The following is a 48,613-nucleotide window of genomic DNA, read 5'->3' as shown; positions in this document are numbered from 1 at the left end:
GCAAAACCCGCATCACCCGGTTCCAGGCCCTGCGCACCGCCGCCTGACCACCCCACCAATTCGCCAACAGAGTCGTAGGACGCCCACTTGGGCCAACTATGCGTCCCACTGTGCCAACTCGGCGCCGGGTGGGGCGGGGTCTACCTCGGGATCGCCGCGACCGCCTCCACCTCGATGAGGATGTGCGGTGCGGCCAGCCCGGCCACCACGATCAGCGAGTGCGCGGGCCAGTCCTTGTCCGGGAACCACTTCTCGAACAGCTCCACCCGCCCGGCGCGCACCGCGGGCAGGTGCTCGGTGCCGGCGACCATGGTGAACATCTTCACCAGGTGTTCCGGGCCGCCGCCGGCCGCGGCGAGCAGCGCGGCCAGGTTCTCGTGCGCCTGCCGGGTCTGGGTTTCCGCGTCCGCGGCCATGGTGCCGTCCAGCCGGGAGCCGATCTGCCCGGCGATGAACAGCAGCTCGTGGTCGGCGGGCGCACTGGCCAGGTGGCTGTACTGGCCCACCGGCGGGCCGATCACCGCGGGCTTCCAACGCTGGATCACAGGTCCTCCAAGGCAACCAGGCCGTCCTGGATGGCGCGGGCCACCAGTGCCGCCTTGGTCGGGGCGGCGCGCCCGACGTTGGCGTACTTGATCCGCACCCGGTCGATGTAGGTGTTGACGGTACGCGCGGAGAGCCCCAGCTTCTGCGCGACCATCTCCTTGGATTCGCAGGTGAACCACTCGATCAGCACATCCTCCTCGCGCGGGGCCAGTCGCGGGCGGCTGCTGCGGGTGTCCGCGCCGATCGCGCCGGCCAGCGCGGGCGGGGTGTAGGGCAGGTTGTTCGCCGCGGCCCGGATGGCGGCGACCAGGTGGGTCTGGCCCTCGGCCTTGGTCAGGTAGGCGAACGCGCCGATGTCCACACAGGACAGTGCGGTCTCCGCGTCGTCGCGCATGGTGTAGACGATCACCTGGCGGCCCGCGTCGACCAGCCGGGTCAGGTCGCCGTAGCCGGGCTGGGCGGTCTGGCCCAGGTGCAGGTCCAGCACCACCACATCGGCCTGGGCGCCAGGGTCGGTCCAGGCCGCGGCCGGGGTCGGCCCGGTCGCCAGCACCTCGATCGGCGGGTCGGCCAGGCTGCACCAGGCCTGCACCCCGGCCACGATCGCGGGGTGGTCGTCCACCACCACCGCGGTGATCAGTTCTGCGCTCGCCACTTGGCTTCCACCCACACCCGATCCGCGTTCACCAGGTTCGTCACCACGACCCCGTCGGCCTGCGCGACCGGAACGGGCTCCGGCGCGTCGGCGACCACACTTACCGTAACGGCGTTAGCCGAACCGACCACGGTCACCCTGGCGGTACTGGCCGCGGCCACCAGCGCCGCCAGCGCCGGTTCGGTCAGCGCCCGCCGCACCGCCAGGTCCAGCGGCGGCCGTGGCCCGCGCACCGCCAGCTGCACGCTCACCCCGCCGCGCTGCGCGCTGTCGATGCAGGCGGCCAGCTCGTGCAGCAGCGGATCGTCCACGTCATCGCCCTCGGCGAACAGCCGCCGCATCCGCGCCGCCTCCACCGCCGCCAGCCGCCGCACCCGCTCGTCCCCGGGATCGGCCCGCCCCGTGGCGAGGTCCACCAGCAGCGGCAACGCGGTGCGGGACAGCGCCGCGTACCGCTCCTCGTGATCACGTTGCAGTTCCCGGGTGATCACCGCCGCGGTCCGCCGGTGCGCCTCGATCCGGGCGGTCCGGGCGGCCCCGGCGGCGATCCGGTGCAGCATCGCGGCGGCGAAGGCGACCGCGAGCTGATACCCGAACACGGTGACCCCCGCGATCAGTAGGCCGACCAGCGCGGCCCGGTCCGCCTGCCCGACCAGGATCAGCTGCCCCACGTTGAGCACCGCGTGCACCAGCAGGAAGGCCAGCACCGCGCCGATCCCCTTGTCCAGCAACAACAGCACGCCGAACCAGCCGAGCAGCATGAAGGACCACTCGGCCCGGCTCACGATCAGCTCCGGCGGCACCCCGGTCAGCGCGAGCAGGGCCGCGCCGAACACCAGCACCAGCAGCGGCCAGCGCCAGCGGCCGGGATCGGCGCGGAGTGCGCAGAAGACCGCGACCGCGAACAGCATGCCGAAGGCGACCAGCTCCAGGGTCAGCGACCGGTAGACCTCCGCGTTCGCGATGATCACCGGCAGCGCCAGCCCGAGCAGCCCGGCGAAGGTGATCAGCACGGTGGCCAGCCGCAACCCCCGCAGGTACACCGCGGCCGTCCCCACCCGCCCGCTCACCGCCACCCCACCACCGTCGAGTTGGCCAAAGTCGTACGCCAAGTTGGCCCAACTGGTCGTACGACTTGGGCCAACTCGACTGTGCGCGGCTGGCGGCTCATCCGGGCCACTCCAACCGCACCGTGGTGCCCTCCCCCGGCGCCGAGCGCACACTCCCCCGCCCGCCGGCCCGGTGCATCCGGGCCACCACCGACCCGGTCAGTCCGCGCCGCTGCGCCGAGGTCTCGCCCACCGCGAACCCGGCCCCCTCGTCCCGCACCTCCACCACCACCCGGGCGGCGTCCCCGGCCACCACCAGGGCGGCCCGGTCCACTCCGGCGTGCCGGTGCACGTTCCGCAACGCCTCCGCCACCCCGCGTTCCAGGGCCGCCGCCACCGCCGCGGTCACCATCGGCTGGTACTCGAACCGCACGTCCACCGCCACTGGCGCCGCCTCCGCCGCGCGCACCAGGACCGCGGCCAGCTGGACCGGTTCCTGGTCGGGTTCGGGGCGGGTGGCCAGCGCGGCGACGTCCCTGGCGGCCTGTTCGGCCAGCCAGGGTTCGGGCCGGTCGGCCACGCCCATGCCGACCATCAGCAGGGTGGCTGCGCCGGTGTCGTGCAGGGTGGCCAGGTACTCGCGGTGTTCCCGGTTCCGGGCCGCCTCGACCTCGGCTGCACGCTCCGCCTCCGCGGCCGCCGCGGTGGCCGTGTCGGCCGCCCGCGCGCCCCGGCACACCAGCACGAACAGCAGCCTGGCCAGTCCGGCCTCGACAAAAAGCCAGAGCCCGTAGGGAATCCCGGTCTCCCAGTCGGCGACCAGCGCGACCCCGCCGGAGTAGGCCACGAACAGCACCAGCACCGCCGCCGCCAGGGCGCCGCGGGCGGGCGGGACCCGCCACTGCCAGCTGACCGCGACCACCGACACCATGACCAGCACCCAGCTGGTCCCGTCGGAGAGCGCGGCCGCCGGCTCGATCTGCCCCTGTGCCAGGCACAACGCGGTCAGCACCGCCAGGTCTGCCGGCAGCACCCAGCGACCCCGCGCCCGCCACAGCACCAGGTTCCACGCGTTGACGACCAGGACGGCGGCGATGGTGGCGGTGAGGTCCTCGGGCGCGGACAGCGGGGCGAGCACCCCGGCGCAGGCCAGCACGACTGTGCGCACAAGCAAGGAGAACCGGAGGGCCGAGCGGCGGAACTCGCGTTCGATCGCCCAGTCCGGGGCCGGACCCGGCCGGTTGCCCTCCATGACTGTGCAGATTAGCCCCTGGGAGCCAGCTGCGAGCGCCGATCGCCGCTGGGAGTGAGGCCGACCTCACCCCGGAAGCTGGCCGCGGCGCCGAACCTGGTGGATGGTGCCGCGTGTGCCTGTTGAGTGGGCACACGCGGCCACCGCCACCGTCTCGTCGTGCGTCCCGCCCGGACCCACGACGTCTCAGCGGCTCTCGGCGAAGAAAACCCCCAGTCGCCTCTTCGCCCCCCCACCCGCTGAGAGCAACCCTAGAACCGTTGTGCCACCTGTGGTGACGGTCGATCGACCCGCACCGGAGGAGTAATCGCACGGCTCCTTTGGGTGAGCACCACGCACAACAGCACCACCACCGCCATGCCCGCGGTGAACACGCCGATCTCCTCCCCCAGCAGCAACGCCGCCCAGCCCAGGCCAAGCACCGGCTGGGCGAGCTGCACCTGACCGACCCTGGCCACCCCGCCGCGGGCGAGTCCGGCGTACCAGGCGAAGAAGCCGAAGAACATCGACACCAGGCTGACGTAGCCGAAGCTCGCCCACGCCTGCCAGCTCACCGCGGCGGGCACGATCGGCAGCGCGGCGACCACGGTGGCCGGCACGGTCAGCGGCAGCGAGACCACCAGGGCCCAGCAGATCGTGCGCGCGCCGCCGAGATCACGGGCCAGCGCGCCGCCCTCGGCGTAACCCAGTCCGCACAACACCACCGCGGCCAGCAGCAACAGGTCCGCGGCCTCGAAGCCGCCGCTGAGGCCGCCCGCGGTGGCCACGAACACCAGCACCGCGAGCAGACCCGCGCCGCTGGCCAGCCAGAACCGTCCGGTCGGCCGCTCCCCCGCGCGCAGCACCGCCCACACCGCGGTGGCGGCGGGCAGCACCGCGATCACCACCGCGCCGTGCGAGGCGGTCTGCACGGTCAGCGCGAGCGAGGTGAACAGCGGGAAGCCGACCACCACACCGAGTCCGACCAGCAGCAACCGCTTGACCTGGGCTCGGTTCAGGCGTTGCCAGCCGGTGATCCACAGGTAGCCGAGGGCCAGCATCCCGGCCACCGCGGCCCGGCCGAAGGCGACGAACCAGGGGTTCAACTCGGCCACCGCGAGCCGGGTCATCGGCAGCGACAGGCTGAAGGCCAGCACCCCCAGCGCACCGAGCAGGAAGCCGCCCGTTATCCGGTTCTTGCCAATAACGTTACTCTTGTCCCTCATGAATGACGATAACGCCGCGCGTCGTGTTATCCAAGAGCTGCGGGCGCACGTCACTGCCGCCGCCCCGGGCGCGCGACTGCCGTCAGTGCGGGATCTCATGGCCAGGCACCACATCTCGCCGGTCACCGCGCAACGGGCGATTCGCCGGCTGGCCAGCGAGGGCCTGGTGGAGGTGCGGCCCGGCAAGGGCAGCTATGTGGCCGCCCGCGTCACCGGCGTTACCGAGGTGGCCGACCTGTCCTGGCAGGCGGTGGCCCTGGGCGAGCGCCGCTCCGGCGAGGACGCGCTGCCCGAACTCCTCGCCATGCCGCGCCCCGAGCTGATCACGCTCACCGCCGGCTACCTCGACGCCGCCCTGCAACCGGTCAACGCGCTCGGCGCCGCCCTGTCCCGGGCGGCCCGGCGACCCTCCGCCTGGGAACGCGGCCCGGTGGAGGGCAGGCTCGAACTACGCGCCTGGTTCGCCCGGCAGGCCGGTGGCGCACTACGTGCCGGGGACATGGTGGTCTGCCCCGGCGGCCAGTCCGGGCTGGGCACCGTGTTGCGCGCGCTGTGCGTGCCCGGCGACACCGTCCTGGTGGAGGCCCCGACCTACCTCGGCGTGATGGCCGCCGCCCGCACCTTCGGCCTGCGCGTGGTCGGCGTGCCGGTCGACGCCGACGGCGTGCGCCCCGACCTCCTCGCGGCCGCGTTCGAGCGCACCGGCGCCCGGGTGTTCTACTGCCAGCCCGCCTACGCCAACCCGCACGGCGCCGTCCTCGCCCCGCACCGCCGCGCCGAGGTGCTCGCCGCCGCCCGCGCCGCCAGAGCGTTCATCCTGGAAGACGACTGGGCCAGAGACCTGGTCCTGGAAGGCGAACACCCGCCGCCCCTGGTCGCCGAGGACCTCCACGGCCACGTGGTGCACCTGCGCTCGCTCACCAAAGCGGGCGCGCCCGGCCTGCGGGTGGCCGCGATCGGCGCCCGCGGCGCGGCGGGCGCGCGGATCCGCAGTGCCCGGGTCGCCGACGACTTCTTCGTCTCCGGCCCGCTGCAGGAGGCCGCGCTGGAGTTCGTCGCCTCCCCCGCCTGGGCCCGGCACCAGCGCACCCTGCGCACCGAACTGCTGGCCCGCCGGGACGCGCTGCTGTCCGCGCTGGCCCGGCACCTGCCCGAACTCACCCTGGCCGTGGTGCCGCGCGGCGGACTGCACCTGTGGGCCCGGCTGCCCGACGGCGTGGACGACCAGGCGCTGACCACCGCGGCCGCGGCGCACGGCGTCGTGGTGTTCCCCGGCCGGCCCTGGTACCCGGCGGAACCGCCGGCCCCGCACCTGCGGCTGACCTTCGGCGCGGCCGCGCCCGAGGTGCTCGGTGAGGGGGTGCGGCGGCTCGCGGCGGCCTACGCGACGCTGCGCTGACCGTTGCGCCGCAACGGAATCCGGGTCAGTCCGCAGCCGTGGCCTGGCTCGGCACGACCGGGTTGCGCGGGCGGCGCTGGATCTCCTCCAGCATCTCGGCGATGGTGTCCGGCACGAACAACTCCACCACCTTCCTGGCCGCGGCCAGGAGATCCTCGCGGGTGGCCATCCCGTCCTGCTGGGCCACACTGTGCTGCATCACGACCTACCCATCCTCCACCGGCCGCCCCGACTTCCCTTGCCGGACAACACATCTACCCGCCAGCCCCCAGTTACCGGCAAGTCATCGCCCGATCGGCCTCATAGGTGCTGCGTCACACCGTTCATGCTGGTACAAGCAACACCAGGATTGGTCCAGTAGCGAAGGGCAGCGGCTGACCGCCCGGTTGGGTGAACGTGGTGCCACCGTCGGCAGCGGGGCGTGACCACCGGCCGGGATAGGACCGCCCGTCCCGCAACACGGTCGCCTCCCCGGACCCGACGGTCTGCGCGACCGGCGATCCGCTGCCCCGGCTGTCGTGGGAACCCGAGTTCCGCACGATCACCTTCTGCACCACCACGGTGCGCGCGGTGACCGCCCCGCCCTCGGCCGCGGCCAGCGGCGCGCCGTCCAGGCCGACCCGCCAGCGCTGGTCTTGGGGGTTGTAGTCGAGGGCGACCACGGCCGCCGGGTACCGCACCACGTGCTGGGTGGTGTCCGTGCCGCCCTCGGGCGCCGGGCCGAACCGGAATCCGATGTCGCGCACCGCGCCCGCGCCAGGGGCGGCGGCGAGCAGCTTCGCCGGATCGGCGTAGGTGTTGTGCGGGGCGCTGCGCCGGGGGTCGCGGGTGTAGGCGCCGGGCGCCTTGTCCGGCGGCAACGGGATCAGCGGGGCGGCGGCAACCCGCTGGGCGACCTCGGCCGCCGCGCCGGAGTAGGCCAGCGCGGGCCGCTGGAAGTGTTGCAGCAGTTCAAGATCGGTCTCCCTGGCACTGCGCACCGGCCCGACCGAGGCGGGCAGCCTGGAACTGAACACCGCGACGAACCGGGTCAGCCCGCCTTCTACCGGTTCGAGGTAGAGCAGGTCGGCCTGGGTGAGCCCGGTCTGCGGCCGGGCCGCGGCCAGGTTGTCGATCTTGACCGCGAGCACCGGTTTCCCGGCCGCCACCGGCAGTCCGGTGAGCGGGGACGGGGCTTCGGTCGCGGCACTGGTAGAGCCGGAGGTGGGGCCGGGCGGTGTGGAGTCCGAGCAGGCCGCCACGGCGAACAGCAGCAGGATCGGGACGGTCAGCCTGCGCATGAAACCTCCCGGAAGGCGGTCTCCCGAGGCTAGCGACTACGGGGGGTGCCAGCGAGCCCACTTTCAGGCTAACTTACAGTCTGACTGATAGATCCGACTGCTTCTGGAGGACCGCGTGTCCGCGAAACTCACCGTTGGCATCCTTGTTTCCCCTGGTTACTTCGTGTGCGACATCATCGGCGTGCACACCGTGTTCGGCATGCAGCCGGACGTGGAGCTGCACCTGCTGTGGAAGGACCGCGAGCCGGTGCTGGGCCTGCCGACCTTCCCGACCGTGCCCACCACCGCCTTCGCCGACTGCCCGGCGGAACTGGACGTGCTGGCCGTCGGCGCGATCAGCGGCGAGGTGCTCACCGACCCGGAGGTGATCGACTTCTTCGGCACCGCGGCGGCCAGGGCCAAGCACGTGATCGCGATCTGCGGCGGCGCCTTCCTGCCCGGCCTGGCCGGTCTGGTCAACGGAAAGCGGGCCACCACGAACTTCCACATCACCGACATGCTGCCGCTGGTGGGCGCGATCCCGGTCGAGGGCGGTCAGGTGGTCCGGGACGGCAACCTGTGGACCGCGGGCCCGGTGACCGGCTCCATCGAGGCCGCGCTGCAGGTGCTGGCCGAACTCCGCGGCGTCGAGGTGGCCCGGCGGACCGAGCTGGACCTGGAGTTCGCGCCGCACCCGCCGTTCGGCACCGGCAGCCCCGCGCTGGCCGGGCCGGAGCTGACCGCGGCGTCGATGCAGGCTTTCGAGCCGATGCGGGATGAGTTGCGGGGCCTGCTCTCGGCGCCGGCGCGCACTGTCTGATCGGGGTGGCTGGTCCCGGCGGATCGCGACCGCCGGGACCGGCCGGGTGGCGATCAGCAGCGCCAACCGGCCGTTCGGTCGGCGGCCGGAGCGGCGGTCAGCAAGCTCTACCAACCGGTCGGTCGGTACACAGCACCGCGATCACCCTCCCAACCAACCGGTCGGTCGACGCACAGAGCAGCGGTCAGCAGTCCCTACCTACCATTCGGTCGGCGAGCGGAACCGCGATCAACGCCCCAACCAACCGTTCGGTCGACAGGCAGATCGGCGGTCGGCAACCGCTACCGACCATTCGGTAGACGCACGGAATGGTGGTCAGCGGCCTAACCGACCGGTCGGTCGATGAACGGATACGACAGCAAGCACCACTACCGACCGGTCGGTAGACAGCCGAAACCGCAACCAACAACCACAACCGGCCGGTCGGGCGGGTGGTCAGGCGATCGTCGGGCGGGCCGGCCGGGTGGTCAGAGCGGCAGTCGCCGCGGCGACGCCGCCAGCGCGATCAGCCCCGCTCGCAACCCGGCCACCTGTTCCGCGCTCAAATGCCCGAACAGCTCTTCATCCAGGCGCACCGCGGCCTCCGCCACCCGCGCGAGCAGCTTCCGCCCGTGCTCGGTGATCTCCAGCCGGGCGGCGTGACCGTGACCGGCCAGCACCCGCTCCACCGCGCCCTGTTCCTCCAGCGCGCGGACCGTGGTGTGCATGCTCTGCGTGGTGACCCCGGCACGCCGGGCCAGGTCCGAATAGGACAGATCAGGGCGGTGCGAGAGGTGTCCGAGCGCGCCGAGGTGGCGCAGGGTGAGGCCCTGGGTGGCGAGTTCCTCGTCGACCCGGCGGCTCAGCAGGCGGCCGACGGTCACCAGCATCAGCGTGGTGGAGTCCGCCACCGTCGGCTGCTCGGCCATGCCCAAGTATGGATCACGGCCACTTGGCGATGACCAGCTGCGGGGCCAGCCGGGTGTGCGGGGCGGGCAGCGCGATGAGTTCGGCGACCACCTCGCGCAGGCTGCCGGAGAAGTCCCAGACCACGCCGCCGGTGGCGCCGGGCTGGTCAGCGAGCAGGCGGACCGCGCGGGCGTCGTCGCGGTCGGCGATGAAGACCGCGTCGGTGTAGTCGCGGTCGGTGAAAGACCCGGCCAGGCCGAGGGTGTGGCCTGCTTCGACCCAGGGCCGGAAGACCCAGCCTGCGTCACGCAGGGCGGCGAGCACGATCAGTTCCGGATCGTCCTCGGCCTGCTCTGGCCTGGTCACAGCTCACCCCGTTTCCAGCTTGCTTGCGGAGCGTACCCCTGCGCTCACCCAGTGAAACTATGGGGGGCGAAGGTCACGGCCAGGTGGAGGTTCATCGCGCACGGCACCCGGCCGTCGGCCAGCACGGTGACGGTGTGGTCGAAACAGCGGCGCAGGGTGGCCAGCGCGGCCGGGTCCAGCGGGTCCAGGTCGTAGATCTCGATCATGCGGGTCCACACCTCGTCCAGGGTGCCGGTGAGGTCGAGGCGGATCGTGCGCCAGTCCACCGGGCCGAACCCGGCCGCGCCGAGCACCTGGTCCAGACCGGCCCTGCTGCGGGTGCGGCGGTCGCCCAGCGCGGGTTGCCTGCGGTCGGCCGGCACCTCGTCCAGCACGGATCGGGTGAGGTCGTTGAACACCTCGTAGGCGGTGCCGGGCACGGCCGCGCCGCCGAGCACCACCGCGAGCAGTCCGCCGGGTTCGAGCACCCTGGCGAGTTCGGCGGCCACCCGGTCGATGTCGGTGAGCTGGCTCAGGGCCAGGTGCGAGACGCAGGCGTCGAAGCTGTCGGCGGGGAACGGCAGCTGGTGCGCACTGGCCAGCGCGAGCGCCGCCCGGGTGAGCGCGGGCCGTTCGCGGGCCAGGGCCAAGGGTTCTTCGGCGAGGTCGATCCCGGCCAGGCGGCGGCGCCGGTCTCGGGCGAGCAGGTCCAGGAGGTGACCGTCCCCGCAGCCCAGGTCCAGGATCCGGCGGCGGCCGGTGACGGTGTCGCAGAGCACCTGGTAGCTGGTCCGGCCGTCGGGCACCCGGCCGGCGTCGACGGTGAGCCGCCCGAGGTGGATCGGACCCAGCGACGCCTCCCGCGCGGCAACCATCATGGCCGGAGAATTTACGCGAGCTGTTTGACCGCGGTCACCAGGCTGCTCAGCGAGTCCTTCGCGTCACCGAAAAGAAGCGTGGTCCGGGGGTTGAACAGCAGCTCGTTCTCGATCCCGGCGAACCCTGGCCGCATCGAGCGTTTGAGGAAGACCACCGAGTCGGCCTTGTCCACGTCCAGGATCGGCATGCCGTAGATCGGGCTGTCCGGCTGGTCGCGGGCGGCCGGATTGACCACGTCGTTGGCGCCGATCACCAGGGCGACGTCGGTGCTGGCCAGCCGCGGGTTGACCTCTTCCATCTCCTTGAGCTGGGCGTAGGGCACATCGGCCTCGGCGAGCAGCACGTTCATGTGGCCCGGCATCCGGCCGGCGACCGGGTGGATGCCGTAGGCGACCTCCACCCCGCGCCCGGCGAGCAGGTCGGCGAGTTCACGCACCACGTGCTGGGCCTGGGCCACGGCCAGGCCGTAGCCGGGGATGACCACCACGGTCCGGGCGTAGCCGAGCATGATCGCGATGTCCTCGGGGGTGCCGGTGCGGACCGTCCTGGACTCGGCGGGTCCGCCGCCGCCGGCCGCGGCCGGGGTGAACGCGCCGAAGAGGATGTTGGTCAGCGAGCGGCCCATGGCCTTGGCCATCATCCGGGTGAGCAGCGTGCCGGAGGCGCCGACCAGGGTGCCGGCCACGATGAGCAGGGTGTTGCCGAGCACGTAGCCGGAGGCGGCCACGGCCAGGCCGGTGAAGGCGTTGAGCAGCGAGATCGCGATCGGCACGTCCGCGCCGCCCACCGGCAGCACGAACAGCACGCCGAGCAGCAAGCCGGCCACGGTCAGCGCGAGCACCAGCGCGGTGGACGCGGTGGGCACCACGGCGATGGCCAAGCCCAGGCACAGCACCGAAACCCCGATCGCGGTGGACCGTCCATAAGGGAGGATCACCGGCCGGGTGGTCATCAGCTCCTGGAGTTTGAGGAAGGTGACCAGGCTGCCGGAGAAGCTGACGCAGCCGACCAGCACGCCGAACACGGTGGCCGCGCGCATGCCCGCATTCCCGGTGGTGGCAAGGAACTCGGTCAGCGCGACCAGTGCCGCCGCCGCGCCGCCGACCCCGTTGAACAGGGCCACCATCTGCGGGATCGCGGTCATCTTCACCGCGCGGGCGGCCGGGATGCCGATGACCACGCCGAGTGCGATGGCGGCCAGGATCCAGCCCACGTTGCCGATCCGGCCGTCGCCGAAGGCGATCGCCACCGCGAACACCATGCCCAGGGCGCCGACCAGGTTGGCCGCGCGGGCGTGCCGGGGGGTGCTCAATCCCTTGAGCGCCAGGATGAAGCACAGCGCGGCGAGCAGGTAGACGAGGTGCACCAGGTCCTGGCTCATCGTCTGCGCTCCTTGCCGCCGAACATGCTCAGCATCCGGTCGGTGGCCACGAAGCCGCCGACCACGTTGACCGTGGCGAAGACCACCGCGAGCAGCGCGAGGACCAGTTTCACGGTGCTCTCCGCCTTGCCCGCCACCAGGATCGCGCCGACCAGGATGACGCCGTGGATGGCGTTCGCGCCGGACATCAGCGGGGTGTGCAGGATGGCGGCCACCTTGGAGACCACCTCGAATCCGACGAAGACCGACAGCACGAAGATGGTCAGCAGACTGATCTCGCCCGTCACGTCGCCTCCCTGGTCCTTGTTACGCAACAACTTCCCAGGATCTCATCGTCGAGGGCGTCGGTGCGCAGCTCGCCGTCGAGGGTCAGGTGCCGGAGGAAGTTGGCCATGTTGCGCGCGTAGAGCGCGCTGGCGTGCGCGGGCATGCCGCTGGGCAGGTTGAGCGCGCCGAGCACGGTCACCTCGCCGTGCCGGATCTCCTGTCCTGCCACGGAAAGTTCGCAGTTGCCGCCGGATTCCGCGGCCAGGTCGACCAGCACCGAGCCCGGGGTCATCCCGGCCACCATGGCCGCGGTGACCAGCACCGGCGCGCGCTTGCCGGGCACGGCCGCGGTGGTGATCACCACATCGGCGGCGGCGATCGCGGTGGTGAGCAGTTCTCGTTGCCGGGCAAGGAAGTCCTCGGACTGGGCCTTGGCGTAGCCGCCCGCGCCGTCCTGGCTGCCGAGGTCGAGTTCGAGGAACCGGGCGCCCAGGCTGCGCACCTCCTCGGCCGCGGCTGCGCGCACGTCGTAGGCGGTGACCACCGCGCCGAGCCGGCGCGCGGTCGCGATCGCCTGCAACCCGGCCACTCCGGCGCCCAGCACCAGGACCTTGGCCGGGGCGATGGTGCCCGCGGCGGTGGTGAACATGGGCAGGAAGCGCGGAAGTCGTTCCGCGGCAAGCAGCACCGCCCGATAGCCGGCCACCAGCGCCTGGGACGACAGGGCGTCCATGCCCTGGGCCCGGCTGATCCGCGGCAGCAGCGCCAGGCTGTAGGCGGTGATCCCCTTGTCCCGCAAGACCTCCACCACGTCCTCGGGTGGCGCGAACAGGCTGACCGTGGTGATCCCGGCCCGGGTGCCGGCCGGATCCGGGGGTTGCACGCCGATCAGCAGATCGGCCGCGCCGAGGTCGTCGGCGATCTGGGCGCCTGCGGCGCGGTAGTCATCGTCGGATGCGCAGGCATGGTGGCCGGCGCCGGACTGCACGAGCACGGTGAGTCCCGCGCCGGTGAGCAGGGGAACCGTCCCTGGCAGACAGGCCACCCTGCGTTCGCCGGCCCGCGACTCCGCGGGTACGCCGACCTTCACGCGGCCAACCGTAACGGACGTACGGTGATCTGGACCACATTGTGCTCTTCACCGTATTGACCCTGAACGCCGCCAGAACCCCCCTGGTCAGCCACTTCCGGCCGTACCGGCGATCACTGAGGGCAACCGGATCCACTCGGACGGCCGTAGCCGATACGGTCGGTTCGTGACCCTTCCTGACCTCTCCGGCACCGTCACGTTGATCACCGGCGCGGCCGGCGGCCTCGGCCACGGACTCGCCCGGCGCTTCGCCGAGGCCGGCGCCGCGGTGGCCGTGCACTACCGCGCCAGCGTCGAGGCCGCGCACACCCTGGTCGCCGAACTCCGCGACCTGGGCGCGCAGGCCCTGGCCCTGCCCGCCGACCTGTTGTCCCCCGATCAGGTTCACCACCTCGTCGAGTCCACTGTGGACCATTTCGGGCGGCTGGACACGCTGGTGAACAACGCGGCCGTGCAACCGGTGCAACCGTTGCCGGAGATGACCTTCGAGCAGTGGCGGGAGGTCGTGGGCACCAACCTGGACGCGGTGTTCCTGACCACCAGCCTCGCGGTGAAACGGATGCGCCCCGGCAGCTCGGTGATCAACATCGCCTCGATCGAGGGCAGCCAGCCCGCGTTCGGGCACGCGCACTACAGCACGGCCAAAGCCGGCCTGCTCATGCAGACCAGGGCCGCCGCGCTGGAGTACGGGCCACTCGGGGTGCGGGTGAACGCGGTCAGTCCCGGCCTGCTGGACCGGGACGGGCTGGCCGAGCAGTGGCCCGACGGCGTGGCACGCTGGCAGCGGGCCGCGCCCCTGGAACGGCTGGGGCGGGCCGAGGACGTGGGCAACGCCTGCGTTTTCCTGGCGTCAGGATTGGCGTCCTGGATTTCCGGGCAGAATCTGGTTGTCGACGGCGGAATGTCCGCTCACCCGAACTGGTAAGGACTCAGGTGCTCACTCCGGAACAGATCATCGCGGAACTCGGATTGCAGCCGTTGCCGGTGGAAGGTGGTTTCTGGGCGCAGACCTGGCGGACCGAGGACGGCACCGGCATCTACTACCTGATGAGCGGCGGCGGTTTCTCCGCGCTGCACCGGCTGAAACACCCGGAGGTGTTCAGCTACCACGCCGGCTCACCCGCGCGGATGTTGTTGCTGCACCCCGGCGGCCGGGTCGAACAACCGGTGCTCGGCCTGGACCTGGCCGCCGGGCAACGGCCGCAGGTGGTGGTGCCCGCCGGGGTGTGGCAGGCCAGCGAGCCGATCGGCGACTGGTCGCTGCTCGGCACATTCATGGCCCCGCCTTACACCGATGAGGTCATCGACTTCCCGGCCGGGGACGAACTGCTCGTCGCCTATCCGGAATTCGCCGGGGAGATCCGGCGGTTGTCGCCTCAGGAGTGAGCCGCCGCCCAGGCCGAGGCGAAGGCGAGCTTGCCGAAGCGGTCGCCGATGCGCTGATGGGTGGCGGCATCCGGGTGCAGGTCGTCCGGCAGCGGCAGTTCGGCGAGATCCGCCTCGCCGTACAGCTCACGGCCGTCCAGGTAGTGCAGGTTCGGGTCCTCGGCGGCGCGTTCGGTGGTGATCCGGGCCAGTTCCTCCCGGACGTTGGTGAGGGTCAGTTTGCCGGGACCGGGTTCGCCGGTGGCCCGGAACTTCAGCTCCCCGCCGCTGAGTTCCGGCAGGCAGGGGCCGGGGGTGTGCTCGTGGATCGGGCACAGGATCGGCGAGACCACCAGCAGCGGCGTGTCCGGGTGACCCTCGCGGATGGTGTCCAGGAACCCGTGCACCGCCGGGCCGAAGGCACGCAACCGCATCACATCGTGGTTGACCAGGTTGATGCCGAGCTTGAGGCTGATCAGCTCCGCCGGGGTGTCCCGGATGGCCCTGGCCACGAACGGGTCCAGCAACGCGCTGCCGCTGAAGCCCAGGTTGATCAGCTCGACCCGGCCGTGCGCCGCGGCCACCCCCGGCCAGGTGGTGCTCGGACTGGCCGCGTCCGAGCCGTGGCTGATCGAACTGCCGTGGTGCAGCCAGGTCCGGCGGGTGCTCGGACTGGGCGTGACCGGGGCGTTTGCGCGCAGCGCGACCAGCTCGGTCCGCTCCCGGTGCGGCAGCCAGATCTCCAGGTCCTTCGGCTCCGGTGACAGGCCGGTGATGTGCACGGTGCCGACCGGGCCGGGGATGAGTTCGGCCGCGCCGGTGGCCATGTCCAGGGTCAGCAAATTGCCGCCGGACGCGCTGACCTGGGCGGCGAGGCTGCCGTTGACCAGCAGGTCGTACACGCCGTCCGGCCGCGACGGCACGCCCTCCCAGGCGAGTTTGGTGCGCAGCACGTCCAGCTCGATCTCGGTGGCCGCGGTGCGGAAGACCAGGCGCACCCCGGAGGGCTGTGCCTCGGCCATGGCCAGCTGACCGTCGGTGTTCTGCGCCCGCGCCCTGGCCGGCAGGCGGTGCGGCAGCAGACCGTGCGCGGTGGGTTCGAGGTCCAGCGCGCCGCGGAGCAGTTCGGCGGTGATCGGGATGGTGACCATGGGCCCCATCCTCTCCCAGCGGCTTGACGGGCCTGGTCAGCGGGCTCGTCGTAGGCTGCGGAAAAGTTTCTGGAGAAAGTTCGGCGGGTCTGTCGATCCGTGGCCCGAGCCGTTCGACCTAGGAGTGAACGGGCCCGAGAGCCGGGCCCGGAGCGACCAGGGAGCACACGACCATGAAGTACATGCTGATCATGCGGGCCACCGACGAGACCATCGCCGCGTACCAGGACATCGACTTCGCCGAGATCATGACCTCGATGGGCAAGTACGGCGACGAGCTGATCCGGGCCGGGGTGCTGGTCGCGATGGAGGGCCTGGACCAGAAGGACAGCGTGGTGGTGGATTACTCCACCGAGCCGCCGGTGGTCACCGACGGGCCCTACGGCGAGACCAAGGAGCTGTTCGGCGGGTTCTGGATCCTCAACGTGGCCTCGCGGGAGGAAGCCGTGGAGTGGGCCCGGCGGGCGCCGATGGCCGGGCCAGGGGCCAAGGTCGAGATCCGGCGGGTGGCCTCGATCGAGGAGTTCCCGCAGGACAACGAGTGGATCCAGAAGGAGCGGGCCTGGCGCGAGGCCGCCGGTCAGCTCTGACCGGGACGACCCGACATGGCTGATCCGACCGGTCGCGAGGCGGTGGCCGCGGTCTGGCGGATCGAGTCGGCGCGGATCGTCGGTGCGCTCGCCCGGAGCACCGGCGATTTCGCGCTGGCCGAGGACCTCGCCCAGGAAGCCCTGGCCGAGGCGCTGGTGACCTGGCCGCGCGAGGGCGTGCCGCGCAACCCGGCGGGCTGGCTGCTCACCGTGGGCAAGCGCCGGGCGATCGACAGCTACCGGCGGCGTTCCGCCCTGGACGAGCGTTACGCCGCGCTCGCGCACGGCCTCGGCGAGGGCGGCGCCTACGCGGGCACCGCGGTCGAGCAGGGCCAGGACGTGCTGTGGGACCCGGACCAGATCGACGACGACGTGCTCGCGCTGATGTTCATCTCCTGCCACCCGGTGCTGTCCAGGGAAGCCAGGGTGACCCTGACCCTGCGCGTGGTCGGCGGTCTGACCAGCGACGAGATCGCCAAGGCGTTCCTGGTGCCGACCGCCACCGTGCAGGCCCGGATCACCAGGGCGAAGAAAACCCTCGCCGCGGCCAGGGTGCCCTTCGAGGTGCCTCCCGCGCAGGAGTGGCCCGCGCGGATCGGGTCGGTGCTCACCGTGGTCTACCTGATCTTCACCGAGGGCTCCTCGGCCAGCTCCGGGGACGACCTGATCCGGTTCGACCTGGCCGGTGAGGCCCAGCGGCTGGCGCGAGTGCTGGCCCGGCTGATGCCGCAGGCGCCCGAGGTGCACGGGCTGCTGGCCCTCCTGGAACTGACCGCGGCCCGCTTCCCCGCACGCACCGGGCCGGACGGCGAGCCGGTGTTGCTGGAACAGCAGAACCGGCGGCGCTGGGACCGGGCCGCGATCCGCCGCGGCCGGGCCGCGCTGGCCCGCGCCGAACAGGCCGGCCGTGGGCTGGGCGCCTACGGGTTGCAGGCCGCGATCGCCGAATGCCACGCCGTGGCCGACTCGGTGGCGGCCACCGACTGGGAACGGATCGTGCTGCTCTACGAGGCACTCGGGCAGCTCGCGCCCTCCCCCGTGGTCGACCTCAACCGGGCCGCCGCGGTGGCCATGGCCCAGGGACCGGCGGCCGCACTGTCCATAGTGGACGACCTGGTCGCCGGTCAGGCCCTCGCTCACTCGCACCTGCTGCCGAGCGTGCGCGGGGAACTGCTCAGCCGGCTGGGGCGGACCGCCGAGGCCCGCGAGGAACTCCAGCGGGCGGTCGGGTTGTGTGGCAACGAACGGGAACGGGCAGTGCTGGCAGGCAAACTCGCCGCACTCGACTGAACCGGATTATCCGGTCGCCGATTCCCCGCCCGAATGACAGGCTGCCGGTATGGACCGGAGTTTTGACGACCTGGTGACCGAGGCGGCCGAAGTCTCGGTGGACGGCTGGGATTTCTCCTGGCTCGACGGCCGGGCCAGCGAAGAGCGCCCGTCCTGGGGCTATCAGCGGGCCATGGGCGAGCGGATGGCGGCCGCGCGCACGGCCCTGGACATCCAGACCGGCGGCGGCGAGGTACTGGCCGGGGTGCCGCGACTCGCCGAACAGACCTATGCCACCGAATCCTGGGAACCCAACCTGGCCAAGGCCAGGGAACTGCTCGCACCCCGCGGCGCGCGGGTGCTCCTGGATGCCGACGAACCGCCACTCCCGTTCGCGGACAACACCTTCGACCTGGTGGTCAGCCGGCATCCGGTGACCACCTGGTGGGCGGAGATCGCCAGGGTGCTGGCGCCCGGCGGGACCTATTTCTCCCAGCAGGTCGGACCGGCCAGCGTGTTCGAGCTGGTGGAGTACTTCCTCGGCCCGCAACCGGAATCGGTGCGCAACGGCCGGAACCCGGAGGACGCCAAGGCCGCGGCGGAGGCCGTCGGACTGGAGGTGCGGGAACTGCGACTGGAAAAACTGCGCACCGAATTCCACGACATCGGCGCGGTGATCTACTTCCTGCGCAAGGTGATCTGGATGGTGCCCGGGTTCACCGTGACCGATTACCTGCCGACCCTGCGGCGGCTGCACGAGCGGATCCGGGCGCAGGGCCCGTTCCTGGCGCACACCACCCGATTCCTGATCGAGGCGGCCAAGCCGGTCAGGTGAGCCAGCCTCGCCGTTGCGCGTGACAACCCAGCTGGAACCGGGTGGTGCAGCCCGCCCGGTCCATCAGGGTGCGGATCCGGCGCAACACCGTGCGCGGGCTGATGCCCAGCTGACGGGCGATCGACTCGTCCGTGCAGCCCGACCGCATCAGCGACAGCAGGGCCCGCGCCTGAGCGTCCAGCAGGTCCTCGGTCAGCTCCGCCGGACGCGGTGCCTGGCTCGTCTGCAACATCATCTCAGGGCCTCCTCACACCACGGACACAACCGCCCAAATGGTCTATACCAGGGACCGGTCGGGCGTCACCACGTCCTGTGGTGGGGATCTGGCGATCCCGCACAGACCATGCGCCGCAGCTCAGCCCCGGTTCGAACCGCCAGTCTGGCACCAGGTCGACAAGATCGGCAGCGACCGACTTACGGAGAGTTGCGATCTTGCCGGGCACACTTCGTGGTCCATTCGGGCATCAACACGAGTGGATTTGTGAGGTATCGGTAAGCGCTTACCCGTCCGCGCGGGCGGAAACCGGGCAAGAGGCCGCCTCGGGCGGGCCGGATGCGCCGGGTGACCGAGGCCGGGTGGTCTACGACCGGCAGCGGGGGCGCACCACGTTTGTCCACTGTGTACCGGGGTGCCCGGATGAGAAAACGTTGTCTCGAACGGGCGTGAAACGGGCATGGTTCACCCGGCGAGCGGGCATGCGGGTGCGCCGGATTGGTGCGAGTGCGGGGGCATCAGGGGTTGTTCAGCCGCACCGGTTGCCTGACTTTTACTGTGCTTGACATCAAAAACCCTTTTGCCCAGCGTGGCCGCGCGGGCGTTGTTGTCCGCTGTAGCGGGCAATCAGCTCACGATGTCCGCCGGGGTCTGGCCGGCGGCGTAGCGGCGCACGTTGTCCAGTGCCGCGGCGGCGATGCGCAGCATGGACTCCCGGGTGACCCCGCCGGCGTGCGGGGACAGCACCACGTTGGGCGCGCGCAGCAGCGGCAGATCGGCGGGTGGGGGTTCGGGGTCGAAGACGTCCAGGCCCGCGCCGCCCAGCCGGCCCGCGGTGAGCGCGGCGGCCAGCGCGTCCTGGTCGACCAGGGCGCCGCGGGAGGTGTTGATCAGGATGGCGGTGGGTTTCAGCAGCGCCAGCCGCTCGGCGTTGATCAGGTGGTGGGTGGCCGCGGTGAGCGGCAGGTGCAGGGAGACGTAGTCGGATTCGGCGAGCAGCTCGTCCAGGGGGCGCTCGGTGATGTCGTAGCGGGCGGCCAGTGCAGGGTCCAGCGGACGGCGGGTGGCGCACCGCAGCCGCAGGTCGAATGCCTTGGCGCGCTTGGCGAGTTCGCGGCCGATGGCGCCGAAACCGACGATGCCCAGGGTCTTGCCGAAGAGTTCGGTGATGCTGAACTGGAGCCGGGGCAGCGCCCAGTCGCCCTGGACCAGGGCGTTGTGGCCGGGGATGAGTTGTTTGGCCAGCGCGAGCATCAGGCACAGCGCCTGTTCGGCCACGTCCTGGGCCTCGGCGTCGCTGGACCCGATGGTGCACACGGTGATGCCGCGGGCGCGGGCGGCGGCCAGGTCGACGTGGTCGAAGCCGTGACTGGAGACCTGGAGGAACCGGGCGTTGTCCGCCTGGGCCAGGTGCTCGGCGGTGACCGGGGCGAGCGCGCTGAGGATGATCTCCGCCTCGCGCAGCGCGACCGGGTCGGCCCCGGTCTCCTCCACCGCGGTCAGCTCGAAGCCCTCGCCCAGCGCGGCGCCGATCATGCCGCTCAGTTTCACCCCGCCGACGTGCGGGGACAGCACGGCGAGGACCTTCATCGGGTGACCTCCGCGAGCGCGTCCCGGCCGAGTTCGCCGGGGGTGCGGTGGCCGGCGAGGCCGAGGGTGAGTTCGGTGTCGGCCAGGATGGAGCGCAGCACGTGCCGCACACCCGCCTCGCCGCTGTGCGCGAGCCCGTACACCCACGGCCGCCCCAGCAGCACCGCCTTGGCGCCCAGCGCGATGGCCTTGAGCACGTCGGCGCCGGTGCGTACGCCCGAGTCGAACAGCACGTCCAGGCGATCCCCGACGGCCTCGGCGATGCCGGGCAGCGCGTCCAGGGAGGCGATCGCGCCGTCCACCTGGCGACCGCCGTGGTTGGACACCACGATGCCCTCGATCCCGGCGTCGGCGGCCCGGCGCGCGTCGTCGACGTGCTGGATGCCCTTGAGCACGATCGGCCCGTCCCAGTGCGCGCGCAGGAAGGCGAGCCGGTCCCAGCTCTTGTCCTGCCCGGTGAACAGCCCGATCCAGCGCAGGATCGCCATCTGCGGGTCGTCCTCCGGCGATTTCGCCAGCCCAGCGCGGAAAGCCGGGTCGGAGAACGGGATCGCGGTGCCCACGCCACGCAGGAACGGCAGGTAGGACTGGTCCAGGTCGGTCGGCCGCCAGGCCAGGGTCCAGGTGTCCAGGGTGACCACCAGGGCGGTGTACCCGGCGGCCTTGGCCCGGCGCAGCAGGCTGGCACACACCTCGTCGTCGTTGGGCCAGTACAGCTGATACCAGCGCGGCCCCTCGCCACTGGCCGCCGCGACGTCCTCGATGGTGGTGGAGGAGGCGGTGGACAGGATCATCGGCAGGCCCAGCGCGGCGGCGGCGCGAGCGGTGGCCGATTCCGCCTCGGGGTGCACGATCGCCTGCACGCCAATGGGTGCGAGCAGGATCGGCGCCGGGAGCTGCTGGCCGAGCACAGTGGTGGTGAGGTCGCGGTCGGTGGCGTCGCGCAGCATCCGGGGCACCAGGCGCCAGCGGTCGAATGCCTCCCGGTTGGCCCGCACGGTGGCCCCGGAACCGGCGCCGCCCGCGACGTAGCCGAACGGGCCCGGGTCCAGGAGGCCCTTGGCCATGGTTTCCAGGGTGGTGGGGTCGGTGCTCATCGGCGGCCGGACATCACCGAGGCCCTGGAGGTAAATCTCGTTCTGGTACTGCCCGTACTGAGCTGACATTTCGTCTCCCATCATCAGTCGAGGCTATCGGCCGAAATAGTCAGCACTCTGAAAAATCGACCCGGAACGCCTATCCATCAGCTCTGACGCAACCAGCGATCAACGGTGGATTCAATGTCATTCAAGAGTGATTGCCAGCTGACAAGCCGCGTGACCGCACCATTCGGATCTAGCCGCTCCAGCAATTGTCGCCGATGATTGGAGAATCTATCCACGACCGTCTTCCTGCGACGACCAGTAGCATCTGCAGCCCGAACCAGGCATTCACTCAGAATCTTCTTGGGATCCGCCTTCGATTCAACCTCATGTATTTTTGGCAAACCGAGGTCCATTCGACCACGCGGATTCCCAGCAACCTGCCGAATGGCGAACTCATCGAGCAGCAGCCAGGCTTCTGTCATCTTGACCGGGATCACCGGCACGACATCCGAACTAATTCCGGCCGCATCAGCACCGCGGACAATTTCTTCGCGCCGCTTCTCCGGATCCACGTTATCTGAGTCTCGGTGAACAACAACGATATCAGGTTCCTTGCCAACAAGCTGCACACCCGCAACCAGTTTGGATCGGATATCCTTTTCCACTTTGCCAGCCAGTAGCAAATAGTCAGGACTACTGAGATGAAGAGAGATGCCCCTGGCAAAGAAGAGCGACTCGACGATACCAGCAAGCGGAAGATCCGAGGTTCCCTCTGCCACGAACAGGCCCGAATACGATCGCTGGCTCATACGACAAGATCCCAAGGAAGGCGGAGCTGCGCTCCAGCAGGTGCGACAAGATAGGCCACAACGTCAGCCTCCGAGAAAGACGGTTCTCCGTCGACCGCCCGCCAAGAATCCTTGAAAGGAACCAGCGAGAGCGCCCGCGTAACTACCCCTTCCGCTGTTCGATATGGTCGCGCCTCCGCCAGCAGAAGATCTTGAGGACTGCACAGCTGAACAACACCAGGCGCATGAGTATTAACAATCACCTGCCTAAACGTGTTGCTCTCATCTGGCGATTCGGTAACGTCGACCGCCAAGTCCTCCACCAGCTTGAGGATTGCCGGAAGGTTCGCCGGATGAATTCCGTTTTCCGGCTCCTCCATGCAAATCAATCCTCTGAAGGTGGGGTCCTCAAGCAGCACACAGAGAGCAAGGAAACGCAAGGTTCCTTCCGACAGCGCCCGAGCTGGGAGACGAAGATTGCCCTTTTCCTGCAAGAACAGGGTAAAAACCTCGCGAACCTGGTCCGGCTCCACGGAGATACTCTCAGCACCGATACCAGCCAGGTCAGAAAGCCGCCCGGCCACCCTTGCGTAAACCGCATCGGAGTCGGGCGCCTCCATTCCTGGCCCCGCTTCGTTCGCAATTCTGTAGAGTGTCGACGCGAGATGCTGGCCACTGGGACTCAGAATACGAGGATCCACGAACCCGTCGGGGGCCCGAAGCGCGGAAGGCTCCAGCGCGAGCCTGCGCCAACTCTGCATTTCCCGACGCGCCGCCAGAATGGTGGGATAGTCGTTGGTGGTCACCGTGCTGAGCACAGTTCTGCCAGCCCGGGAAACCGCCCGCGGCTGTGGCTTTCCGAAGCTCCCGCCGTCCCCATGAACATTGATTACCGTGCCACCCGCACGGTTCTCGGTCGACAGATACGCGCCACCGCTTCGCTTCCCCAACACAACGGCGTTGCGAAAATTCTTCACACTGTGCGGAAAACGAAGGTGCCGAGCGGCGTCACCTCGATTAATATGCCGCAACTCTTCCCGAAGCAAGGTCAGTCTACCTACACTACCTTCCCCCTCCGGAGCCGAGTACCCCAGTGACAGCTCGTAACGCAGGAACGTGGTCGTCGCCTTGGCAAATGCGCCAAGATCGTCCTCCACCTCGGCAGGCACGATCATCTCGACGGCCAAGTCTATTTGCCGCTGATGCTCACGATACCCATCCCAGAACAAGTCCCTCGGATCGCCGCCACGAAGTCCGGATGCGCCCCGCACGCGCTGAGACGCTTCAACCAGGCTGTCATTCGCAAGATAGGACAGGAACTCGATCGCATCGAAAACGTTCGACTTGCCTATACCATTCGCGCCCGCGATACAGGTGAAAGGGCCAAGATCCACGTTAACATCCAGCAGGTTCTTGAACCCACGAACCTCCAGCCTGGTCAACATGGGAACAGCCTACGGTGCCCGTACTGAGCTGGCATGGCCCATCCCTTCTCAGGAACACAGTCCTTCTCAGGCACGCAGGTAGGCGAGCACGGCCTGCACCCGCCGGTGGCCGGCCCCGTCCGTGCTGGGCAGGTCGAGTTTGGTGAAGATGTTGCCGATGTGCTTGTGCACCGCGCCCGCGCTGATCACCAGCATCTCGCCGATGGTGGTGTTGGAGTGGCCCTCGGCCATCAGCGCCAGGACTTCGCGTTCGCGGGCGGTCAGGGTGCGGATCGGGTCGTCGGCGCGGCGGCGGACCAGCAGCTGGGCGACCACCTCGGGGTCCAGCGCGGTGCCGCCGGCGGCGACCCGGTTGAGCGCGTCCAGGAAGTCGGCGACCTTGCCGACCCGTTCCTTGAGCAGGTAGCCGATCCCGCCGCCGGGGCTGGCCAGCAACTCCCCCGCGTAGCTGTCCTCGACGTAGGCCGAGAGCACCAGCACAGCGAGCCCGGGATGTCTGCGCCGGGCCTCCACCGCGGCGCGCAGGCCCTCGTCGGTGAAGGTCGGCGGCAACCGGACGTCGACCACGGCCACATCCGGCGACTCGGCCGCGATCGCGGCGAGCAGCGCGTCCGGGTGCTCCACCGCGGTGACCACGTCCATACCCTCGCTGCGCAGCAACAGGGACAGGCCCTCGCGCAGCAGGGCGTCGTCCTCGGCGATCACGATCCGCACGGGGGGTCCTCTCAGGTTCCGGTGGGCAGGCGGACGTCCAGGACGGTGGGGCCGCCCTCGGGACTGGACAGGGTGGTCCGGCCGTCGAAGGCCGCGACCCGGCGACGGATCCCGGTCAGCCCGGTGCCATTGGCCTCCTCGGCGCCGCCGTGGCCGTCGTCGCGGACCTCGACCACCAGGTGATCTCCTTGCACCGCAAGGGAAACCTGGGCGGACTCGGCACCGCTGTGCTTGGCCACGTTGGTCAGCGCCTCGGCGATGACGAAGTAGGCGGCCGCCTCCACCGCGGCGGGCAGCCTGCGCAGACCGGTCACGGTGAGCGTGCACGGGATGGGGCAGCGGGCGACCACCGCGTCCACCGCGCCGTCCAGGCCGCGGTCGGCCAGCACCGGCGGGTAGATGCTGCGCACCACCTCGCGCAGTTCGGTGAGCGCGTCGGTGGCCGCGTTCTGCGCGGTGAGCACCGAGGACAGCGCCACCGCCGGGTCCCGGCGCAGCGCGCGTTCCACGATGCCCAGGTGCATCACCACCGCGACCAGGCGGTTCTGCGTGCCGTCGTGCAGATCGCGTTCGATCCGGCGCAACTCGGCGCCGTGCGCCTCCAGCGCGGCGGCCCTGGTCGCGGTCAGCTCGGCGACCCGCTGCACCAGGCTGGCCCGGCCGGGCGCGAGCAGGTTCGGCGCCCAGCGCGCCTCCCAGTCGGCCGCCCTGGGCACCAGGAACCAGGCCAGCGCCGCGGCGAGCAGTCCGGTGCCCGCGCACAACGCGGCGGTCGGCCAGGAGTCCACGTGCACCCCGTAGGAGCCGTCCACGCCGCCGGGCACCGCCCACCAGATCAGCGGCACGACCACCAGGTTCTGCGGCACCGAGGCCGGCAGGCCGAAGCCGATCAGGCCCAGCAGCATGCCCGCGGGCAGGTGCACCGCCTGCCACAGCAGGTCCCGGCGGGTCGCCGGATCGGTGATCACCGTGATGATCTGCTGGACCCGCGGTCCGGACAGCTCGGCGTAGTGGACCGGGATCGGCGTGCCGGTGCGCGCGGCGATCCGGCGGCGATCCACCGCCACCACCCAGCGCTGCGCCCGCGCGGCGTAGGGCAGCAGCGGCAGGGTGACCACGAGCAGCGCGCAGATCAGCAGTCCGCACAGGACGATGATCCCGGCCAGCGCGGTGGCGAACCCGAGCGAGAGGCCGAGCACCGCTCGCCCGAATCGCAGCAGCGCCGCCCGCATCTCGCCTCCCATGGTGGAGCCTGCCCCACCCTCGATCCGGCACTCCGCGGGATGTCGCGGCGCACCCGGGCAAACCTACCGTCGTGGTCATGACAGCAGTACGACTGGACTCGGTCACCAAGGTGTACGGCAACGGTGACAGCTCGACCACCGCGCTGGACCGGGTGAGCCGGTCCATCCCACGTGGACGGTTCACCGCCGTGATGGGACCGTCCGGTTCGGGCAAAAGCACCTTCCTGCAGTGCGCGGCCGGACTCGACCGGCCAACCTCCGGTTCGGTGCGTCTGGGCGAGACCGAACTGACCGGTCTCAAGGAGACGAAGCTGACCGAGCTGCGCCGGGAGCGGATCGGATTCGTCTTCCAGGGCTACAACCTGTTGCCCGCGCTCAGCGTCACCGACAACATCACCCTGCCGCTGCGGTTCGCCGGGCGCGCCGCGGACCGGGCCTGGCTGGCCGAGATCACCCGCCGGGTCGGCCTGGACGGCCTGCTGCACCGGCGGCCGAACCAGCTCTCCGGCGGTCAGCAGCAGCGGGTGGCGATCGCCCGCGCGCTGGTCACCCGGCCCGAGGTGGTCTTCGCCGACGAGCCCACCGGCGCACTGGACTCGCGCACCGGCGCCCAGGTGCTGGCCCTGCTCCGCCAACTGGTGGACGAACTGGGCCAGACCGTGGTGATGGTCACCCACGACCCGGTGGCCGCCGCGCACGCGCACAGCGTGCTGTTCCTGGCCGACGGCCGGTTCGTGGACGAACTGCTCGCGCCGACGCCGGACCAGGTCGCCGCCCGGATGACCCACCTCGGGGAGTGGTGAGCCGTGTTCTCCTTCGCCTGGAAGACGATCCGCGCCCGCAAGGCCGGGTTCGCCGCGGCGTTCCTGGCCCTGTTCGGCGGCGCGATCCTGCTCACCGCCTGCGGGGTGCTGCTGGAATCGGGCCTGTTCGGCGGGGTCGCCGCGCAGCGCTACTCGGCCGCGCCCGCGGTGCTCGCCGCCGACCGCACGATCACCGTGGAGCTGGCAGAGAAATCGGACAAGAGCGAGGACCTGACCGAGAAGGTCCCGCTGCCCGCCACGCTGGTCGGCGAGGTGGCCCGGATTCCCGGGGTGACCAAGGCGGTCGGCGAGATCAGCTTCCCGGCCACCGTGGTCGGCAAGGACAACCAGGTGCTGTCCGGCGCGGACGGGGGACGGTCCCTCGGCCACGGCTGGGGCAGCGCCGGCCTGACCCCGTTCACCCTCAGCAGCGGCAAGGCGCCGGGTCCCACCGAGGTGGTCCTCGACGCCGAACTCGCCCAGCGGTCCCGGTTCGCCGTCGGCGACCAGGTGCGGATCATGGTCGACTCGGCCCCGCGCGCCTACCGGGTCAGCGGCATCGCCACGCCGTCCGGCCGGGACCGGCTGATCCGCCAGTCCGCGCTGTTCTTCCACGACAGCACCGCGAAAACCCTCTCCGGCAGCCCGGACCAGGTGGCCGCGATCGGCGTGTTCGGCCAAGTAGACAACCTCGACGGCAAGCTCCCATCCGGCGTGCTCGTGCACACCGGACTCGACCGCGGCGAAGCGGAACAGCTCGACGGCGCGCAGTCGAGATTCGTGCTGACGATGGTCTCCGGCTCGTTCTCCGGCTTCGTGCTGATGATCGTGATCTTCGTGACCGCGAGCACCCTCGCCCTGGTGCTCAACCAGCGCCGCCGCGAACTGGCCCTGCTGCGCGCCATCGCGGCCACCCCACGCCAGGTGCGCAAACTGATCGGCGCGGAAACCCTCCTGGTCTCCGGCGTCGCCGCACTACTGGGCGTCGCGCCCGGCCTGTACGTCGCGCACTGGCTGCGGGACTTCTTCGTCACCATCGGCGTCATCTCCCCCGACTTCACCCTCTCCCTCAGCCCGGTGCCCGCACTGGCCACCGCGCTGCTGTGCGTGGGCGCGGCCCAGCTCGCCGCCTGGTCCTCGGCAGGCCGGATGCTGCGGCTCAAGCCGACCGAGGCCCTCGGCGAGGCCGCGGTGGAACCGGCCAAGCTGAGCCGGGGCCGCAAGATCACCGGCGCCGCGCTGCTCGTGGTGGCGGGCGCGGGCGTGCTGTCCACCCTGTTCCTGCCCGGCGAACTGGCCATGGTCCCGGCGGGCTCCTCGGTGCTGATCGCGATCATCGGCATCGGCCTGCTCGGCCCGGTGATCACCGGCCTCGCGACCCGGGTGGCCGCGGGCGTGTTCCTGCGGTCGAGGCGGGCGGAGAAGTTCCTGGCCGCGCACAACAGCGCCGCCAACTCGCGCCGACTGGCCGCCGCGGTGACCCCCCTGGTACTCACCATCGGCTTCGCGGTCACCCAGTTCTACAGCGGCACCACGCTGAGCGAGGCCACCCAGCACCAGGCCCGCGCGGCCACCGTGGCCGACTACGTGCTGACCGCCCCCCAGGGCGTACCCGCCGAGGTGGCCGCCGCGGCCCGCCGCATCCCCGGCGTCACCGCCGCCACCCCGCTGATCGGCACCGAGATCATCGCCGAGGACAAGACCGCCGCCGAGGAACCCCTGTCCAAGTCCAAAGCCTATGGCGTGGAAGGAAACCAGCTCACCGGCACGCTGAACCTGACCGGCGTCACCGGCAACCTGGCCGACCTGCGCGGCGACACCGTGGCCCTGAGCAGCACCGAGGCATCCTGGCTGGGCAAGAAACTCGGCGACCGGGTCGAGCTGTACCTGGGCGACCGCACCAAGGTCACCCCGACACTCATCGCCACCTTCGACCGCAACCTGGGCTACGGCGACGCGCTGTTCCCCCAGGACGTGCTGCTGCCGCACACCACCGACCGCCTGGCCGACTCCATCCTGGTCGCGGGCAACCCTTCTGTCCACACAGCACTGTCCGAACTGGCCGGTCAGTACCCCGGTCTCCAGGTGCGCGACAAGGCCGAGCTGACCGTGGCCACCGACGCCCAGCAGGAGGCCAACCTCTGGCTGAACCGCATCCTGCTCGGCGTGATCCTGCTCTACGTCGCCCTCTCCGTGGTCAACAGCCTGGTGACCTCCACCCTGGACCGCCTCGGCGAGGTCCGGCTGCTCCGCCTGCTCGGCGGCACCCGGCGCCAGGTGCTCCGAATGTTCCGGGCCGAATCGGTGCTGGTGGTCTCCATCGCGGTCGTGATCGGCTCCGCGGTACCGGTACTGCCGCTGGCCTTCCTCAGCCTCAACCTCACCGGCACCCCGATCCCGGCCGGGCCGCCGTGGGTGTACCTGGGCATCGTGGGGGTGTCCGTGCTGATCGGACTGTGCTCGATCCGGCTGCCCGCGCGCAGGCTCAGCCGGGCGGCACGGCAGCACGCCGCCTGATCCCCTGACCCGCGGTCGACCTCACGACCGCGGGTCAGGAGTCGCGACTGTCCCGCTCCACACGCGCGGGTGGACCGGGTCTCAGCAGGTCACGGGTCATCACTCGACAGCATGAGCCCTCTTGACCCACCCCCGACTAAGTGATTTAGTCACTTTATGAGCCGACGCGAGCAGACGCTGTCCGAGCGACTGGCCGACGACATCGTCGAGATCATCCGCAGTGAGCGGCTGGCGCCCGGCGAGGCGCTGGCCTCCTCCCGCGACCTCGCGCGCAGGCTCGACGTCACCACCCCCACCGTGCGCGAGGCGTTGCGCCGCCTGGAGGCCACCGGCGTGGTCGAACTGCGGCACGGCTCCGGCACCTACGTCGGGCCCGGCCTGGACCGGCGGCTGCTGGCCAACCCGCACCGCCCGCCGGTGACCCGGGAGTCCATCCTCGAACTGGTCGACGCCCGCCTGGTGCTGGAGCCGGCCATCGCCGCCGCGGCGGCCCGCGCCCGGGTGCCGGAAGCCCTGGCCGCGCTGGAATCCGCCGCGGACAACGCGTTGCGCCCGCCGGTGAGCGATATCCGGCCCGCCCTGACCTTCCACGTCGCGCTGGCCGCGGTGACCGGCAACGGGTTACTGCGGGAAATGGTGGAGGCGTTGCTGCACATGCGGTCCCGGGAGCAGATCGAGATCCGGCACCGCTACCACGATCGAGACCGGGACCACGCCGAACACCGCGAGATCGTCGCCGCGGTCCGGGACGGAGAGGCCGACCTTGCCGAACAACTGGTGCGCGAGCACCTCCAGTCCATCCGCGCGGCAGTCGCCGACGAGCCGATCGGCGGCCAGGAATGACCAGCCACCGGCTTGGTGAACTGACCACCGAACAGGCCGCGGCCGCGGTCCGGGACAGCCCGGTCGTGCTGCTGCCCGCGGGCGCCTTCGAACAGCACGGGCCGGGGCTGCCGATGGCCACCGACCTCATCCGGGCCGAACGGGTGGCCGACCTGGTGGCGGCCAAACTCGGCGGCCGCGCGGTCATCGGGCCCTCGCTGCCGGTCGGCGTGTCCCCGCACCACCTGGCCTTCGCAGGCACCATCTCCTTGTCCACCACCACCTTCGCCACCCTGGTGCGCGAATACGGCGACAGCCTGTACCGGCACGGCTGGCGGAAGATCCTGGTGATCACTGGGCACGGCGGCAACAATGCCGCGCTCGGCACGGTCGCCCAGGACTACCTGGCCACCCACCCCGATCTCGAATTCGCCTGGACACCGCTGACCGCGCTGGCCGGGCAGGTGGTGGCCGATATGGGCGTCAGCGAGGTGCACGGGCACAGCGGCGAGGCCGAGACCGCGCAAATGCTGCACCTGGCGCCGGAACTGGTGCGCACCAGCCACCTGCGGCCCGGCACCACCACCCTCGACGAACTCTCCCCCTTGGCTCGACTGTCCAGGAAGGACGGTCATCCCAAGCTCGCACTGCGCTACGACCGGCTCAGCCCCAACGGGGTGCTGGGCGATCCGCGCCGCGCCACCGCGCAGGCCGGTGAGTCCATTGTGGACACTGTGGTGAACCGGATCGTCGGTTACGTCGACGACTGGCTGGCCACCTGACCATCCCGCATCACCCCTCGTCAGAGCCGACGAAAGGGATAGCGCCATGTCTCGTCTGTCCAGGCTGCGCACCGTAGCCCTGTTGTGCACCGCCGTCGCGGCAATCCTCCCCAGTGTTGCCGGGGCGGCGGCCGGGTCCGAGCCCCCCACTCGGACCACTGTTCCCGGCGGCTGCGGCAAGCCATCGCCGCAGTCGCCGGGCACCAGCGCCCTGCACCACCTCGGCAGCGGCGGCCGGGACCGCACCTATCAGCTGCACCTGCCCGCCGACTACGAGTCCACTTCGGACTGGCCGCTGATCCTGGCCTACCACGGCCGCGGCAACACCGGCGCGGGCACCGAGGAGTTCTCCAAACTGTCCACCTTGCCCGCGGTCGTGGTCTACCCCAACGGGGTCATCGGCACCGGCGAGGGTGATCGCCAGGCCTGGCAGGGCGCGCCGTATGCCGCCCCCGGCGTGGACGACGTGGCCTTCACCAACGATCTCCTGGACTCGCTGAAGTCCACGCTGTGCCTGGACATGCGGCGGGTCTACGCCACCGGCAAGTCCAACGGCAGCGGCTTCATCGGCATCCTGGCCTGCACCCTGGCCGACCGGATCACCGCCATCGCGCCGATCGCGGGCGCCTTCTACCCCAACGGGATCGCCTGCAAGCCGTCCCGCCCGGTGCCGGTGATCGAGTTCCACGGCACGGCCGACGCGACCATCCCCTACACCGGCGATGAGGACCGTGGTCTGCCCGCGATCCCAACGTGGGTCAAGCAGTGGGCCAACCGCGACAAGTGCACGCAAACGTTGCCAGCACAACAGATCGGCAGCGATGTCACCGTCACCGGCTGGACCCGGTGCAAGGACGGGGTCGAAGTGAAGCACGTCGCGGTGACCGGTGGCGGGCACACCTGGCCCGGCGCCGACAGCTACAGCGGCGGCGGCGTGACCACCCAGACCATCGAGGCGCACGAGGTGCTGTGGAACTTCGTCCGCCAGTACCGCCTGCCCCGACTCCCCTGCTGACCCCCGGGATCCCGACATGACCAACTCCCCTGCCACCGAGACACCCAAGCTGCCCAGGGTGCTCCGCCTGCTGGCCGTGATCGAACGCGCGGGCAACGCGCTGCCGCACCCGTTCTGGTTGTTCTGGCTGTTGTCCTTGCTGCTGGGCGTGATCAGCGCGGTGCTGGCCGGGTTCGGCGTGTCCGTGGTCTCGCCCAGCAACGGCAAGACCGTCACCGTGCGGAACCTGTTCAGCGGCGACGGCCTGGCCATGGCGCTGTCCACCATGGTGGAGAACTTCGCCAAGTTCCCGCCGATGGCCACCATCGTGGTGGTGATCATGGGTGTGGCGGTGGCCGAACGCAGCGGATTCCTGGGCACGTTGATGAAGGTCGGCGTGTCCAGGGTGCCCGCCTCCTGGGTGGTCTTCGCGGTCGCCTTCGCCGGCACCGTGTCGCACGTGGCCTCCGCGGCCGCCTACATCATCCTGGTCCCGTTGGGCGGCCTGGCTTTCCGCGCGGTCGGCAAATCGCCGATCCTGGGCATCGTGGTGGCCTACACCTCCATCGCCTCCGGTTATGACGCCAGCCCGGTGCCCACCCCCAACGACGCGATCTTCGCCGGCATCACCACCGCGGCGGCCCGGCTGATCAGCCCGGAGATCACCGTTTCCCCGCTGAGCAACTGGTTCTTCAACATCGCCTCCTCCCTGCTGCTGGCCCTGGTGATCACCCTGGTCACCAAGCTGGTGCTGAACAAGCGCACCGACCTGGACCCCGATCCGGACGCCGACCTGACCGACATCGGCGATCTGGTTGTCGCCCAACGGGAACGCCTGGCCCTGCGCTGGTCCCTGGCCACCCTGGTGCTCTCCCTGGGCGTGCTGGCCGCCATCACCCTGCCGAGCTGGTCCCCGTTGCGGGGCAAGGGCGGCAGCATCATCGACTCGCCGCTGCTGGACGGCATCGCCGCGGTGGTCGCGCTGTTGTTCGGCGTGGTCGGCATCGTCTACGGCGTCACCGCCGGGACCATCCGCAAGGCGGGCGACGTGCCCAAGCTGATGGTCGAGGGCATCAAGCAGATGGCCCCGGTGCTGGTGCTGTTCTTCGCCATCGCCCAGTTCCTGGCCTACTTCGAGTGGACCAAACTCGGTGATGTGCTCGCGGTGAACGCGGCCGAGGTCTTCCGGAACAGCGGACTGCCCATCCCGGTGATCTTCCTGCTGGTGCTGGTGCTGCTGACCCTGGTCAACGTGATGGTCACCAGCGGCTCGGCGATGTGGTCGATCGCGGCCCCGGTGCTGGTGCCGATGCTGATGCTGGTGCACATCTCCCCGGAGACCACCCAGGCGTTGTTCCGCATCGCCGACTCCGGGTCCACCGCGATCACCCCGATGAGCCCGTACTTCATCATGGCGCTCGGGTTCATGCAGCGGTACCGCAAGAACGCGGGCATCGGCACCCTGGCCTCGTACACCCTGCCGCTGGCGGTGGCGATGACCCTGAGCTGGACGCTGCTGTTCCTGGCCTGGTGGGGCCTGGGCATCCCGTGGGGACCGGGCGCGCCGTCACGCTGACGGCAACTCGCCGATGATCCACTCCAGCCGGATCTCCGAGGTGGTCAGCCGCCACCCCGCCGGCCTGCGCGCCGCCGTGTAACCGACGCGCAGGCCGGAGCCGCGGTGCGGCGGCTGACCCGGCTGGTAGAAGTGCGCCACCTGGTTGGCGTGCACCACCGCCTCATCCCCGGCCACCTCGATCAGCACGTCGGTGAAGAAGTGCTGGCACCGCTCCCCCTGGTCCGAGCCCTGGACGAACTCGACCACCCGCGTCAGCCCGCGGAACTCCCCGCGCGGACTCCGCACCAGCACATCCTCGTCGTAGATCGCCGCCGGATCGCCACCCTGTCCGTCCAGCCAGCGCCCCAGCCGGGTCAGCAGATCGGCGATCTCGTTGCGGTCCAACAACTTCCCCAGCTCGTTCATGATCCCTCATTTCGTTGGTGAGACCAACGCTAACACAGAACGTTGGTGACACCAACGATCCTGCTAGGCTGCGCCCATGTCCGAGGCCCCGCACCGGCTGAGCAGCCGCCCCAGCTACCTGCTGACCCAGACCGCCACGCACGCCCGGCGACTGGTCACCGAGGCGTTCACCGCGGCGGGCGCCCGCGGCTACCAGTACCGCCTGCTGGCCACCCTGCACGAGTTCGGCCCGGCCAGTCAGGCCGAACTGGGCCGCCGCGGCAACATGGACCGCAGCGACGTGGTCGGCACCCTCAACGAACTCGTCGCCCAGGGCCACGCCGAACGCACCCCGGACCCGGCCGACGGCCGCCGCAACATCATCCACCTCACCGCGGCGGGCGAAGCCCAGCTACGCCGCCTGGACACCACCCTGGACACCGCGCAGGCCCAACTCACCGCGCCCTTGTCCGAGGCCGAACGCACCCAACTGGTCGACCTGCTGACCCGGCTGCTCGCCCACCACACCCAGGACTGACACCCCGGCGATCAACGACCACCCCGCACCAGCCCACCACATCAACCGCCCCGCCCCGCCAACCCCCGCGCGCGCCACCCTAATCACCGGTCGCTCCGGTCTGCGCCACCCCGGCCCGCGCCACTCCGATCACCGGTCAATCCCAATCACCGGTCAATCCAGCTCGCGTCATCCCGGCCCACGCCATCCCGGCCCGCGTCTTCCCCGCCCCGCCCGCCGCTTCCTCTGCGGAACGCTTTTCGAGCCGAAAAGGTTGCCTTCAGCCCCGCACCATCTCACCAACCGCAGGTCACCGGCTCGCAACAGCCTAAACCGGTGCAGGTCCCCGGCCACCGGCCCGCCGCAACACCCGCGCCAACCCCTGGTCGCCGCAGCCGCTCCACTACCCCGGCCAAAACCCCCACCACCGGCCCCACCAGCGATTACCCTGCCGATCATGCCAACCTTCCTCGCTCCCGACGGCACCAAGCTCGCCTACCACGTCGAGGGCACCGGCGCGCCGCTGATCTGTCTGCCCGGCGGCCCGATGGTCGCCTCGGGCTACCTCGGCGATCTGGCCGGCCTGACCGCGCACCGCACCCTGATCCGCCTGGACCTGCGCGGCACCGGCGAGTCCGCCATCCCGGCCGACCTCGCCAGCTACCGCTGCGATCACCAGGTCGCCGACGTCGAGGCGCTGCGCGTGCACCTCGGTCTGGAGCGGATCGACGTGCTCGCGCACTCCGCTGGCGGCGACCTCGCCCTGTCCTACGCGGGCGCGTACCCGGAGCGGATCTCCGCGCTGGTGCTGCTCAACGGACGGGCCCGCGCGGTCGGCATCGAGTTCCCGCAGTCCGACCGGGACGAGGCCATCGCGCTGCGCACCGGCGAACCCTGGTACCCCGAGGCCATCGCCGCCCTGGACAAGATCCGCGCGGGCGAGGCGAGCCCGGAGCTGTGGGCCTCACTCCAGCCGTTCTCCTACCGGCACTGGAACGCGGACAGCCAGGCCGACGCCGAGTACTGCGACAGCCACCGTAACAACGAGGCGGCCGCCGCCTACCCGGGCGAGGGCGCGTTCGACCCGGACGCCACCCGCGCCGGACTCGCCCGGCTGACCGCCCCGGTGCTGTTGATCTCCGGCAGTCTGGACACCGGACCGCGGCCCAAGGTGGTCGAGTCGATGGTCCCGCTGTTCCGCGACGCCACCCACGTCGAACTGCAAGTGGTCGCGCACATCCCGTGGCTGGACAACCCGGAAGCCTTCCGCGCCACCGTGATCCCGTTCCTCACCACCGCCTAACCGAGTTGGGTTGATCGTTTGGCCAGCCCGAACCAGAACCCATCGATCACCGTGCGCTGTCCCGCCAGTTCGTCCAGACCCGCGCCCAGGGTGACGAACAGCGGGGCGAAGTGCTCGGTGCGCGGGTGGGCCAGCCGGGCGGCCGGGGCCTTGTGCTCGAAGTCCAGCAACGCGTCCAAGTCCGCCGTGGCCAGCGCCTGAGCGCCCCAGTCGTCGAACTCGGTCATCACCGACTGCGGCACCCCGGTGGTCATCGCGCGCAGGTTGTGCGTGAAGAACCCGCTGCCGACGATCAGCACACCCTCCTCCCGCAGTGGCGCGAGTTTCCGGCCCACTTCGAGCAACCGCCGCGGGTCCAGCGCGGGCAGGGACATCTGCAGCACCGGGATGTCCGCGTCCGGGTACATCTCCACCAGCGGCACGTACGCGCCGTGGTCCAGGCCCCGGTCCGGCACCTGCTGCACCGGGGTTGCGGGGCCGCGCAACAACTTGGTGACCTGCTCGGCGAGTTCCGGCGCGCCCGGCGCCGGGTAGGTCACCTGGTAGAAACGCTGCTCAAAGCCGGTGAAGTCATAGACCAGCGGCACCGTGGTGGTGGCGCCCAGCGCGAGCGGGGCCTCCTCCCAGTGCGCGGAGACCATCAAGATCGCCTTGGGGCGCGGCAGGTTCGCCGACCAGTCGGCCAGTTCCTTCGTCCATTGTGGATCGTCGGCGAGCATCGGCGCGCCGTGCGAGAGGTAAAGCGCGGGCATTCTCATCGCGGTCATACCGCCAATCCGTGCAGGGCGATGGTGTGCCCGGTGTGGTCGACCTTGGCCCGCAGGTAGCGCAGGTTGGTCTCGGTGGCGAACACGCCGGTGGGCGCGGTGTGCCGGATCCGCACGCCCAGCGCGCGCAGCTGGCCGGCCTTGTCCGGGTTGTTGGACAACAGATCCACCTCACCCAGGCCGAGCGCGTGCAGCATCTGCGCGGCCGGGGTGTAGTCCCGGTCGTCCTCGGGCAGGCCCAGCGCGGTGTTGGCCGCGTAGGTGTCCAGGCCCGCCTCCTGCAGCGCGTAGGCGTCCAGCTTGTTGTACAGGCCGATGCCGCGGCCCTCCTGGCGCAGGTAGAGCAGCACGCCGCCGCGTGCCTCGATCCGCTCGACCGCCTCGCGCAGCTGCGGTCCGCAGTCGCAGCGGGCCGAACCGAACACATCGCCGGTCAGGCACTCCGAATGCAGGCGCACCAACGGATCCGGCGTGCGGGCCGGGTCGCCGAAGACCAGCGCCAGGTGCTCCAGGCCGTCGACGAGGCCGCGGAAGGTCACCGCGGTCGCGGTCACCGAGAAGCCGTCGCCGAAGCGCAACGGGATCCGCACCCTGGTGCGTACCGTGGCCTGGGGCCGGGGCTGTGCCATGGGAACCTCCGAGCAGGTGGTTCAAACTCTAACTATCTTGGACCCTACGCTCCATTTCAAATTTGAACAACTAGTTTTTCAGCAGCCCTCGACCAGGGCGAGTTCCGCCTCGACGTAGCGCGCGGTCTCCCGCAGCATCCGCGTCAGCAGCTCCGGCCGGGCCGCGCCCACGCCGGGGAACAGGGTCAGCGCGAGCGGCGCCGCCCCGCGCACCGGCACGGCCAGGCAGCGCAGCCCGCCGGGTAACTCGGTGTCCAGCCGGTCCCACTCCCCGCCGCGCAGGGCCTGTCCCAGCTCGGAGCCCTCGGCGGGCAGCCGCGAGCCCACGGCCAGATCCAGCCGGACCACCCGCCCGGTGCCCACCATCGCGACGCAGCGCAGGTCGGGACCATCCAGCAGCAACGCGGCCACCGGCGCGCCGGCCGCCGCGGCCAGCTGGGCGATCCGCGGCTGCACCACCTCGGGCTGGGTGAGCGCGGACAGCTTGGCGTAGCCCAGGTCGAGCACCGCGGGCAGCAGCCGGTACACACCCTCGTCCTCGGTGGCGTAGCCGTGCTCGTGCAGGGTCAGCAGCGCGCGCCGGGCGGTGGCCCTGGTCAGCCCGGCGATCCTGGCGGCACCGGCCACGGTCAGCCCGCCGACGCGGAAGGCGGCGAGCACGGCCAGGCCGCGGGACAGCGCCGCCAGGAACTCCATGCCCAGCTCGTTCTTCGCCGAGGGCACCGCGGCGGTGGGCAGTTCGACCGGCGGCTCCGGCTGGGCGAGCACGGCCTCCATCTCCCGCACCGCCGCCCGCAACGGCGGCAGCACGGTGGCCAGGAGGCTGTCCGGGGTGTGCCTGCTGGTGTGGCTGAGCACGCTGACCGCGCCCAGCTGACCGCGCCCGCGCACCGGCACCGCCAGCGCGAGCAGCCCGGGTTCCACCCACTCCTCGTCCAGGCACCAGCCCGCCTTCCAGGCCCGGTGCACCCGCAGGTGGAACTGGCGCAGCCGGTCGAAGGGCTCCTCCCGCAGCGGCGGCACCGCGGGATAGCCGTGGTCGAGCGGGTCCGCGGCCCTGGCCTGCGACCACTCGTGGTACTGCTCGGCCTCCCAGCCCGCGGCCAGCACCACGCCCGCCGCGGACCGGTCGGCCGGCAGCAGACCGCCGACGTGGAAGGCGAGGTACATCGCCCGCCGCCGCGCGGACTGGGCCACCAGCCGCGCGCCGCCGACGTCGGGCACGGCCAGTGACACCGATTCGTCCAGGTCGGCGGAGAGGCTGGCCAGCAGTGGTCGCAACGGCTCGACCAGGCCGGAGCCGGCCAGGTAGGCGTTGCCGAAGATCAGTAACCGGGGCGTGGGCAGCAGGTCGGGGCCTTCGGCACGCAGCAGGCCCAGGTGCAGCAGGGTGGTCGCGATCCGGTCGACGGTGGACCGCGGCAGCCCGGTCAGCCGGACCAGGTCGGCCCGGCGCAGCCTGGTTCCCTGGTGCGCGCCGATCGCGCGCAGCACCGCGAGTCCGCGTGCCAATGGCCCGTTCTCCGGCACGGTCCGTCCCTTCTCGCCGATGGCTGTTGACGGCTCAGCTTGCGCCCCGCCAGACTGCACCGCACTCAGAACGAACAAAACTTCGCTATGCGAACACCCGGAGGGCCTGTGCCCATCCTTCATTCATGCGAACGCAACCGATCAGCCAGCGCCGCCAGCCCGGCGGCCAGTCCACGGAATCGCTCGGGGTCCAGCCCGTCCACGAAGGCCGCCCGCACCAGCGCGGCGTGCCCTGGCGCGGCGGCGCGCAGCCGGGCCCAGCCCGCCGAGGTGAGTTCGGCGAGCACGCCACGCACATCGGTCGGGCAGCTCCGCCTGGTCACCAGACCCAGCTTCTCCAGCTGCGCCACCTGATAACTCAGCCCGCTCTTGGAGGTGACCGCGGCCTCGGCCAGCTCGGTCATCCGCAGCTCGCCACCGGCCTCGGACAGGCGCACCAGCACCTCGTACTGCGGATGCGACAGCCCGTTCTCCCTGAGTTGCTGCTCCACCAGGCGGTTCAGCAGGGCGCCCGCGGTCAGGAAGTCCTGCCACGCGGTCAGCTCCGACCCGTCCAGCCAACGCGGTTCGTCCACAACTCCCCACCCTACCCCCTTAGTTCAAACTTGAACCTCACCAGAGGAGATCCCGTGCGCACTCGCCAGCTCCTGATCAACGGCGCCGACCGCCCCGCCACGAACCAGCGCACCACCCCCGACCACTCCCCCTGGACCGGCGAGGTGTTCGCCGAGGTGGCCGCGGCGAGCCTGGCCGATGTCACCCTGGCCACCGAGGCCGCCCAGGCGGCGTTCCCGGCCTGGGCGGCGGCCCGGCCAAGTGAGCGGCGCGCGGTCCTGCTCAAGGCCGCCGACTTACTGGAGCAGCGCGCCGAGGAGGTGGTCGAGCTGATCGCCGCCGAGACCGGCGGCACCCGAGGCTGGGGCCTGTTCAACGTCGACCTGGCCAGCCAGATCCTGCGCGAGGCCGCCGCCGCGGCCACCCAGCCGGTGGGCGAGGTGCTGACCACGGAGTTCGGCGGTCAGCTCTCCCTGGCCGTGCGCGAACCGGCCGGAGTGGTGGCCGCGTTCTCGCCGTGGAACGCCCCGGTGATCCTGGGCATCCGGTCGATCGCGGTGCCGCTGGCGGTCGGCAACACGGTGGTGCTCAAACCGACCGAGGACGCCCCCATCGCGGCCGGCTACTTCCTGGCCGACCTGCTGCACCAGGCCGGTCTGCCGCCCGGCGTGCTCAACGTGATCAGCAACGCCCGGGAGGACGCCGCCGAGATCGCCCGCGCCCTGATCGCCGACCCCAGGGTCCGCCTGGTCAACTTCACCGGCTCCACCGGCGTCGGCCGCCTGATCGGCATCGCCGCCGCCGAGCACCTCAAGCCCGCGATCCTGGAGCTGGGCGGCAAGAACTCGGTGCTGGTGCTCGACGACGCCGACCTGGACCACGCCGCCGCCGCGGTCAACTTCGGCGCCTTCGCCAACACCGGCCAGATCTGCATGTCCGCGGACCGGGTCCTGGTGCAGCGCAAGGTCGCCGAGGAGTTCACCGCCAGACTCACCGCCCGCGCCGCCACCCTGCATCGCGGCTCCCCCACCGACCCGAACACCACTCTCGGCCCGCTGATCAGCGCCAACTCGGCCGACCGGGTAGCCGCCCTGGTCGCCGAAACGGTCGCCGCGGGCGCCACCCTGCACACCGGCGGCGGCCCGGCCGAGGGCGCGAGCTACCCCGCCACTGTGCTCTCCGACATCACCCCCGACATGCGCATCCACCACGAGGAGGTCTTCGGCCCGGTCTGCACCGTGCTCACCTTCGACACCGACGAGGAGGCCATCGCGCTGGCCAACAGCACCGACTACGGCCTGAGCACCGGCATCCTGACCACCCACCAGGGCCGCGGCCTGACCATCGCCCGCCAGCTGCACACCGGCATCGCGCACATCGGCGACCAGTCCGTGGCCGACGAACCCCAGGCCCCCTTCGGCGGCGTGGGCCAGAGCGGCTACGGCAAGTTCGGCGGCCGCTGGGGCGTGGACGCCTTCACCACCACCCGCTGGATCACCCTGGGCCCCCAACACAGCAACTACCCGATCTAACCCGCCCGGCCGCCGACCCGACGCCCCGGCGGACAGCCAGCAGGGCCGTCGAGTTGGCCAAAGTGGTACGCCCACTTGGGCCAACTACGCGTACAACTTGGGCCAACTCGACGTGCGGGGGTAGCCGGGGTCGGGGTGGGGTGGGGGCAGCCGGGGTTGGTGATCTTGGGGCGGACACTGTGGCATCGCTGTTCGCGGGGCGCTGGGCGGGGTCACCCGCTTGGGCGGGGGGTTGCCCGGATCGGATGATCAACTCTTGCCGTGGTCCGGGTGGCGTGTTCGGATTCCGCCGCAGCAGTGCAGGAACGTCGATAGGAGAAAGCTCATGCGTCGTCGTCTCGCCCAGGTCGCCGCCACCGGACTTGTCGTCGCCGGACTGTTCGGAGCGGGTGCGGGCACCGCCCTGGCCGCCGAGCGGGACAGCCACGACGGCGGCCCCTCGGTCTCGGCGAGCCTGTCCCCGGTCGGCGCCAACGTCGACCTGAGCCCGCTGACGCTGGACCTCAACGACAACGACCTGGCCATCAGCCTGTCCGAGGGCGTGCACGGCACCCTGCTGGGCATCCGGATCGACATCGACCTCTGAGTCACTGACCGTCGAAGCCCCGCCCCGCCCGGCGGGGCTTCGGCGTGCACCGGGTCGAGGTGGTGGTCAGTGGTAGATCATCCGGTGCAGGCCGCCGATCATCGTGGCGTACACGTCACCGGCGATTCCGTTGCGGGCCAAGGCCGCGCGGGCCGCGTTCGCGCCGGGACCGCCGTGCACCGCGCCGCCGGGGTGGGCGCCGGCGCCTGCCAGGTACAGGCGGTCGATCGGGGTGTCCGCCCGGCCCAGGCCGGGCAGCGGGCGGAACACCAGTTGCTGGCTCAGGGCCGCGGTGCCCGCGTTGACGCCGCCCTCGACCAGGCTGGGGTTGCGGCCCTGGAGGTCGGGCGGGGACTGCACCGCGCGGCCCAGGATCATCGAGCGGAAACCCGGCGCGTGCCGTTCCAGCAGGGATTCGGCCAGATCGGTGTAGCGGTGCAGGCGATCCGGGGTCCAGTCCAGGCCGCGGGGCACGTGGAAGTAGGCCCAGACCGCTTCGGTGCCCGCCGGGGAACGACTCGGGTCGGCGGTGCTCATCTGTCCCAAGAGGACGAACGGGTGCACGGGTTCGGTGCCACAGGCCAGATCGGTGGCGAAGCGGCTGATGCCGTTGAGGTCCGCGCCCAGGTGCACCACCGCGGCGCCGTGGGCCTCCGGGGTCAGCCAGGGGATCGGGCCGGACAGCGCCCAGTTGATCTTGACGGTGGCGTCGTCGAAGGTGAAGTGGGACAGGTCCCGCACCAGCCGGGCGGGTAGCCGGTCCACCCCGACCAGGTCGCGGTAGAGCGGGATCGGGTGCACGTCGGCGAGCACCGCCTTGCGGGCGCGGAAACGTTCGCCGGTCACGTCCTCGACGCCGACCGCGATCCCCCTGGCGGTCAGCACCCTGGCCACCTTCCGTCCACAGTGGACTCCGCCGCCGCGTTCGGCCAGCCGGGCCACCAGGGCCGTGGTCAGCGCGCCCGCGCCGCCGGCCGGGACCGGGAAGCCGACCTCCTGGGCCAGCATGCTCAGCAGCCAGCCGAACACCGCGCTGCCCGCGCCGTCGGGGCTGAGGTCGGTGTGCATCGCGTTGCCCGCGAACAGAACTCGCGCGCCCTCGCCCGCGAACCGCTCGCCGGTGAAGCCGCGCACCGAGGACAGGCCGAGGCGGGCGAACCGCAGGCCGTCGGCCGCGCCCAGGGCCCGGCCCAGCGCGATGGCCGGGCGGACCGGCGGGAAGGGGCGCAGGATCGCGTCCAGGAGGCTGTCCCGGACCCGTTGCCACAGCTCGTATTCGGCCAGCCAGGCGTCGCCGTCGGCCGCGGCGAAAGCGCTGACCGAGGCGGCGGTGTCGGCGGGGGTGGCGCCGAGGCGGACGCCGCGCTGGTCGGGCAGGACGTGCGCGAGCGGGTGTGGCGCGTGCTGCCAGCGCAGGCCGTGCCGGGCCAGGTCCAGGCCGGCCAGGATCGGGGAGGCGACGCCGAAGGGGTAGCAGGAGGAGAACAGGTCGTTGTGGAAGCCGGGGGCGGTGATCTCGGCGGTGCGCACCGAGCCGCCCGGGGTGTCCTCGGCCTCCAGGACCAGCACGTCCCAGCCCGCGTCGGCCAGCAGGTTCGCCGCGACCAGGCCGTTCGGGCCGGAGCCGATGACGATCGCGTCCACCTCGGGCACCGTCATGCCGAACCCCTTTCCCCGCCCGGTCCGACGGTAGCCCACTCGCGGCCACGCCGTCGGGGCGCCGGGGGCGGGGTTGGCGGCGGGGGCGTCGGGGGGAGAGGAGTCGGGGGGGCGATGTGGGCCCGGGGCCGCCGGGCGTCGGCGTGCCCGCCCGCCATCTGTGACGCCGTGCCCTAATCTGGCCGCCGTGAGCGTCGCGACCGCCAAACGGCGCAAGTGGACCTACTTCCTCGCGCCCCTCGGGGTGCTGCTCGCGGTCACCGTGGGCATCCTCGCCTACTACCACGAACGCGACACCCGGGAAGGCTTCTACGAACTCGGCGACACCAGCCAGGCCGACCGGATCGATCTCAGCGTTGTCGTGCAGCGGGTGGACGCGCCCGCCCGGGAACTGGTGCTGCAGGTGCTGGTCACCCCGCACGGGGCGGCCAGGGACCGTGGCGATGACCGGGCCTCGGCCAAGGATCTCGTGGTGGACAGCTCGTCAGTGGCGGCGGTGCCGTTGCGGTTCCGGGCGGGTGAGCGGATCTCGGCCAAGGAACTGCGGGTGCCCCTGGACGACGGGGTGGTCTCCGACTTCCCGTTCGACCGCTACCGGACCCAGCTGTACTTCGAGGTCACCACCGGCGGCGAGCACGTGGCCACCACGATGAGCTACGCCGACCACGACCCGTTCTTCCTGTCCAGGGTCACCGGTGGGGACGCCACGGACGGGGAGGCGCGGGCCGATCTGCTGGTCAAACGGTCGCGCAGCACCTTCATCCTGGCCTGGTTCCAGGTGATCGTGATGTGGGCGCTGGCGTTGTCGGTGCTGGCCGGGGCGTTGCACATCGTCCGGCGCAAGCTCGGGCTGGTGTGGCCCGCGCTGGGCTGGATGGCGGCCACCCTGTTCGCGCTGGTCGGCTTCCGCAACGCCGCCCCCGGGCTGCCGCCGATCGGGTCGATGATCGACTACTGCGCGTTCTTCTGGGCCGAGGCGGTGATCACCCTGGCGCTGGTGCTGGTGGTGGTCAAGGGCATCCGGCTGAAACAGAAGACCTAGGATCGCCCGGTGGCGTTGCATCCTGTTGTCCGGCTGGGACTGTGGCTGGCACAGCGGGTGCGGATGCCGGCGATGACCTCCCTGGAGGACTACCGGGACTGGGACGCGCGGTCCTACCGGGTGATCCACCGGCTGATGGCCCGGCCGCCGCGGCCCGCCCGGCTGCTCGCCCGGCGGATCCCGGTGCCCGGCGGCGAGATCCTGCTGCGGATCTACCTGCCGCCCGGCACCGGGCCGTTCCCGGCGCACGTGTTCGCGCACGGCGGGGCGTTCTGGATGGGCTCGATCGAGGACACCGACCCGTTGTGCCGCTGGTACTGCGCACACGCGAGGTGTGTGATCGTCTCGGTGGCCTACCGGCTCGCGCCCGAACACCCGTACCCGACCCCGGCCGAGGACGTGTACGCAGCCTTCCAGTGGACCCGGGAACACGCCGCCGAACTGGGCGCCGACCCCGAGCGGGTGTCGATTGGCGGGGTGTCGGCGGGGGCGGGACTGGCCGCCGCGGCCACGCTGATGGCGCGGGATCGCGGCACGCCGTTGCCCCTCTCCCAGGTGCTGGAGATCCCGTTCCTGGACACCACGTTGCGCACCGCGGCGGACACCGGGGTCGGACTGTCCACTGTGTACCTACGGGAAGCCGCCGACCTCTACACCGGCGGCGGCGAGCACGCCCTGGCCGACTATGCCTCCCCCGGACTGGCCGCCGACCTCGCCGGACTGCCGCCGACCCTGGTGCTCACCTGCGAGTACGACACCCTGCGCGGCAGCGGCACAGCCTACGTCGAGCGGCTGCGCGCGGCCGGGGTCGCGGTGGACTGGTTCGACCTGCCTGGGCACATCCACGGCTCCAGTTATCTGACCCGGCTGCTGCCCTCGTCCCGGCGTTATGTCGACACGGTCGTCCACTGGCTGCGTACCCGCCGGTAACGGATGGCAGGATGCCGGATGTGAGCCTGGGTGTGGATGGGGAGCGGGCCGAGGCGCCGGAGGTCTCGCCCGTACTGGCCCGTACGGTGCTGGCGTTGTGCCTGGTCGTCGCCGGAATCGCGGCGGCGCTGGCCGGGACGGCGCTGGTGCCGCTGGTCGAGGTGCCCGGCCTGCCGACGCCGTGGGCACTGGTCACCTTCGGGTTGCCGGTGGTGCGGGTGCTCCTGGATATCGCCGCGGTGGCCACCGTCGGACTGAGCCTGCTGCCCAAGCTGGTCGGCATCGACGACCCCGAACACACCGACGGCGTGCTGTCCGCGGCCCGCCGGTTCACCGTGTGGACCGCGACGGCGTGGCTGGTGTGCGCGCTGGCCTCAGTGGTGTTGCAGGCCACCGACCTCTCCCCCGGCGCCGCGCCCACCCCAGGGCTGGTCTACGACTACGTCATGCTGGTCGGGGCGGGCAAGGGCCTGCTGGTCAGCGCGGGATGCGCACTGGCCTGCGTGCTGATCGGGCGGTTCGCGGTGCGGCACGGCGAGGCGGTGCCCGCCGAGTTGCGGATCTTCGTCGCGGTGTTCGGCATCCTGCTGCTGCCGCTGACCGGGCACGCCTCCAACTGGAAGTGGCACGACGTCAGCATGGTCTCGATGGAGCTGCACGTGATGGGCGCGGCGATCTGGACCGGCGGACTCGCGGTGATCGCCACCCTGCTGCTCGGCCACGGCGAACTCCTGGCCCGCGCGCTGCCGAAGTTCTCCACACTGGCCACCGTGGCGCTGTTCCTGGTCGGCGCGACCGGGCTGTTCAACGGCCTGGTCGAACTCCAGCTCACCCCCGGCGGCGGCCTGCCCGGCGCGCTGGTCACCAGCGTCTACGGGCAGCTCATCGTGGCCAAGACGGTGTTCCTGGTGGTGCTGGCCGGACTCGGCGCGCACATCAGGTTCCGGTTGCTGCCCCGGATCGCCCGCCGGGAACGCACCGCGCTGTTCGGCTGGGCGACCCTGGAGGTCAGCGTGATGGGCCTGGCCTACGGGATCGCGGTGGTGCTCACCAGGGCCCCGGTGATCAGCTAGCCAGGGGTTGCGCGCCGGGCAGCACATGCCAGCCCCGGCGCTGATGCAGCCACACCACCGCCGACCAGCTCGCGGCGAGCAAGATCGCGGCAGGCACCGCCGAGCCGTAGTCCACCGGCGGCGCGACCAGCGCGAAGCCCTGCAACGCGACCGCGCCGTAGCCCAGGCCGATGGCCAGCACCGAACCGATCGGGGCCCGCGCCCACTCCGGCACCGGCAGCAGGAAGGCCAGGTCCACGCCGAGCGCGGCCAGCACGAAGAAGAACGGCACCGCCGAGGGCGGGAAGTCGATCCCGGCCAGCAGCGGCCACAGCACCGCGCGGAAACCCACGTACCCGGCCGCGATCAGCGTCGCGGTCCACCGGCGGCCGACCATCGCCCTGGCCATGGCCAGCACCAGCAGTGCCGCGGTGCAGGCCCACACCGGGTACACCCAGTCCGGCACCGGCAGCGAGAAGGCGACCAGGGAGTCCCGGTCCACGCTCGACTTGCCGATCTGGTCGGCGGCGAACTGCAGCAGGATCGGCTCGGCATAAGGCGAACCGCGGTCCCAGGCCGCCACCGAGAGCACCCCGTACTCCTGGTGCTGGTTGGGGAACCACACGTTCTCCAGGAAGAACAGCCACAGCAGGCCGAGCACCACCGGGCGGGCCCGGTTCTCCGGGGCGTTGACCCACCAGGCCCGGATCGCGCCGGCGATCATCACCGCGGTGCCCAGGTAGAGCAGCGCGTGCGAGACGCTCCAGGAGGTGATGTCCAGGCCGTTGACCCGGTGGTTGATCAGGTCCAGGGGCACCGCGGTGAAGAAAATGCCCGCGCCCCACTGCATCAGCCGCAGGCCGAGCCGGTCGGTGCCGTAGCCGGTGTAGCCGTGGAAGAGCACCAGGGCGACCACGATCGCGTTGCCGGTGATGTTGATCAGGTGCGGCGGGGCGAGATCGTCACGCAGCCACTTGAAGTGCCAGGACACATCCCAGGACGCGCCGAGGACCTTGAGGAACAACGCGACCAGCCACAGCCGGAACAGACCGGTCAGCAGCTCCGGCGGGGTCTCCCGGCCCGGAGCCCCTCTGGTCCAGTAGCGCTCCGCCAGATCGGCCAGTCGGCTTCTTGCCCCCGTGCTCATTCTCCGGATGATGCACCTCAACCCGCCGTTCGTGCGGAAAAAGCGGCAATTTCGACACTCGTGTCGGACTGTTCTCAGCGGATCGCAACCGATCCGTGATGAGCGTGATCGCGGTCACGGAAGGAGAAACCCCCGTGGGGGAGTCTGAGAACCGAACAACCGTCGGGCAGTGCGGAAGGCGGCCTTCGATCGGCACTTTCTGGGGGCTCCTCGAGCCAGCCGAGCGTGCCGCGATGCGTTCGGCCGGTACCCGGCGGCGGTTCTCACCCGGTGCGGTGATCTGGAGCCAGGGCGAGCCGTCCCAGCATGTCTTCGTGGTGCTGGAAGGGCGTATCCGGGTCAGCACCGGCTCGGTGGCCGGGCGGGAGGCCGTGCTGGCGATCTGCGGACCCGGCGAGATCGTCGGGGAGTTGTCCGCGGTCGACGGCCGGACCCGCTCGGCCAACGTGGCCGCGGTGGACCAGGTCGAGGTGCTGGTGGTGCCCGCCGCCCGGCTGGACCGGCTGTGCGAGGAGCACCCGAGGGTGGCCTGGGCGATGCTGCGGGTGGTGGCCGACCGGTTGCGCCAGTCCGACCGGCGGCGCAGCGAGTACGTGGACGGTTCGGTCGCGCACCGGACGGTGGCGCTGCTGCTGGACCTGGCCGAGCAGTACGGGCGCCCGGTGGCCGCGGGGGTGGAGATCGCGTTGTCGATCAGTCAGCAGCAGCTGGCCGACACCATGTCGGTGTCCAGGGAGTCCCTGGCCAGGGTGCTGCGCGAGCTGCGGGACCGGCGGCTGGTGGACACCGGCAGGCAGCGGATCACGGTGCTGGACCTGCCCGGGTTGCGGGCGCTGGGCGCCGAGTCGGCGTGAGCCGGGCGACATCCCTGGAGTTGTGTGTCAGGTGACGCAATAGACCTACGGAAACAGGTTTACACCTGTGCCCTGGAGAGTTCACCCGGGGAAGGGGTCGACGTCATGAGTCAGCAGGAACAGGTTCGTCCGGACAACTCGACCGTGACCAGCAGGCTGGTGCTCACGCTGCTGTTCACCGCGGTGCAGGTGTGGGCGCTGGTGCTGGTGATCAACCGGTTCCCGGCCGAGGGTCTCGTGCAGCTCGCGCTCGCGGTGGCCCTGGCCGGGACGGTGTTGTCGGTGCTCAACGCCTGGGAAGAGGTGCTGCTCAGTTCTCGGCGGGGTTCCCGGCAGGACCGCTGAAGACCTGAGTGCGTGCCCTGCCGTCGGCGGTGTCGCCGAAGAGCCGGGCGTCCGCGTCGTCCGCGGGCGCCGGCTCGTCCCGGCCACCGCCGGGGCTGGCCTGCTCGACCCGCAGCCGGGGCAGCGCCTCGGCGTGCTGTTCGCGCAGCCAGCGCATCAGGTCCTCGCGGACCAGGCAGCGCAGGTCCCACAGGCTGCCCGCGTCGGCGGCGCTGACCAGGGCGCGCACCCGGATGAGAGTGTTGACGGCCTGGGTCACCTGGAGCACGCACACCCGGCCGTCCCACAGCTCACTGGCTTCCAGGGCCCGGCGCAGTTCGGCGCGCAGCGCCTCCACCGGCACCGACCAGTCCACGTCCAATTCGACCGTGCCGAGCAGCCGGGATTCGCGGCGGGTCCAGTTCTCGAACGGCTTGGCCATGAAGTAGGAGGTGGGCAGGATGAGCCGCCGGTCGTCCCACAGGTGCACCACCACGTAGGTCAGGGTGATGTCCTCGATCCGGCCCCATTCCTTGTCCACCACCACGACGTCCTCGATCCGGATCGCGTCGCTGAAGGCGATCTGCACCCCGGCGAAGACGTTGCCCAGCAAGGACTGCGCGGCCAGCGCGGAGATCGCGCCGATGACACCGGCGGAGGCGAGCAGGCTGGTGCCGGCGGCGCGGGCGCCGGGGAAGGTCATCAGCATCGCGCCGATGGTGAGCACCGCGATCACCGCCACCGCGACCCGGCGGATCAGGGTGATCTGGGTGTGCATCCGGCGGGCCTGCCGGTTGTCCGCCTGATCGAGGCGGATCCGGGCCAGGGCGGCGTCCTCGAAGACCAGCACCAGCGCGATCACCAGCCAGGCGCCCGCGCCGATCAGCGCCAGGCCCAGGCCGTGCAGCACGGGTTCCCGCCAGCCGCCACTGGGCGCGCCCAGCAGCAGGGACAGCTGCAACGCGAACAGCACGGCCAGC

The 48,613-nt window shown here is 71.1% G+C and carries 51 protein-coding genes (1 of these 51 cut by a window edge); 22 read left to right on the top strand and 29 right to left on the bottom strand.

Going from position 1 to position 48,613, the window contains the following annotated elements; all coding sequences use genetic code 11:
• Window positions 1-140: 140 nt before the first annotated feature.
• The 5 genes from MZC64_RS34065 to MZC64_RS34045 form a co-directional block, all read right to left on the bottom strand.
• Window positions 141-545: a RidA family protein gene (locus MZC64_RS34065; RefSeq protein WP_247763670.1), complete on the bottom strand. Its 405-nt coding sequence runs from the start codon at window positions 543-545 to the stop codon at window positions 141-143.
• Complete coding sequence (locus MZC64_RS34060) at window positions 542-1,201, bottom strand: response regulator transcription factor (protein WP_247763669.1); 660 nt, start codon at window positions 1,199-1,201, stop codon at window positions 542-544. The genes MZC64_RS34065 and MZC64_RS34060 overlap by 4 nt, the downstream gene beginning before the upstream one ends.
• Window positions 1,183-2,271, bottom strand: a complete 1,089-nt coding sequence (locus MZC64_RS34055; RefSeq protein WP_247763668.1) for a hypothetical protein — start codon at window positions 2,269-2,271, stop codon at window positions 1,183-1,185. The genes MZC64_RS34060 and MZC64_RS34055 overlap by 19 nt, the downstream gene beginning before the upstream one ends.
• A gap of 97 nt (window positions 2,272-2,368) precedes the next feature.
• Window positions 2,369-3,502 (bottom strand): ATP-binding protein, encoded by a 1,134-nt coding sequence (locus MZC64_RS48240; RefSeq protein WP_282106283.1) that lies wholly within the window; start codon window positions 3,500-3,502, stop codon window positions 2,369-2,371.
• A gap of 251 nt (window positions 3,503-3,753) precedes the next feature.
• Window positions 3,754-4,707 carry a DMT family transporter gene (locus MZC64_RS34045; RefSeq protein ID WP_247763667.1) on the bottom strand — a complete coding sequence of 318 codons (954 nt, stop codon included), beginning with the start codon at window positions 4,705-4,707 and terminating at the stop codon, window positions 3,754-3,756.
• Between MZC64_RS34045 and MZC64_RS34040 the strand changes: the two genes are divergently transcribed.
• A complete protein-coding gene (locus MZC64_RS34040) occupies window positions 4,706-6,106 on the top strand; it encodes a PLP-dependent aminotransferase family protein (protein ID WP_247763666.1) in 1,401 nt (466 codons plus the stop codon). The two genes, MZC64_RS34045 and MZC64_RS34040, sit on opposite strands and share 2 nt — an antisense overlap.
• 25 nt (window positions 6,107-6,131) lie before the next feature.
• Here the strand turns inward: MZC64_RS34040 and MZC64_RS34035 are convergent, their stop codons facing one another.
• Together MZC64_RS34035 and MZC64_RS34030 are read right to left on the bottom strand one after the other, a co-directional pair.
• Window positions 6,132-6,308 (bottom strand): hypothetical protein, encoded by a 177-nt coding sequence (locus MZC64_RS34035; RefSeq protein ID WP_247763665.1) that lies wholly within the window; start codon window positions 6,306-6,308, stop codon window positions 6,132-6,134.
• Window positions 6,309-6,429: 121 nt separating this feature from the next.
• Entirely contained in the window at window positions 6,430-7,386 is a 957-nt protein-coding gene (locus tag MZC64_RS34030) for a DUF3048 domain-containing protein (protein ID WP_247763664.1), read from the bottom strand.
• 115 nt (window positions 7,387-7,501) lie between these two features.
• Here MZC64_RS34030 and MZC64_RS34025 point away from each other — a divergent pair, with 115 nt between their 5' ends.
• The gene (locus MZC64_RS34025; RefSeq protein WP_247763663.1) at window positions 7,502-8,185 is read left to right on the top strand and encodes a DJ-1/PfpI family protein; all 684 of its coding nucleotides are present in this window, start codon (window positions 7,502-7,504) and stop codon (window positions 8,183-8,185) included.
• Window positions 8,186-8,652: 467 nt separating this feature from the next.
• Here MZC64_RS34025 and MZC64_RS34020 read toward each other — a convergent pair whose 3' ends face one another.
• Genes MZC64_RS34020 through MZC64_RS33995 form a run of 6 tightly spaced genes read right to left on the bottom strand, consistent with a single transcriptional unit; the run spans window position 8,653 to window position 13,035 of the window.
• Complete coding sequence (locus MZC64_RS34020; RefSeq protein WP_247763662.1) at window positions 8,653-9,093, bottom strand: MarR family winged helix-turn-helix transcriptional regulator; 441 nt, start codon at window positions 9,091-9,093, stop codon at window positions 8,653-8,655.
• Between the two features lie 13 nt (window positions 9,094-9,106).
• Window positions 9,107-9,439, bottom strand: coding sequence for a hypothetical protein (locus MZC64_RS34015; protein ID WP_247763661.1), 333 nt, complete (start codon window positions 9,437-9,439; stop codon window positions 9,107-9,109).
• Between the two features lie 44 nt (window positions 9,440-9,483).
• On the bottom strand, window positions 9,484-10,296 hold the full coding sequence (locus tag MZC64_RS34010; protein ID WP_247763660.1) for a class I SAM-dependent methyltransferase: 813 nt from the start codon (window positions 10,294-10,296) through the stop codon (window positions 9,484-9,486).
• Between the two features lie 11 nt (window positions 10,297-10,307).
• Window positions 10,308-11,678, bottom strand: a complete 1,371-nt coding sequence (locus MZC64_RS34005) for an NAD(P)(+) transhydrogenase (Re/Si-specific) subunit beta (protein WP_247763659.1) — start codon at window positions 11,676-11,678, stop codon at window positions 10,308-10,310.
• Window positions 11,675-11,965, bottom strand: coding sequence for an NAD(P) transhydrogenase subunit alpha (locus MZC64_RS34000; protein ID WP_247763658.1), 291 nt, complete (start codon window positions 11,963-11,965; stop codon window positions 11,675-11,677). The genes MZC64_RS34005 and MZC64_RS34000 overlap by 4 nt, the downstream gene beginning before the upstream one ends.
• A complete protein-coding gene (locus MZC64_RS33995) occupies window positions 11,962-13,035 on the bottom strand; it encodes an NAD(P) transhydrogenase subunit alpha (protein ID WP_247763657.1) in 1,074 nt (357 codons plus the stop codon). The genes MZC64_RS34000 and MZC64_RS33995 overlap by 4 nt, the downstream gene beginning before the upstream one ends.
• A 166-nt stretch (window positions 13,036-13,201) precedes the next feature.
• On the opposite strand from MZC64_RS33995, the gene MZC64_RS33990 reads away from it, so the two are divergent.
• Window positions 13,202-13,960 (top strand): SDR family oxidoreductase, encoded by a 759-nt coding sequence (locus tag MZC64_RS33990; protein ID WP_247763656.1) that lies wholly within the window; start codon window positions 13,202-13,204, stop codon window positions 13,958-13,960.
• An 8-nt stretch (window positions 13,961-13,968) separates the two neighbouring features.
• Window positions 13,969-14,421 (top strand): cupin domain-containing protein, encoded by a 453-nt coding sequence (locus tag MZC64_RS33985; RefSeq protein ID WP_247763655.1) that lies wholly within the window; start codon window positions 13,969-13,971, stop codon window positions 14,419-14,421.
• On the opposite strand, the gene MZC64_RS33980 is transcribed toward MZC64_RS33985, so the two are convergent.
• The gene (locus MZC64_RS33980; RefSeq protein WP_247763654.1) at window positions 14,412-15,551 is read right to left on the bottom strand and encodes a GDSL-type esterase/lipase family protein; all 1,140 of its coding nucleotides are present in this window, start codon (window positions 15,549-15,551) and stop codon (window positions 14,412-14,414) included. The genes MZC64_RS33985 and MZC64_RS33980 overlap by 10 nt on opposite strands.
• Window positions 15,552-15,724: 173 nt before the next feature.
• On the opposite strand from MZC64_RS33980, the gene MZC64_RS33975 reads away from it, so the two are divergent.
• The 3 genes from MZC64_RS33975 to MZC64_RS33965 are packed head-to-tail and all read left to right on the top strand — an operon-like array spanning window position 15,725 to window position 18,245.
• Window positions 15,725-16,141 carry a YciI family protein gene (locus MZC64_RS33975; protein ID WP_247763653.1) on the top strand — a complete coding sequence of 139 codons (417 nt, stop codon included), beginning with the start codon at window positions 15,725-15,727 and terminating at the stop codon, window positions 16,139-16,141.
• A gap of 15 nt (window positions 16,142-16,156) precedes the next feature.
• A complete protein-coding gene (locus MZC64_RS33970) occupies window positions 16,157-17,431 on the top strand; it encodes an RNA polymerase sigma factor (protein WP_247763652.1) in 1,275 nt (424 codons plus the stop codon).
• Between the two features lie 49 nt (window positions 17,432-17,480).
• On the top strand, window positions 17,481-18,245 hold the full coding sequence (locus MZC64_RS33965) for a class I SAM-dependent methyltransferase (protein WP_247763651.1): 765 nt from the start codon (window positions 17,481-17,483) through the stop codon (window positions 18,243-18,245).
• Here MZC64_RS33965 and MZC64_RS33960 read toward each other — a convergent pair.
• The 7 genes from MZC64_RS33960 to MZC64_RS33930 form a co-directional block, all read right to left on the bottom strand.
• The gene (locus MZC64_RS33960) at window positions 18,238-18,480 is read right to left on the bottom strand and encodes a response regulator transcription factor (protein ID WP_247763650.1); all 243 of its coding nucleotides are present in this window, start codon (window positions 18,478-18,480) and stop codon (window positions 18,238-18,240) included. The genes MZC64_RS33965 and MZC64_RS33960 overlap by 8 nt on opposite strands.
• A 606-nt stretch (window positions 18,481-19,086) precedes the next feature.
• Window positions 19,087-20,049 (bottom strand): 2-hydroxyacid dehydrogenase, encoded by a 963-nt coding sequence (locus MZC64_RS33955; RefSeq protein WP_247763649.1) that lies wholly within the window; start codon window positions 20,047-20,049, stop codon window positions 19,087-19,089.
• Window positions 20,046-21,215 carry a lactate 2-monooxygenase gene (locus MZC64_RS33950; RefSeq protein ID WP_247763682.1) on the bottom strand — a complete coding sequence of 390 codons (1,170 nt, stop codon included), beginning with the start codon at window positions 21,213-21,215 and terminating at the stop codon, window positions 20,046-20,048. Before MZC64_RS33950 ends, MZC64_RS33955 begins: the two co-directional genes overlap by 4 nt.
• A gap of 77 nt (window positions 21,216-21,292) precedes the next feature.
• A complete protein-coding gene (locus tag MZC64_RS33945) occupies window positions 21,293-21,943 on the bottom strand; it encodes a DUF4276 family protein (protein WP_247763648.1) in 651 nt (216 codons plus the stop codon).
• Window positions 21,940-23,367, bottom strand: coding sequence for an AAA family ATPase (locus tag MZC64_RS33940; protein WP_247763647.1), 1,428 nt, complete (start codon window positions 23,365-23,367; stop codon window positions 21,940-21,942). Before MZC64_RS33940 ends, MZC64_RS33945 begins: the two co-directional genes overlap by 4 nt.
• A gap of 66 nt (window positions 23,368-23,433) precedes the next feature.
• Complete coding sequence (locus MZC64_RS33935) at window positions 23,434-24,081, bottom strand: response regulator transcription factor (protein ID WP_247763646.1); 648 nt, start codon at window positions 24,079-24,081, stop codon at window positions 23,434-23,436.
• Window positions 24,082-24,092: 11 nt separating this feature from the next.
• Window positions 24,093-25,325, bottom strand: a complete 1,233-nt coding sequence (locus MZC64_RS33930) for a sensor histidine kinase (RefSeq protein ID WP_247763645.1) — start codon at window positions 25,323-25,325, stop codon at window positions 24,093-24,095.
• 77 nt (window positions 25,326-25,402) lie between these two features.
• Here MZC64_RS33930 and MZC64_RS33925 point away from each other — a divergent pair, with 77 nt between their 5' ends.
• The 6 genes from MZC64_RS33925 to MZC64_RS33900 all read left to right on the top strand — a co-directional run bounded on the left by MZC64_RS33925 (window position 25,403) and on the right by MZC64_RS33900 (window position 32,819).
• Window positions 25,403-26,128, top strand: coding sequence for an ABC transporter ATP-binding protein (locus MZC64_RS33925; RefSeq protein ID WP_247763644.1), 726 nt, complete (start codon window positions 25,403-25,405; stop codon window positions 26,126-26,128).
• 3 nt (window positions 26,129-26,131) lie between these two features.
• Window positions 26,132-28,645, top strand: coding sequence for an FtsX-like permease family protein (locus MZC64_RS33920; protein WP_247763643.1), 2,514 nt, complete (start codon window positions 26,132-26,134; stop codon window positions 28,643-28,645).
• A 156-nt stretch (window positions 28,646-28,801) separates the two neighbouring features.
• Window positions 28,802-29,488: a FadR/GntR family transcriptional regulator gene (locus MZC64_RS33915; protein ID WP_247763642.1), complete on the top strand. Its 687-nt coding sequence runs from the start codon at window positions 28,802-28,804 to the stop codon at window positions 29,486-29,488.
• A complete protein-coding gene (locus tag MZC64_RS33910) occupies window positions 29,485-30,249 on the top strand; it encodes a creatininase family protein (protein ID WP_247763641.1) in 765 nt (254 codons plus the stop codon). The genes MZC64_RS33915 and MZC64_RS33910 overlap by 4 nt, the downstream gene beginning before the upstream one ends.
• A gap of 46 nt (window positions 30,250-30,295) precedes the next feature.
• Entirely contained in the window at window positions 30,296-31,264 is a 969-nt protein-coding gene (locus tag MZC64_RS33905) for a PHB depolymerase family esterase (protein ID WP_247763640.1), read from the top strand.
• A gap of 16 nt (window positions 31,265-31,280) precedes the next feature.
• Entirely contained in the window at window positions 31,281-32,819 is a 1,539-nt protein-coding gene (locus MZC64_RS33900; RefSeq protein WP_247763639.1) for an AbgT family transporter, read from the top strand.
• On the opposite strand, the gene MZC64_RS33895 is transcribed toward MZC64_RS33900, so the two are convergent.
• Complete coding sequence (locus MZC64_RS33895) at window positions 32,811-33,227, bottom strand: nuclear transport factor 2 family protein (RefSeq protein ID WP_247763638.1); 417 nt, start codon at window positions 33,225-33,227, stop codon at window positions 32,811-32,813. The genes MZC64_RS33900 and MZC64_RS33895 overlap by 9 nt on opposite strands.
• A gap of 76 nt (window positions 33,228-33,303) precedes the next feature.
• On the opposite strand from MZC64_RS33895, the gene MZC64_RS33890 reads away from it, so the two are divergent.
• Entirely contained in the window at window positions 33,304-33,744 is a 441-nt protein-coding gene (locus MZC64_RS33890; protein WP_247763637.1) for a MarR family winged helix-turn-helix transcriptional regulator, read from the top strand.
• Window positions 33,745-34,180: 436 nt separating this feature from the next.
• Window positions 34,181-35,026, top strand: a complete 846-nt coding sequence (locus tag MZC64_RS33885; RefSeq protein WP_247763636.1) for an alpha/beta fold hydrolase — start codon at window positions 34,181-34,183, stop codon at window positions 35,024-35,026.
• Here the strand turns inward: MZC64_RS33885 and MZC64_RS33880 are convergent.
• The 4 genes from MZC64_RS33880 to MZC64_RS33865 form a co-directional block, all read right to left on the bottom strand.
• Window positions 35,023-35,793: a dioxygenase gene (locus MZC64_RS33880; protein WP_247763635.1), complete on the bottom strand. Its 771-nt coding sequence runs from the start codon at window positions 35,791-35,793 to the stop codon at window positions 35,023-35,025. The two genes, MZC64_RS33885 and MZC64_RS33880, sit on opposite strands and share 4 nt — an antisense overlap.
• The gene (ribA, locus tag MZC64_RS33875) at window positions 35,790-36,422 is read right to left on the bottom strand and encodes a GTP cyclohydrolase II (RefSeq protein WP_247763634.1); all 633 of its coding nucleotides are present in this window, start codon (window positions 36,420-36,422) and stop codon (window positions 35,790-35,792) included. The genes MZC64_RS33880 and ribA overlap by 4 nt, the downstream gene beginning before the upstream one ends.
• Before the next feature lie 78 nt (window positions 36,423-36,500).
• Window positions 36,501-37,952: a helix-turn-helix domain-containing protein gene (locus tag MZC64_RS33870; protein ID WP_247763633.1), complete on the bottom strand. Its 1,452-nt coding sequence runs from the start codon at window positions 37,950-37,952 to the stop codon at window positions 36,501-36,503.
• A 119-nt stretch (window positions 37,953-38,071) separates the two neighbouring features.
• Window positions 38,072-38,527 carry a MarR family transcriptional regulator gene (locus MZC64_RS33865; protein WP_247763632.1) on the bottom strand — a complete coding sequence of 152 codons (456 nt, stop codon included), beginning with the start codon at window positions 38,525-38,527 and terminating at the stop codon, window positions 38,072-38,074.
• A 54-nt stretch (window positions 38,528-38,581) separates the two neighbouring features.
• Here MZC64_RS33865 and MZC64_RS33860 point away from each other — a divergent pair, with 54 nt between their 5' ends.
• Window positions 38,582-40,039, top strand: a complete 1,458-nt coding sequence (locus MZC64_RS33860) for an aldehyde dehydrogenase family protein (RefSeq protein ID WP_247763631.1) — start codon at window positions 38,582-38,584, stop codon at window positions 40,037-40,039.
• Window positions 40,040-40,364: 325 nt separating this feature from the next.
• The gene (locus tag MZC64_RS33855; RefSeq protein ID WP_247763630.1) at window positions 40,365-40,625 is read left to right on the top strand and encodes a hypothetical protein; all 261 of its coding nucleotides are present in this window, start codon (window positions 40,365-40,367) and stop codon (window positions 40,623-40,625) included.
• Between the two features lie 66 nt (window positions 40,626-40,691).
• On the opposite strand, the gene MZC64_RS33850 is transcribed toward MZC64_RS33855, so the two are convergent.
• Window positions 40,692-42,284 carry an NAD(P)/FAD-dependent oxidoreductase gene (locus tag MZC64_RS33850; protein ID WP_247763629.1) on the bottom strand — a complete coding sequence of 531 codons (1,593 nt, stop codon included), beginning with the start codon at window positions 42,282-42,284 and terminating at the stop codon, window positions 40,692-40,694.
• 187 nt (window positions 42,285-42,471) lie between these two features.
• Here MZC64_RS33850 and MZC64_RS33845 point away from each other — a divergent pair, with 187 nt between their 5' ends.
• Genes MZC64_RS33845 through MZC64_RS33835 form a run of 3 tightly spaced genes read left to right on the top strand, consistent with a single transcriptional unit; the run spans window position 42,472 to window position 45,329 of the window.
• Window positions 42,472-43,326: a DUF4436 family protein gene (locus MZC64_RS33845; RefSeq protein ID WP_247763628.1), complete on the top strand. Its 855-nt coding sequence runs from the start codon at window positions 42,472-42,474 to the stop codon at window positions 43,324-43,326.
• 9 nt (window positions 43,327-43,335) lie between these two features.
• Entirely contained in the window at window positions 43,336-44,256 is a 921-nt protein-coding gene (locus MZC64_RS33840; RefSeq protein WP_247763627.1) for an alpha/beta hydrolase, read from the top strand.
• Between the two features lie 11 nt (window positions 44,257-44,267).
• Window positions 44,268-45,329, top strand: coding sequence for a copper resistance D family protein (locus MZC64_RS33835; protein ID WP_247763626.1), 1,062 nt, complete (start codon window positions 44,268-44,270; stop codon window positions 45,327-45,329).
• Here the strand turns inward: MZC64_RS33835 and MZC64_RS33830 are convergent.
• Window positions 45,322-46,455 (bottom strand): hypothetical protein, encoded by a 1,134-nt coding sequence (locus tag MZC64_RS33830; protein ID WP_247763625.1) that lies wholly within the window; start codon window positions 46,453-46,455, stop codon window positions 45,322-45,324. The genes MZC64_RS33835 and MZC64_RS33830 overlap by 8 nt on opposite strands.
• Before the next feature lie 233 nt (window positions 46,456-46,688).
• Here MZC64_RS33830 and MZC64_RS33825 point away from each other — a divergent pair, with 233 nt between their 5' ends.
• Together MZC64_RS33825 and MZC64_RS33820 are read left to right on the top strand one after the other, a co-directional pair.
• The gene (locus tag MZC64_RS33825; RefSeq protein WP_247763624.1) at window positions 46,689-47,309 is read left to right on the top strand and encodes a Crp/Fnr family transcriptional regulator; all 621 of its coding nucleotides are present in this window, start codon (window positions 46,689-46,691) and stop codon (window positions 47,307-47,309) included.
• 105 nt (window positions 47,310-47,414) lie between these two features.
• Window positions 47,415-47,654: a hypothetical protein gene (locus MZC64_RS33820; RefSeq protein WP_247763623.1), complete on the top strand. Its 240-nt coding sequence runs from the start codon at window positions 47,415-47,417 to the stop codon at window positions 47,652-47,654.
• Here the strand turns inward: MZC64_RS33820 and MZC64_RS33815 are convergent.
• Window positions 47,620-48,613: the 3' portion of a mechanosensitive ion channel family protein gene (locus MZC64_RS33815; protein WP_247763622.1), read on the bottom strand. The gene runs 155 nt beyond the window's last position; 994 of the gene's 1,149 nt are visible here — the last part of the coding sequence; its start codon lies beyond the right edge, outside the window; its stop codon occupies window positions 47,620-47,622. The two genes, MZC64_RS33820 and MZC64_RS33815, sit on opposite strands and share 35 nt — an antisense overlap.

It is taken from the genome of Crossiella sp. S99.2 (genome assembly GCF_023094165.1).
Taxonomy (GTDB): Bacteria; Actinomycetota; Actinomycetes; order Mycobacteriales; family Pseudonocardiaceae; genus Crossiella.
The sequence above is the reverse complement of the archived record's forward strand: the minus strand, read 5'-3'. Positions and strand labels throughout refer to the sequence as shown.

Bases quoted from the DNA above. Each gene is read 5' to 3' on its own strand.
- MZC64_RS48240 (WP_282106283.1), bottom strand. From the start codon at position 3,502: ATGGAGGGCAACCGGCCGGGTCCGGCCCCGGACTGGGCGATCGAACGC.
- MZC64_RS34040 (WP_247763666.1), top strand. From the start codon at position 4,706: ATGAATGACGATAACGCCGCGCGTCGTGTTATCCAAGAGCTGCGGGCG.
- MZC64_RS34045 (WP_247763667.1), bottom strand. From the start codon at position 4,707: ATGAGGGACAAGAGTAACGTTATTGGCAAGAACCGGATAACGGGCGGC.
- MZC64_RS34030 (WP_247763664.1), bottom strand. From the start codon at position 7,386: ATGCGCAGGCTGACCGTCCCGATCCTGCTGCTGTTCGCCGTGGCGGCC.
- MZC64_RS34020 (WP_247763662.1), bottom strand. From the start codon at position 9,093: ATGGCCGAGCAGCCGACGGTGGCGGACTCCACCACGCTGATGCTGGTG.
- MZC64_RS34010 (WP_247763660.1), bottom strand. From the start codon at position 10,296: ATGATGGTTGCCGCGCGGGAGGCGTCGCTGGGTCCGATCCACCTCGGG.
- MZC64_RS34005 (WP_247763659.1), bottom strand. From the start codon at position 11,678: ATGAGCCAGGACCTGGTGCACCTCGTCTACCTGCTCGCCGCGCTGTGC.
- MZC64_RS33980 (WP_247763654.1), bottom strand. From the start codon at position 15,551: ATGGTCACCATCCCGATCACCGCCGAACTGCTCCGCGGCGCGCTGGAC.
- MZC64_RS33975 (WP_247763653.1), top strand. From the start codon at position 15,725: ATGAAGTACATGCTGATCATGCGGGCCACCGACGAGACCATCGCCGCG.
- MZC64_RS33970 (WP_247763652.1), top strand. From the start codon at position 16,157: ATGGCTGATCCGACCGGTCGCGAGGCGGTGGCCGCGGTCTGGCGGATC.
- MZC64_RS33965 (WP_247763651.1), top strand. From the start codon at position 17,481: ATGGACCGGAGTTTTGACGACCTGGTGACCGAGGCGGCCGAAGTCTCG.
- MZC64_RS33960 (WP_247763650.1), bottom strand. From the start codon at position 18,480: ATGATGTTGCAGACGAGCCAGGCACCGCGTCCGGCGGAGCTGACCGAG.
- MZC64_RS33955 (WP_247763649.1), bottom strand. From the start codon at position 20,049: ATGAAGGTCCTCGCCGTGCTGTCCCCGCACGTCGGCGGGGTGAAACTG.
- MZC64_RS33950 (WP_247763682.1), bottom strand. From the start codon at position 21,215: ATGTCAGCTCAGTACGGGCAGTACCAGAACGAGATTTACCTCCAGGGC.
- MZC64_RS33945 (WP_247763648.1), bottom strand. From the start codon at position 21,943: ATGAGCCAGCGATCGTATTCGGGCCTGTTCGTGGCAGAGGGAACCTCG.
- MZC64_RS33940 (WP_247763647.1), bottom strand. From the start codon at position 23,367: ATGTTGACCAGGCTGGAGGTTCGTGGGTTCAAGAACCTGCTGGATGTT.
- MZC64_RS33930 (WP_247763645.1), bottom strand. From the start codon at position 25,325: ATGGGAGGCGAGATGCGGGCGGCGCTGCTGCGATTCGGGCGAGCGGTG.
- MZC64_RS33925 (WP_247763644.1), top strand. From the start codon at position 25,403: ATGACAGCAGTACGACTGGACTCGGTCACCAAGGTGTACGGCAACGGT.
- MZC64_RS33915 (WP_247763642.1), top strand. From the start codon at position 28,802: ATGAGCCGACGCGAGCAGACGCTGTCCGAGCGACTGGCCGACGACATC.
- MZC64_RS33910 (WP_247763641.1), top strand. From the start codon at position 29,485: ATGACCAGCCACCGGCTTGGTGAACTGACCACCGAACAGGCCGCGGCC.
- MZC64_RS33905 (WP_247763640.1), top strand. From the start codon at position 30,296: ATGTCTCGTCTGTCCAGGCTGCGCACCGTAGCCCTGTTGTGCACCGCC.
- MZC64_RS33900 (WP_247763639.1), top strand. From the start codon at position 31,281: ATGACCAACTCCCCTGCCACCGAGACACCCAAGCTGCCCAGGGTGCTC.
- MZC64_RS33895 (WP_247763638.1), bottom strand. From the start codon at position 33,227: ATGAACGAGCTGGGGAAGTTGTTGGACCGCAACGAGATCGCCGATCTG.
- MZC64_RS33890 (WP_247763637.1), top strand. From the start codon at position 33,304: ATGTCCGAGGCCCCGCACCGGCTGAGCAGCCGCCCCAGCTACCTGCTG.
- MZC64_RS33885 (WP_247763636.1), top strand. From the start codon at position 34,181: ATGCCAACCTTCCTCGCTCCCGACGGCACCAAGCTCGCCTACCACGTC.
- MZC64_RS33880 (WP_247763635.1), bottom strand. From the start codon at position 35,793: ATGACCGCGATGAGAATGCCCGCGCTTTACCTCTCGCACGGCGCGCCG.
- ribA (WP_247763634.1), bottom strand. From the start codon at position 36,422: ATGGCACAGCCCCGGCCCCAGGCCACGGTACGCACCAGGGTGCGGATC.
- MZC64_RS33855 (WP_247763630.1), top strand. From the start codon at position 40,365: ATGCGTCGTCGTCTCGCCCAGGTCGCCGCCACCGGACTTGTCGTCGCC.
- MZC64_RS33850 (WP_247763629.1), bottom strand. From the start codon at position 42,284: ATGACGGTGCCCGAGGTGGACGCGATCGTCATCGGCTCCGGCCCGAAC.
- MZC64_RS33835 (WP_247763626.1), top strand. From the start codon at position 44,268: ATGCCGGATGTGAGCCTGGGTGTGGATGGGGAGCGGGCCGAGGCGCCG.
- MZC64_RS33830 (WP_247763625.1), bottom strand. From the start codon at position 46,455: ATGAGCACGGGGGCAAGAAGCCGACTGGCCGATCTGGCGGAGCGCTAC.
- MZC64_RS33825 (WP_247763624.1), top strand. From the start codon at position 46,689: ATGCGTTCGGCCGGTACCCGGCGGCGGTTCTCACCCGGTGCGGTGATC.
- MZC64_RS33820 (WP_247763623.1), top strand. From the start codon at position 47,415: ATGAGTCAGCAGGAACAGGTTCGTCCGGACAACTCGACCGTGACCAGC.